Here is a 55,865-nt window from a genome sequence, read left to right on the forward strand (position 1 = left end):
GACGTCAACGGCAACCGCATCCCGACCTGGCGCGGTGTGCCGATCTACCCGTGCAACAAGATCCCGGTCTCCGACGCCCGGACCACCTCGATCATCTGCATGCGTACGGGCGAGGCCGACCAGGGCGTGATCGGTCTGCACCAGACCGGCCTCCCCGACGAGATCGAGCCCAGCCTCTCGGTCCGTTTCATGGGCATCGACGAGCAGGCGATCATCTCCTACCTCGTCACCGCCTACTACTCGGCGGCCATCCTCGTCCCGGACGCACTCGGCATCCTGGAGAACGTCGAGGTCAGCCGCTGGCGCTGAGCCGGTGACGCCCGGGGGCGGGTCCGAACCCGCCCGCCCCCGGGCGCTCCCAGCGCTCGCACCGCGAAGGACATGAAGGAGTGACCGTGGCCATGACCAGCGCGGATGCCGTCACCGACGGGCAGGGGGCCGTGATGCTCCTGGACCAGACGCGGACCGCCGTCCATCCCCAACTCCGCTCCACCGTCGAGTCCCTGCCGGGCTCCATACGGCGGGTGGCGATGTACCACTTCGGCTGGGAGCACGCCGACGGCACCCCGGCCGCCGGACAGGCCGGCAAGGCGATCAGACCGGCGCTGGTCCTCGCGGCGGCCCGCGCCCTCGGAGCCGAGTCGGCCCAGGCCGTGAAGGCCGCGGCGGCGGTCGAGCTCGCGCACAACTTCACCCTGCTCCACGACGACATCGTGGACGAGGACCCGACCCGGCGGCACCGGCCCACCGCCTGGACCGTCTTCGGCATCCCCGACGCCCTCATCGCCGGCGACGCGATGAGCGCACTCGCCCTGCGGCTGCTCGCCGAGGACCCGCACCCCGCGTCGCCGGCCGCTGCCGCGCGCCTCGCCGCCTGCATCATCGAGCTCTGCGCGGGGCAGCAGGCGGACTGCGCCTTCGAGCAGCGCGCGCCGCTCGACGTCTCGCTCGACGAGTGCCTGGCCATGGCCACCGCCAAGACCGGTGCCCTGCTCGGCGCTTCCTGTGCCATCGGCGCGCTCTACGCGGGCGCGGGCGAGGAGGAGGTCGCGGCGATGGATGCCTTCGGGCGCGAGGCCGGACTCGCGTTCCAGCTGATCGACGACCTCATCGGGATCTGGGGCGACCCGGACCGTACGGGCAAGCCGGCTGGCGCGGACCTCGTCGCCCACAAGAAGTCGCTGCCCGTGGTGGCGGCGCTCGCCTCGGGGACCCCCGCGGGGAACGAACTGGCCGAGCTCTACGGCCGTCCGACCCTCGACGCGGCGGCGGTACGGGCGGCGGCGGACGCGGTCGAGCGGGCCGGCGGCCGGGACTGGGCACAGGCCCAGGCGGCCGAGCGGATGGGCCGTGCCGTCGAGTACCTGGCGCAGGCGGTCCCGGACCTGGCGGCGGCGGGGGACCTGCTCGCCCTCGCGGAGTTCGTCACCCGGCGTACGCGCTGAGGCCTGCCGGAAGTGCCGGGGGCCGCCGGGGCCGGGGCCGCCGTGGGTGCGGTCACCCCTCCGGGACGATCCGGTCCACCACGGTCTCGACCAGCTCGTCCAGGTCCCGTTCGGCGTGGAGGCCGGGGACGGTGAAGTGGTCGAGCAGCAGGCCGGTGAGGGCGAAGTAGAGCACCCGGACCGTGTCCGCGTCCCCGGGCATCCTGGATTCGACGTGCAGCCGGATGTTCAGGTCGAGGTCGTCCCTGAGTACCTGGGTGAACCGTTTCTGGAGCTCGGGCCGGCGCGCGGCCTCCAGGCGCAGCTCGAAGAGGCCCAGGTAGCAGGTGCGTTCGGCGGCCATGCGCCGGGCGAGCCAGCGCATCAGCTCGACGACGAGGGCGCGGCTGGGCTCCGGCAGCATCGCGGTGTCGACGGCGCCGGGCTCGGGCGTCAGCCGGACGAAGATCCGGTCGGCGACCTCGGACAGCACCTGGTCCCGGTCGGCGAAGTAGTTGGACGAGGTGCCCGTGGGGACCCCGGCCCGGGCGTCGACGGCCCGGAAGGTCAGCCCGCGGGCGCCTTCGTCCGCCAGCACCTCGATCGCGGCGTCGAGCAGTGCCGTACGGCGTTCCGGGTTTCTCGCCACTTCCGACTCCTTTGGCCATGGGGCTTGCGCAACCACTACAAGTGAAGCACTATAGCCGTCGTGGTTGCGGTCGCAGCCCACCCCCGAAGACGAAGAGGACCGGTTTGCGCAAGCTCACCTATTACATCGCCTGCACCATCGACGGCTTCATCGGTGACCCCGAGGGCGATGCCACGTCCATGTTCAAGTTCGTGGACGCGCAGTACCTGCAGTTCATGGGCGCCGAGTACCCCGAGACGATCCCGACGCAGGGCCGGGAGGCGTTCGGGATCGACGGCGACAACAAGCACTTCGACACCGTCGTCCAGGGGCTGAAGTCGTACCAGCTCGCCCTGGACATCGGCGTCACCAGCCCTTACGGCCATCTGCGCGAGTTCGTCGCCACCCGGTCGCTGACCGAGTCGCCCGACGCCAACGTCGAGCTGATCGCCGACGACCTGGTCGGCCGCGTCCGCGAGCTCAAGGCCGAGGAGAGCCCCCTGGGCATCTGGCTCTGCGGCGGCTCCACCATCGCGGGCGAGCTCATCGAGGAGATCGACGAGCTGGTCGTCAAGACGTATCCGCAGGTCTACGGCTCCGGCATGCCGATGTTCGGCGCCGGCTTCGAGCCCCGCGACTTCACGCTCGGCGAGGTGCGCACCTTCGACAACGGCGTGCTCGTCCGTACGTACACCAGGCAGCGGTAGCGGCGGGGAGCGGGCCCGCGCGAGGCGTCCTACCCTGGAACCATGGGTGACGAGGTGCCTCGCACGACGCGGGACTCCTTGGCCGAGCCCACGTGCCCGGCCTGTGGTGGACCGCGCGACAAGTTGGCCACCCGGCACAAGGTCCTCGGGGCCTGGGTGCCGGAGTGGGAAGTGCAGCCGTGCCGCAATCCGGACTGCCCGCTGTACGGAGGCACGGAGGCGCGGGCCACACGGGGTCCTGACCCGGGTGCGGAAGCCACGAGCACGCACGTGACCGGCAAGAACGGCGAGATCGGGAGAAGTCCGGCCACTGGGTGACCGGCCGCGCGCCGGAGCCGGTCATACCGCTACAGTCCGCGCATGTCATCGGAGTCGACAGAAGTCTGGACCGGCTGGTACCGGGACCGCAGCGGCGCGGAAGCGATCGTCATCACGGCCACCGGGCGGCACGTCGCCACCCGGATCAGGGGGGTCGAGTACACGGGCGCGACCTTCGCCGCGCTCAGCGCCGCCGAGAGCGGCGGGCAGGCCCTCTTCGGCTGCGTCCTGGAGTGGGACCTGCCGCTCCCCGTCGTCATGGACGGCGTGACCCAACAGGCCACGCTGAGCTGTCTGCTGACGCTCGGTGAGCGTTCGGACCTCAGTCTGACGCTCCACTACGGTGGCGCCGCCTTCGAATCGTGCGTCGCCGGAGGTGACTTCGAGGGGGCGCTGGACCGGGTCCGGCGCCAGCTTCCGCCCGGCGCCGACTTCGGCCGCCGGCTCCTCCAGGCGGCCTGACACCCAGGCGGCCCGCGACACCCCGGCGGCCTGACATCGAGGCGGCCTGCGAGACCCGGGCGGCCTGACATCGAGGCGGCCTGCGAGACCCGGGCGGCCTGACACCCGGGCGGCCCGCGAGACCCGGGCGGCCTGACACTCAGGGTCCCGTACCCCACCCGAACGCCGGACGGCGGCGCCCCTCGCGGGCGCCGCCGTCCTCTTCGTATGCGTACGGACGCTTCCCGGGGATCAGGAGGTCTTGAACGCGGAGGTGAGCCCGTACCGCCACAGCTGGTCGACGCGGGAGCGCTCCTGGGCGTTCGGCTGGGCGTTCTGGCAGGACGTGCCGGGGCCGCCGCCCGACATCAGCTCGCTGCACGGCCCGCTGTAGTGGTCCGGCAGGCCGAGGACGTGCCCGGTCTCGTGGGCCGTCACGCGGGTCGAGTTGTACTGCTGGTTCTGCCGGTAGTCGAGGAAGATGTAGCCGCTGCCGTGGCCGTCGGTGCTCGCGTACGAGCCGCGGGAGTCGTTGCCCTCGTAGTAGGTGAAGTCCGGGTTGCTGCCCTCGACGAGCCGGACGTTCACCACCGAGCCGTTCCATATCTGGGCGGAGCGGGCGATCTGGGTGCGGAAGCTCGGCGCGTTGGCGGCGCTGTAGACGACGGTGACCGCGGCCGCGCCCGGGTTGGCGGCCCGCTTCTTCGCCACCGACTTCACGACGGCGTCGAAGAAGGCCTGGTTCGCCTTGGCCTCCTCGGCCGAACCGGCGTACGCCACGGCGGCGGCGCCGACGGCGGGAGCGGCGGCCGGAGCGGCCGTCGGAGCGGCCGCTGCCGGAGCCGTACCGAGCGAGGCGGCGAGACCGAGGCCGAGGGCGGCCGTCAGTACGGAGTTGAGGACCTTGGGGTGACGCATGGGGGGCTCCTCCTGTAGGGGGTCGGAGCGAGTCTCGGGGAAGCCGGGGCGTGTGGGGATGATGTCAATTGCCGATAGCCCGCCCACATCACCCGGATGGATACACCCAACTACCTTGAAAACCAAGGTATTTGACGCGCTCCGGCTGTCTGGTGCGACACAGGCCGCCGCCCTACCCTCGGGGGCATGGAGCTGGAGGTGAGACATCTGCGCGCGCTCTGCGCCATCGCGGACGCCGGCAGCCTGCACAAGGCGGCGCGGCAACTGGGCATGAGCCAGCCCTCGTTGACCACCCAACTGCGCCGGATCGAGAACTCCCTGGGCGCCGAACTCTTCTCCCGCGGCCGCACCGGCTGCCTGCCCACCCCGCTCGGCCGCTCCGTGCTCAGCCGGGCCCGCCCCCTCGTCGCGGACATGGCCGCGCTGGTCACCGAGACCCGGGCGGCGGTCGCCCGTACGGAGGGCCCCGGACTCCGCGTCGGCTCCACCGCCAGCCGGGCGCTCCCCGGCTGGCTGCGCCGGCTCCGCCAGCGGCTGCCCGGCACGGACGTCGGCCTCCGCGTGGACGTCTCCGCCCACGCGCTGCTGAGCACGGTCGCGGCGGGCCAGCTCGACGTGGCCTTCGTCCACGAGGTCGAGGGCTGCCCGTTACGGGTGCCCGAGGGGCTTCAGCGACGGGTCCTGGTCGCCCGCGAACCGCAGTTCATCTCCATGGCCCGCGACCACCCCGCCGCCGCGGCACCCGTCGTCGACCTCGCCGACCTCGCCCGTGACCACTGGATGGTCGACCCGACCGTGGACGGCGAATGGGACGGCCTCCGGCGGGTCCTCGGAGCGGCCGGCATCGACCCGCCGCTGTTGCACGGCGACTACCACACGGCCGCGTCGCTCATCGTCCTCGGCGAGGCCGTCGCCCCCTGCCAGCCGACCTCGGTACCCCGCGAGGACATGGCGATCCGCCCCCTGCGCGGCGACCCGCTGGCCGTCCGGCTGCTGCTGTACGCGCGCCCGGAGACGCCCCTGGACACGCTGTACGCGGAGCTGTCCGCCGCCTACCGCGAGGTGGCCCTGCGCGCCGCCCCGTACCGCGAGTGGCTGCGCCGCCAGGGAGCGGCCGCCGGGCTGTCGGTGGGGCCGTGCATGATGGCCGTATGAGCGATCGTGACGGCGGGGACGGAAGGGCCGCGGTCCGCCGCGCCCGCGCGGAGGACCTGGGACGGATCGTCGAACTCGTCGCCGAACACGCCGAGTACGAGAAAGCCGCACCTCCGACACCGGACCTGGCGCCCCGCTTGGCGATCCTCCTCTTCGGCGAGGGGAGCCGGGGCGGCGAGCTGCCCGCACGTCCGGGGCCCGGCGACGAGCTGACTGCACGTCCGGGGCCCGGCGACGAGCTGCCCCGCCTCCGCTGCTTCGTCGCCGAACTCCCGGACGGGAGCCTCGCGGGCTACGCCACCTGCGCGCCCGAGCTCTCCACCTGGGACGGCGTCGCGTACCTCCACATGGACTGCCTCTACCTCACCTCCACGGCCCGGGGCCACGGCCTCGGGCCGCTCCTGATCGACGCCGTCCGCGCGGAGGCGCGCGCCCTGGGCCTGACGGAGATCCAGTGGCAGACGCCGGCCTGGAACGAGGGCGCGATCCGCTTCTACGACCGCCTGGGCGCGACGTCCAAGGAGAAGCGCCGCTACACCCTGCCGGTGGATCCGGCCTAGAGGGGACGCGGCTCGGCGCGTCGGCTCACCTGGCATCAGTCCAGCGGCGGCCAGGCGCCGTCGAGCAGGCGTTTCGCCTCCTCGGCGATCGCTGCCGCCAGGTGCTCCCGGTCGCCGCGTCCGACCGCCGCCCAGCCGTTGTAGGCGTCGGTCTTGTCGACCAGTGGCCGGAGCGACTGCGGCCGGGCCAGTGCGGCCCACCCTTCGTACGTGATCAGGTCACCGCCGGCGCCGGGGTCCAGGCTGCCGTTCACGATCAGCCGGAGCCACCAGCGGACGAGTTCCCAGCGCGTCGTTTCCCAGGGGAGGTCGGTGGTGTCGGCGGGGAGGTCCTGGAGCAGGCCGAGTTCGGTCAGTACGCGGTCGAACAGGTCCGCGGCTTGGTCGTGTTCGGTGCGGGTGAGGCCGGCGAGGAGGGGGAGGGACTCCGACTCGACGTCGAGGACCAGGGCCGTGAGGCCGGCTTCGACGAGCTGCTCCGGGTGGTGCCGTCGGCCGATCAGGCGCTCCAGGGCCAGCATCCGGAGGCAGTCGACGGCCTCCTGCGCGCTCAGGGCGTACGGCGTGAACGGCGTGGGTGCGGTGACGTCGATGCCCGGTCCGCCTTCGACGAAGTACGACCAGAAGTCGACTGTCGTACGGGCGAGGAGGCCGCTCGATCGGCCGGCGAATTCATGGTGGACGTAGTCGGTGAGGTCGTTCCCGTACAGGATGATGTCGGTCTGGTAGACGGACAGGACGGGGTGCCCGTGCTCGCCCGCCGTGCCGGGCAGGTAGCGGTGTCCGTAGACCGGAACCAGCTGCGGCACGCTCTCCAGCTCGGTCCTCGCGACGCGCAGCGCGTCGGACGTCTCCGAGGGCCGTGACGGCCAGGCGGGATGCCAGAACACGTTGTGCTCCACGTCGAAGAGCACGTCCTCCACGGGCCGCGCCAGTCGCTCGGCCAGGTCTTCGGGGTCGCCGTTGCGCCAGTCGGGCCACCGCGACGAGCCGTGCGGGAGCCCGGCACCGAGGAACACCCGGTGATCGGCCGAGAAGGTGAAGCCGAACCGCGCCTCGACCGCGTCGAGCTCACGCTCGCTCAGACCCGGGCCGATCTCGGCCCGGAGCATGCCCTGGAGGCGCCGGGCGGCTTCCGGGGTCAGGAGCGGGGGCGACTGCGCGTTCATGCTCCGCAGCCTAGTGACTGAACACGGCCGGAAAAGACCGCACCCGGACCGCCATGGACGCCGTGAAGGCGGCCTGCGGACCGGGTGCGGGCCGGGAAGGAAGCCGGGCGAGCGGGGAAACCGCGGCCCGACGGCATGACCGGAGGTCAGGCCTTCTTCGTCTCCCAGAAGATGCGGTCGATCTCGGCGATGAGCTCCAGCGCCTTCTCGCCCGTCTTCGGGTCGGTCGACGCCTTGGCGGCCGAGAGGGCCTTCAGGGTGTCGTTGACCAGCTGGTTGAGCTGCGGGTACTTCTCGAAGTGCGGGGCCTTGAAGTAGTCGCTCCAGAGCACCGAGACGTGGTGCTTCGCGAGCTCCGCGCGCTGCTCCTTGATGACCGTGGCGCGGGCACGGAAGTGCGCGTCCTCGTTCGCCAGGTACTTCTCCTGGACAGCCTTGACCGACTCGGCCTCGATGCGGGCCTGGGCCGGGTCGTACACGCCGCACGGGAGGTCGCAGTGGGCGCTGACCTTCACCTTGGGGGCAAACAGGCGGGAGAGCATTGAGCCGTCCTTCCTCGTGATCGTCTTCTCAGGTGGGACATTACTCGGTGAGAAGGGCGTTTTCGCGGGCGCCCCCTGGGGCTTAGGTCAAAAGTCCAGGGTCACCATGGGACTCGTGTACGAGTGGACGAGACGGGTCGGCGGGGTGCGCCGGCGCGTGGGTCGGGAGTGCGGATGAGGGAATCGGGGCCGGAGCGGGTGGATGCGGCCGGGGCGCCGTTCGGGATCGCCGAGGTCACGGGGGTGTCGATGGTGCCCACGCTGCTCCACGGCGATCAGCTGCTCGTGCACTACGGCGGCCGGTTGAGGCCCGGCGGTGTGGCCGTGCTGCGGCATCCGCTCCAGCAGGATCTGCTCATCGTGAAGCGGCTGATCGAGCGACGCGACGGCGGCTGGTGGGTGCTGGGCGACAACCCGGATGCCGAGGGGGACAGCCGGGTCTTCGGGGCCGTACCGCCCGAGCTGGTCCTCGGGCGGGTGCGGGCGCGGTACCGGCCCGTGACGCCGGGGCGTCAGCGGTCGGCCGGGGTGGTGCTCTCCTGGCTGTTCTCGTCGGTGAGGCCCGTGTGGTCGGGCCGCTCGGCCTCCAGGCGCTTGCGGGCGCGGTAGGCGGCCACGTTGGCCCGGGTCGCGCAGCGGTCCGAGCAGTAGCGGCGGGATCGGTTGGTGGAGGTGTCGAGGTACGCGTTGCGGCAGGGCGGCGCCTGGCACAGGCCGAGCCGGTCCGCGCCGAACTCGGTCAGGTGGAAGGCGAGGCCCATCGCCGCGATCGCCGCGTAGCCCGAGGTCGCGTTCGAGGGGTGGTCGGCGAGGTGCATGTGCCAGCGCGGGCGGCCCTCCTCGTCGAGGGTGTCGTGGCCCGAGATCTGGGGGCTGACCGGGAACTCCAGGAGCAGGGAGTTCAGGAGGTCCACGGCGCCGGTGTGGTCGCCCTCGTCGGCCGCGGTGAAGACGGCCCGCAGGCGGGTGCGTACCGACCGGAAGCGGGTCACGTCGGAGTCGGTCGCCCGCCGGGCCATCTGGGTGGCCGGGCCGAAGAGCTCGCGGATCACCTCGACGGAGGTCAGGGCGTCCTTGTTGCGGGCCGGCTCCTCGGTGTTGACCAGACGCACGGCGTAATCCGAGTAATAGGCCAGTTCCACTTGTAGTCCTTACTCCGGCGGGCTAGGGTCTCGGTCGGTAGGGGTAACGGCTGTTTCCCCTACGAGGGTATTACGAAGAGTGGGGAGGAGCGGCGATGACCGGAACCGACTGGGCGGGCTGGCAGCAGAGCTGGGACCGTCAGCAGGAGTGGTACATGCCGGACCGTGAGGAGCGGTTCCGGGTGATGCTCGACATGGTCGAGGCCCTGGTGGGACCGAAGCCCCGGGTCCTCGACCTCGCGTGCGGTACGGGAAGTATCACGGATCGGCTCCTCCGGAGGTTCCCGGAGGCGACCAGTACCGGTGTCGATCTCGACCCCGCCCTGCTCGCCATCGCCGAGGGGTACTTCGCCGGCGACGAGCGAGTCACCTTCGTGACCGCCGACCTCAAGGATCCCGCGTGGGCCGCGCGGCTGCCCCACGACTCGTACGACGTCGTCCTCACCGCCACGGCCCTCCACTGGCTCCACAGCGAGCCCCTGGCCGTCCTCTACGGGCAGCTGGCCGGTCTCGTCCGCGACGGCGGCGTCTTCATGAACGCCGACCACATGATCGACACGGCCACCCCGCGCATCAACGCCGCCGAGCGCGCCCAGCGCCATGCCCGTATGGACCGCGAGAAGGCCGCCGGGGTCCTCGACTGGGCCGAGTGGTGGGCCCTCGCCGCCATGGACCCCGTCCTCGCCGAGCCCACCGCCCGCCGCTTCGCGATCTACGGCGAGCACGCCGACGGCGACACGCCGCCCCTCGGCTGGCACGCCGACACCCTCCGCGCCGCCGGCTTCGGCGAGGCCCGGGCGGTGTGGGCCTCGCCCTCCGACGCCCTGGTGCTCGCGGTGAAGTAGCCCGAGAACCCGAAAATCCGAGAACCCGAAATGAGAGAAGGGGCGGTACGAGTGATCCCGTACCGCCCCTTCTTCCTGTGCGCGTCCTACAGGACCTTCGACAGGAATGCCTTCGTCCGGTCCTGCTGCGGGTTGGTCAGGACGTCCCTCGGGTGGCCCGACTCGACCACCACGCCGCCGTCCATGAACACCAGCGAGTCGCCCACCTCGCGGGCGAAGCCCATCTCGTGGGTGACGACGACCATGGTCATGCCCGACTCGGCCAGGTCGCGCATGACGTCGAGGACGTCACCGACCAGCTCGGGGTCGAGAGCCGAGGTGGGCTCGTCGAAGAGCATCAGCTTCGGCTCCATCGCCAGCGCGCGGGCGATGGCCACACGCTGCTGCTGGCCGCCGGAGAGCTGCGAGGGGTAGTTCCCGGCCTTGTCCGCGAGGCCCACCCGGTCGAGGAGCCGCTGGGCACGCTCACGCGCGACGGCCTTCGTCTCGCCCTTCACCTGCATCGGCGCCTCCATGACATTGGCCAGGGCCGTCATGTGCGGGAACAGGTTGAAGCGCTGGAAGACCATGCCGATGTCGCGGCGCTGGAGCGCGACCTCGCTGTCCTTCAGCTCGTAGAGCTTGTCGCCCTTCTGGCGGTACCCGACCAGCTGGCCGTCGACCGAGAGACGGCCGGCGTTGATCTTCTCCAGGTGGTTGATGCAGCGCAGGAAGGTGGACTTGCCGGAACCGGACGGGCCGATCAGGCAGAACACCTCGCCGTTCTGCACCTCAAGGTCTATTCCCCTGAGGATGTGCGCGGCGCCGTAGGACTTGTGGACGCCCTCGGCCTTCACCATTGCGGTCACTTGGCCACCGCCTCACGGTTGGAGAATCGGGAGAGGTTCGCCTTGATCTTCTGCCACGGCGTGGGCGGCAGGGACCGCAGGGAGCCGCGGGCGTAGTGCCGCTCCAGGTAGTACTGGCCCACGCTGAACACCGAGGTCAGGATCAGGTACCAGATCGAGGCGACGAAGAACATCTCCATGACCGCGAACGAGGTCGAGGCGATGTCCTGCGCGGCGCGCAGCAGATCCGGGTACTGCACGGCCACGACCAGCGAAGAGGTCTTCAGCATGTTGATGAACTCGTTGCCGGTCGGCGGGATGATCACCCGCATCGACTGCGGCAGGATCACCCGGCGCATCGTCTTCGCCTGGCTCATGCCCAGGGCGTGCGAGGCCTCGGTCTGACCCTCGTCGACCGACTGGATGCCCGCGCGGACGATCTCCGCCATGTACGCGCCCTCGTTCAGGCCGAGGCCCAGCAGGGCGGCCAGGAAGGGGGTCATGACGTCGGTCATCTCGTCCTTGTAGAACCCGATGTTGAACACCGGGAAGATCAGGGCGAGGCTGAACCAGATCAGCAGCTGCACGTAGACCGGCGTGCCGCGGAAGATCCAGATGTAGAGCCAGGCGACCGAACTGGTCACCGGGTTCTTCGACAGACGCATCACGGCGAACACCACGCCGAGCACCAGGCCGAGGGCCATCGAGGCCACGCTGATGAGGATGGTGTGCCAGAGACCGCTCAGGATGGTGGAGTCGAACAGCTTCTCCGGCACGGTCGCCCAGCGCACGTTGCCCTGGGAGAAGGCGTACCCGATGAGCACCAGCAGGGCCACCACCACGACGCCGGCGACCCAGCGCCCGTAGTGGCGGACCGGAATGGCCTTGATGGCCTCCGGCGGGACTCCCGCCGGGGCGGGCGCCCCGGCAGGAACCTTGTCGATCTTGTCAGTCACAACGACTGCCCTTCAGTCTTGCGGGAGAGGGTCAGGAGCCGCCGTTGATCTTGGCCGCGGGGATGGCGCCGTCACCGGCGTTCCACTTGTCGAGGGCGGCCTTGTAGCTGCCGTCCTTGATGGCCGCGTCGAGGGCTTCCTTGAGCGCGTCCCGCAGCTGGGTGTTCTTCTTGTCGACGGCGATGCCGAAGAGGCCCGCGTCCGTCTTGTTGGCGATCGCCTCGAAGTCGTTGCCGCCACCGGCCGTCTGGGCGATGTAGGCGGCGACCGGCGAGTCGTTGAGGTCGGCCACGGCGCCGCCGGCCTTGACGCGGGTCTGCGCCTCGGCGTCGGTCGGGTACGACTCGAAGGTCAGCTTCGGCTTGCCGTCCTTCTCGCACTTGGCGGCCTGGTCCTTGGCGGCCTGCTCGTACGTCGTGCCGCGCTGCACCGCGAGCTTCTTGCCGCACAGGTCGTCGAGGGACTTGATGTTCTCCGGGTTGCCCTTCTTCACCAGGATGCCGGTGGAGGCGGAGAAGTAGTCGACGAAGTCGACGCCGGCGCCGGTCTTCTTGCCCTTGTCGTCCAGGCCCTCCTGGCGGGCCTTGGTGTCCGTCATCGAGGACATGACGACGTTGGTGCGGCCGGTCGTCATCGAGGTGAGCAGGGTGTCGAAGGTGCCGCTCTCGAACGCGAACGTCACGCCGAGCTGCTTCGACAGGGCGGCGGCGACGTCGGGGTCGATGCCGACGATCTCCGCACCCTTCTTGAACTCCATCGGGGCGTACGTGGCGTCCGTGCCGACCTTGATGACGCCGGCCTTCTGGATGTCGGCCGGGAGCTTCGAGAACAGCGGCGCGGTGTTGGCGGAGGCGGAGCCGCCGTCCTTCGTCGGGGTCGAGGAGCCGCCCGAGGTCTGGTCGCCGCAGGCGGTCAGCAGCATCGAGCCGGCGACCGCGATGGCGGCGACCGCGGCAAGACGGGACGTGCGGGTCTTGGCGGCGGTCGTACAGCGCGTGGAGCGTGCGGTCATGGTCGGGTTCCTCCGGCGTGTGAGGGGCTTGCCAGCAGGTCACGTACGCGTCTTCGAGTGTCGCGACCTCGTGTGATTACGGCATCTTGCCATTCGGACTGCCTCAAACCGACGGCCATGGATGTCAAAATCGGGTAACGGGTGACCCCCGAATCGCGACAGGCCGGTACATCAAGGCCGGACCTTCTTCGGGATCCCTTCCCCATCACCGGAAAATCTGCGGTTGATCTCGCCATTCGGACGAGCCGAAGGCGGCCATTCGGGTGCCGTGGGCATCTATGTGGACATCGGGTGACGTGTCGCGCTCCATCCGTGTCCGGATGCTCTCGGTATGAGTCGCGTCACCGAGTGGTTATGGACTCGTCTGCGGTGCCGTCCGTCCGGTAAGAAGGATCCTTACACCCCTCATCCGGGGCTCAGGGCGCGTTGTGCGGCGCGCCCGAGCGGCTGCCAGACAAGGCGGCCGCGGTGCCTCCCCACCCCTCCTCAACCAGGAGTGGCCACCCTCAAATGAAACAGACTTAAGGGGTCTTCCCAATGGCAGCGGAGATCGTCAATCCTCGCAATGACAGTGGTACGGACGGGGCTCCCGAGCCCTTCGATCCTGTCTTCGCCCTTCACCGGGGCGGCAAGATGGCCGTGCAGGCCACCGTTCCCCTCCGGGACAAGGACGACCTGTCCCTCGCGTACACGCCCGGCGTCGCCAAGGTGTGCACCGCGATCGCCGAGCAGCCCGAGCTGGTCAACGACTACACCTGGAAGTCCCAGGTCGTGGCCGTCGTGACCGACGGTACGGCGGTGCTCGGCCTCGGCGACATCGGCCCGGAGGCCTCCCTCCCGGTCATGGAGGGGAAGGCCATCCTCTTCAAGCAGTTCGGCGGCGTGGACGCGGTTCCGATCGCCCTCGCCACCAAGGACGCCGACGAGATCGTCGAGACCGTCGTCCGGCTCGCCCCGTCGTTCGGCGGAGTGAACCTGGAGGACATCTCGGCCCCGCGGTGCTTCGAGATCGAGCGCAAGCTCCAGGAGCGCCTCGACATCCCGGTCTTCCACGACGACCAGCACGGCACCGCGATCGTCACCCTCGCCGCCCTCCGCAACGCGGCGAAGCTGACCGACCGGACCCTCGGCGACCTGCGCGCGGTCATCTCCGGCGCCGGTGCGGCCGGTGTCGCCATCGCCAAGTTCCTGCTGGAGGCCGGCCTCGGCGACGTCGCCGTCGCCGACCGCAAGGGCATCGTCAGCCGCGACCGCGAGGACCTCACCGAGGTCAAGCGCGAGCTGGCCGAGATCACCAACAAGGCGGGCCTGACCGGCTCCCTGGAGACCGCCCTCGCCGGCGCCGACGTCTTCATCGGCGTCTCCGGCGGTACGGTCCCCGAGGAGGCCGTCGCCTCCATGGCCCCGAACGCCTTCGTGTTCGCCATGGCCAACCCGAACCCCGAGGTCCACCCCGACATCGCGCACAAGTACGCGGCCGTCGTGGCGACCGGACGTTCGGACTACCCGAACCAGATCAACAACGTCCTCGCGTTCCCCGGCATCTTCGCCGGTGCGCTCCAGGTCCGGGCCTCCCGGATCACCGAGGGCATGAAGATCGCCGCGGCGAACGCGCTCGCGGACGTGGTCGGCGACAAGCTCGCCGCCGACTACGTGATCCCGTCGCCGTTCGACGAGCGGGTCGCCCCGGCCGTCACGGCCGCGGTGGCCGCCGCCGCCCGTGCGGAGGGCGTCGCGCGCCGCTGAGCTCGTACCTGAGCCCCCGACAGGGCCCCGTTCCGGCACGCCGGGACGGGGCCCTGCGGCGTGTGCGGGTCGTCGGTTCGGCGGCGGAGGCATGTGTCACACGGGGGCGTGGTTCCGCCGCCTGGCCGTCCGACCCTAGGGTCGGGGCCATGTTCGCTGCCTACGCTGCCCGAATCGACCGCGACCAGCCCCTGAACGGACTCGTCCTGGGCGACCGTCCCGAGCCCGAGGTCCGGCCCGGCTGGACCACCGTCACCGTCAAGGCCGCCTCGCTCAACCACCACGACCTGTGGTCCCTGCGCGGGGTCGGACTGCCCGAGGAGAAGCTGCCGATGATCCTCGGCTGCGACGCCGCCGGCATCGACGAGGACGGCAACGAGGTCGTCCTGCACTCCGTGATCGGCCAGACCGGCCACGGTGTCGGGCCGGACGAGCCCCGTTCCATCCTCACCGAGCGGTACCAGGGCACGTTCGCCGAGCGGGTGACCGTCCCCCGCTGGAACGTGCTGCCCAAGCCGAAGGAGCTCTCCTTCGAGGAGGCCGCCTGTCTGCCCACCGCCTGGCTCACCGCGTACCGCATGCTCTTCACCAACGCCGGTGTACGGCCCGGGGACTCGGTGCTCGTGCAGGGCGCCGGCGGCGGCGTGGCCACCGCCGCGATCGCCCTCGGCAAGGCGGCGGGCCTGCGGGTCTTCGCGACCAGCCGCGACGAGGCCAAGCGCAAGCGCGCCGTCGAGCTCGGTGCCGTCGAGGCGTACGAGCCGGGGGCGCGGCTGCCGCAGCGGGTGGACGCGGTCATCGAGACCGTCGGCGCCGCGACCTGGTCGCACTCGGTCAAGTCGCTGCGGCCGGGCGGCACTCTGGTCATCTCGGGCGCCACGAGCGGGGACCGGCCCGCCCACGCCGAGCTGACCCGGATCTTCTTCCTGGAGCTGAAGGTCGTCGGCTCGACGATGGGCTCCAAGGACGAGCTGGAGGACCTGCTGTCGTTCTGCGCGGCGACGGGCGTCCGTCCGGTCGTCGACGAGGTACTGCCGCTGGACCGGGCGCGGGAGGGCTTCGAGAAGATGGCCTCCGGCGAACTCTTCGGAAAGATCGTCCTCACGACCTCTTGATGACTCGTCAGTAATGCTGATGGGATCTCCGGCACGCGAAAGATGAACATCTCTCACATCCTCGTGCCGGAGGTCTTCCTTGTTGCGAACCACCCTTGTGGCGACCGCCGTCGTCGCCGCGCTGATCACCCCCACGGCCGCCCGTGCCGAGACCGGGCGCGGGGGCGGCGACGCCATCCCCGCCCTGACCGACGAGCACGGCCGCACCCTCACCCTCCGCGGCTGGAACCTCGCGGACAAGGCGAACAGCGGCGACGCCGCCCTCTCCGCGATCACCGAGAAGCACTTCCGCGACATGCGCGCCAAGGGCTTCAACTTCGCCCGCCTCCTCGTCTTCTGGGACGACCTGGAGCCCCGCCCCGGCCAGTACAGCCAGGCCTATCTGCGCAAGGTCGAACGGATCCTGGACTGGGCCGAGAAGCACGACGTCAAGGTGCTCATCGACGCCCATCAGGACGTCTTCGGCCCCGCCTTCGGCCACCGGGGCATCCCCGAGTGGGCGACCAGGACCGACGGCCTGCCCTTCACCCCGCACCCCGACGACTGGTTCTCCGAGTACTTCGAGCCGGCCGTCCAGCGGGCCTTCACCCACCTGTACGAGGACGAGGACCTCAAGCTCTCCCAGGCCCGCATGTGGCGGCTGCTCGCCGACCGCTTCGAGGACCACCCGGCCGTCCTCGGCTACGACCCGATCAACGAGCCGATGGGCGAGCTGCGGGAGGGCGAGGACCTGGCGACGGCGGCCCGCCGCATCGAACGCGATCAGCTGACCCCGATGTACAACCGGGTGGCGGACGCGATCCGTTCGGTCGACCCGGACACCTGGATCTTCGTCGAACCGACCCCCATCGTGGGCGAGGGCGTGCCCACCGGCCTCGGGCGGATCGACGACCCGAAGATCGTCTACGCCCCGCACTTCTACAACGCCGGCATGGAGGCGGGCACCGACTACGACCCCGCCGCCCGCTGGATCGAGAACTACGAGCAGGCCGTCACGCTGTACCCCAAGGAGTACAAGGTGCCCGTGGTGGTGGGGGAGTGGGGCCCGCTCAACAACTCCCTGCCGAACATGAACCGCTTCTACCGCGAGGCGATGCCCTCCCTCGGCCGCTACAGCTCGGGCTGGGCGGGCTGGGAGTGGTGCTACGGCGGCGGGTACTGCGCGGTGGACGGCACCGGGGCCTTCCGTACGAACAAGGAGCTCACCGCCGAGCCGTACGCGGAGGCGGTCGCGGGCACGGTCCGCTCGGCGGCCTACGACGCGGCGGCGGGGGTCTACCGCCTGTCGTACGACGCCGCGGGGCGGCGCGGCCCCCGGGTCACCGAGCTCTCCCTGCCGCCCGGCGACTGGCGGGTGACGGCCTGGGGCGGGGCGCTCGTGCTCCGCAAGGACCGGGGGAGGGCCTGGATCCTCGCGGTCCCGGGCGCCCGGGTGACGGTCACCGTCACCCGGGGCTGACCCGGCCCGCCCGCGCCCCGCTCAGCCCTTGCGCCGCGGGTCCAGCAGGCCCGTGATCCGGACCGCCGCCGTCGCCAGATGGCGGCGGGTCTCGGCCAGCTGCTCCTCGCTCACGCCGTGGTCACGGGCGGCGTCCCGGATCTCGTCCCGGAAGCGGTCGAGCAGCCGGTCGAGATCGCGGCCCGGGTCACCCGAACCCTCCGGGTCGCGCGCCCACTCCGGCGTGCGGCCGGTCTCGTCGGCGGGGTCGGCTGCCGCGGCCTCTCCCGTGGTCCCTCTCGTGGCTCCCGTGGTGCCGGTGGCCCCGGCCGCCTTGGCCGCCGCCTTCGGGTGGGTCGTGCCCGCCACCAGGCCGCCGAGCTGTGCCGTGATGTCCGAGAGGCCCTCCCAGACGCCCTTGGGCCAGTCGCCCCGCGAGAACCGGTCCTGGACCTCCTCCTGGACCTGCTGGGCGATGCGCTGGAACTCCTTGGCCTGGTGGCGGGCCGACTGGGCCTCCGCCTTGGCCTGGCGGGCCTGCTCCTTCCACTCCTGCTTGGCCCGGCGCAGCTCCTCCTTGGCGTCGGCGAACGACGAACCCTCCGCCGTCCGCGTCTGCCCCGCCGCCGCGCGCATCTCGCTGCGCACCCGGCCGGCCGCGCCGCGCACGTCGTCGCGGATCTCCGCCGCGAGCTCCGAGACCGAGTCCCGGATCTCCCGCTCCAGGTCGGTCAGTTCGGCCCCGCGACCGGCCAGTTCGGCGCGGCCCGCGTCGGTGATCGAGTAGACCTTCCGGCCGCCCTCGCTGGCGTGGGTGACGAGACCTTCGAGCTCCAGCTTGGCCAGTCTCGGGTAGACCGTGCCGGCCGAGGGCGCGTAGAGCCCCTCGAAACGCTCCTCCAGGAGCCGGATCACCTCGTAGCCGTGGCGGGGGGCCTCGTCGAGCAACTTGAGGAGGTAGAGGCGGAGGCGGCCATGGGCGAAGACGGGCGACATGTCAGAGCACCTTTCCGGTCGCGGAGGGCGAGTCCGAGAGGGAGGCCGAGGGGGAACCCGCAGGCGATTCCGCAGGCGATTCCGCAGGCGATTCCGCGGGTGATTCCGAGGGGGAGGCGGTGCGGGTCGAGGCGGGGGCGGACTCGGTGTCCTCGGCCGCCTCGGGGCGGCGGAGCAGGGCGATGGAGCCGGAGACGGTGGTCGCCTTGAGCGTGCCCCGACCGGACCCCAGGGTGCCGGTGACGGACTTGGTGCCCCACTGCCCGGTGACCCGGAGGTCCTCGAAGGCGTTCGACACGGAGCCGCTCGTCGTGCTCGCCTCGACCCGGGCGTCCGCCGGGTGCGGCAGCCGGATGGCGACCTGGCCGGAGACGCTGGTGAGCCGGATGTCGGCGGGCGGCCCGTCGAGCTCGCCCGGGTCGAGGTCGATGACCATGTCGCCGCTGACCGTCTCCGCCTTCACGGAGCCGCCCGCGCCCTCGATCACGGTGACGGGGCCCGTCACCGAGGTGATCCGCAGCGCGCCCGTGACCGACTGGGCCTCCAGGCTTCCGGAGACGCTCTCGGCGCGGACCGGACCGGAGAGCCCGAGGAGCGTCGTGTCGCCCGTGACGCCGCGCACCTCCGTACGCCCCCGGATGCCGGAGACGACCGCGTCGGCGTCGACCGCGCCGACCTCGACGTCGACACCGGCGGGGACCGCGACGGAGACGACGGCCCGGCGCCTGTGGCCCTTGCGGTCGAACCACTTGAGGAGGTTCTTCCAGTGCAGGTCCTCGTAGGTCACGGTCAGGGTGGAACCGTCCTGCGACACGATCAGCGGCGGGCCCTCGATCTCGGAGATCTCGACGCGGGCGGAACTCTCGTCCGTCCCCACCACGTTCACCGTGCCGTTGACGATGCGGACCTGCAGGCGCGTCACGGGGTCGGCCGGGGCAAGTTTCGTCGGCTCGGTGACGGACCACTCTGTCATGGTGCTGACCTCCCGTTTCGGCAACGCAACATATCGCGACTCTCGATAGACACGATATATCGCGGTCGGGCGAAGTCAACCCTGACTCTTCCCTGATGCCTAGGGGGCAATCACCGCCGTATACGGACAAATTGGCTAGCGTGGGGGCATGAACGCGACATCCGGATCGAGCCCCTCAGGCGCACTGCTCCTCTGCCGTGCCGACCCGCCGGCGGTCAGGCCGCCGGCCCAGCTCCTGCGGGAACAGCTGCTCCTCGCCCCGGCGGGCGACGACTGGAGCGTGCTCGTACCGGAGGGGAAGCCCTGGCTCCACGGCGGGGAGCCCGTCGAACAGGTCGTCACCGGCTGGGTCACCGCCCTCGCCGTCTCCGCCGCGACCTGGCCCGTCCTCGCCCTGTGGTGGGACCGCGACCGGGCCGGGATCACGCTCGCCGCGGGCTTCCGCCGCACCGTCGGCTACACCTGGCTCGCGGACGGCACGCCCGTCGGCGAGGACGAGGCCATGCGCACCTTCGCCGCCCGGCTCGCCCTCGACCCCGTCCTGGACGTGCAGGCCCTGGAGCCGCTCACCGAGCCCGACCCGGACGCCGACGCCCACAGCCGGCTCGTCGGCGTCGTCGCGGTCCTCGCCCGCGCCGGCCTCGCCCTGCCGACCGGCCTCGTCCCCGGTGACAGCGCCGACCGGCTCCGCTCCGTCGCCCTGGCGCAGGGCGCCGAGCAGCTCGAATGGCGCGGCTGGCGCGACGCCGTGCGCGCCGAGCTCGACGTGGTGGAGGAAGGGCCCCTGGGCCCGTACCTGCGCGGCCCCAAGGCGCGGGTACTGGGCGGGGCGCAACTCGCGGCGGGTGTGCCGCTGCTGATCTGGGGGATCGGCCGGCGCAGCGGCGGCTGGGCGACGGCGGGGGCGCTGCTCGTCGCGCACGGCGCGCTCGGACTCGTCTACGACCGGCTGCGGGACAACTGACCCGCAGGCCGGCGCGGTGGTCGACCCGGCAGCCGACCCGGTGGCCGGCCGGGCAGCCCGCTCGGGGGCCGGCCCGGGGGCCCGATCCGGCCCCGCGGCCGGGAAGGCTTCCTACTCGTCGTCGTCCTCGTCGTCGTCCAGACGGGCCAGCCAGGTGGCGAGGCGCTCGACCGGCACCTCGAAGTCGGGGTTGAGGTCGACGAAGGTCCGCAGCTGCTCGGCGAGCCACTCGAAGGTGACCTCCTCCTCGCCTCGCCGCTTCTCCAGTTCCTCGATGCCACGGTCGGTGAAGTACATGCGATCAGGATAGGCCGTACCTCCCACGTCCCCTGTCGCCTGTCGGTCCCACCGATTAGCCTTCTCCCCCACTGATCGCTTCGGGGAGCGGGGGGCCGCTGTGGCACACGGGATCGCTCGGATTCGGCTGGACGACGGCACGCCCGTGTGGGCGCGGATCAGTGAGGCGGAGGAGCTCGGCAGAGGCGGCGGGTTCCAGGACACCGGCGTCCGGGACCGGGTGGTCTCGATGGCCGGAGGACTCACGGACGTCGTGCGCGGGGTGGTCGGCTCGCTCCGCGCCGGACTCGAACCGCAGGGGCCGGTGGAGGTCGCCGTCAGCTTCGGCATCGAACTGTCCGCGCAGTCGGGGAAGGTGATCGGGGTCCTCGCCGACGGCGCCGGCAAGGCCTCCGTGAACGTCTCGCTCACCTGGACCGAACCGGGCCCCGCGCCCGCCCCCGCGCCCCTCCCGTCACCCGCCCCCGCCTCCGCGCCGGTCCCGTCACCCGCCCCCGCCCCCGCCCCCGCGTCCGTCCCGTCACCCGCCCCGGTGCCCGCCGCCGAGGGCCCCGACAGAGGTCCGCACGGGCGCCCGGCGGCCGACGGGCCCGCATGAGCGCCTTCGACGCTCTCGTGCGCCCCGCACTCGTACGCATCGCCGCTCCCGGCACCGGGTATGACCCGCTCGGCGACCGGTACTGGGGCACCGGCTTCTTCATCGCCCCCGGCTGGGTGCTGACCTGCGCCCATGTCGTGGCCGAGGGAGGAAGCGCGGTGTGGAGGAGCGAGCCGGCCGTCGGCGTCACCTGGGAGGACGGCAAGACCACCCGGGAGACCACGGGCACGGTCGTGCTCGCGCTGCCGCGCCCCGACCGCCCCGAGGACCCGCCGGACCGGTGGGCCTTTCCCGACATCGCGCTCGTCCGGGTGTCCGGCGCGCAGAAGGCGTCCTGCGTGCGCCTCAGCGAGCGCCCGGCCGTCTGGCCGGCCGCCGTCAGCCTGCACGGCTGGTCCCGGGAGACCGGCGAGCTCGGCATCCGGCACGTCCACGGCACCCTCAACGGCAGCGACGGCCAGGCCCTCGTCACCCGGGGCGTCATGCCCGTCGAGGGCTGCTCCGGCGGCCCGGTCGTCGACCACGCCCAGGGAGCCGTCGTCGGCCTCAACAAGGGACGCGGCCCCGACGGAGGCGCCGTCGTGCCCGTCACCGCCCTGCGCCGGCTGCACGACCTCCCCGGCGGCGAGGCGATGGGCGAGGCGCTGCGCGCCCACGACCGCTACCACCTCGCCCGCTACCGCTCGCTCGACGACCGGCCCGACTGGACCCGCGCGCAGCTGCTGCTGCCCGGCTCCCCAGGGATCGGCCCCGGCCTGCGCACCCAACTGCACGGCCGGTTCGCCGAACTGCCCGCGCCCACCGCCCCCGGCGAGATCATGAACCTGATCGACCAGGTCAAGGCCTGGATCAGGGACGACGGCCTGCCGGACGCGCTGGAGGACGACCCGCGCACCTGGAGCGAGGGCGCCGGGCTCCTGCGCGGTCTGCGCGCCGTCCACGGGAGCGCCGCCCGCGACCTCGACCTGGACGCCGTCCTCCTGTACGCGGCCCATGTCGTCCGGCACCTCTCCGTGCGGTACGGCGAGCGGGCCGACACGACCGGGCTCACCCGCTGGATCGTCGACGAGTCGGGCGACGCCGACCGCCATCTCCGGCGCGAGATCGACCGGCTCGTCACCCCCGGCAGGCCGGCCCCCCTCTCCGTACGCGAACCCCGCGCGCGTGCCGACGTCCTCCTGGAGATCGACACCCCCCGCTACGACCGGCGTTACCCGTGGCGGGTCAAGCTCCTCCTGGACGGGCACACGGTCAGCCCGCTGCACTGCGACGACCGGGGCGTCGAGCGGTCCCGGCTCAGGGACACCCTGCGCGAACCCCTCGCGGACGCCCTGCGGCGCGGCGACAGCGGCGCCCACCTGGCCGCCGTCGAGGCGGTGCTGCCCCGCGAGCTCTTCGACGAACCCCTCGACACCTGGCGGCTCGAACCCGCCCAGGAGCCCGAGGACGCCTGGTCGGCCACCCTCGGTCAGCGCAGGATCGTGGTCATCCGTGACGCCCGCCGCCACGACAGGGAACCGTCCCCCGAGTGGCGCGACCGCTGGGAGGCGGCGGACGGCGGGCCGCTGCGCGCGGCCCCGCTGCGCGCCGAAGTGCCCGGCGCCGGCCGGGACGCCCACACCGCGCGCGTGCGCCGGGAGACCTGGGCGGAGACGTACGACCGGCTCCGCGAGGCCGACGGCGGCACCGTCCCCGTCTACTGCGGGCCGGTGGGCAGCGGCGACGGACTCATGGCGATGAACGCGGCGCTGACCGCCGGCCACCCCCTCGCCCTCTGGCGGACCGGCGCCCACGACCACACCGACTGCGAGGAGTTCCACGAGCGGGCCCACCGGCTGCTCGCGAAGGCCGTGACGGCCCAGGGGCTGCGCGGCCCCGTCCGCTCCCTGCGCACCCGCGCGCCGGACCGGGCCGCCCTGGCCTGGGCCGAGACCCTCGCCGTCCTCTACGACCCGCCCGACCGGCCGCCGCACGGAGGGCGCCTGGAGGCCCCGCCGCTGCTCGGCGAGGGGGACCTGTGACCCGGGCGGCCACGCGTACGCGTGCTGCCCCGGGAGCCGCCACGCGCACGCGTGCGGACCGGCGTGCGACCCCGGCGAGGGGCGGCCGGATTGAGCGTCGGCACGCTCCACCGCCGGGCGGTACGTTCGACGGGCCCGGCATCGACACCACAGCCAGGAGGAGTCCATCGTGAACGATTGGCGGATCTACCGTGGTGCCGGTCTTCCGCACGACGAGATTCAGCGGCTGCCCGCCCCGCCGCCCTGGCGCGACTTCTCGGCCGGCGGAGCCGACGACACCCTGGCGGGTTCCGACCGTCGGCTCGGCGTCCGGCGCAGACTCGTCCAGAACCACCACCCCCGGCCCGCCGAGACCGACGCCGTCAACGCCGCCCTGTACCTGCGGCGCCCGCTCCTCGTCACCGGCAACCCCGGCACCGGCAAGTCGACCCTCGCCCACGCCGTCGCCCACGAACTGCGCCTCGGCCGGGTGCTGCGCTGGCCGATCGTCAGCCGGACGACCCTCCAGGACGGCCTCTACCGGTACGACGCCATCGGCCGCCTCCAGGACGTCCAACTGGAGCGGGCCCAGGCCGGGTCGCCCGGTTCCGCCGCCGCGGCCCCGGCCGGCATCGGCTCGTACATCCGGCTCGGACCGCTCGGCACCGCGCTGCTCCCGTCCGAGCAGCCCCGCGTGCTGCTCATCGACGAGCTCGACAAGAGCGACCTCGACCTGCCCAACGACCTCCTGAACGCCCTGGAGGAGGGCGAGTTCGCCATCCCCGAGCTGGAGCGGATCGCCGACCGCGAGCCCGTCGTCGAGGTGCTCAGCGACGACGGCCGCAAGGTGCCCGTGTACGGCGGCCGGGTCCGCTGCAGCACCTTCCCCTTCATCGTGCTCACCTCCAACGGCGAACGGGACTTCCCCGCCGCCCTGTTGCGCCGCTGCATCCGCCTGGAGCTCGAAGCGCCCGGCGAGGAGCAGGTCGGCGCCATGATCGAGGCCCATCTGGGGGCCGAGGCCGCCACGGGGGAGGAGGAGCGGGGCATCGTCCGGCGCTTCCTGAACCGCGAGCCCGGCGAGGTGATCGCCACCGACCAGCTCCTCAACGCCCTCTATCTGACCCAGCACGCCTCCCGCGCCGAACGGGTGACCAGGGAACGCATCGAGGACATGCTCATGCAGCCACTCGACCAGCCGAGGTGAAGGACGCGTGCACCGGATGCAGCTGGAGGAGCTCACCCGGCGCCTGAGGGCGGGCGGCCAGGACCCGACCGCGGAGGACATCGCGGACGCGGTCTGGCTGTCGCGCTGGCTGCCGGGCACGCCCCGGGAGTCACCGGAGCCGGAGCCGGAGCGGGGGTCGTCATCGGAATCGGGGGCGGGGAACGGCTCGGACGCGGGCCGACTCCCCACCGAGGGGCGAGATTCGGCCAATCGGGGTGCCCACGGGGAGGGGGCCGCGACCGGGACGACGCCGCCCGAGTCCGTCTCCCTGGTCACGAGCACGGGGAGCACGGGGAGTACGGGGAACGCGGGGGGTACGGGAGGACCCGGGGGCTCAGGAGAGCCCGGGGCCGCCGGAGGGCCCGGCGGCCCCGGTGCCGCAGGCCGTACGGAGCGGGCCGCGACCCTGCCCGTCCGCGCCCCCGGCGCCAACGCGCTGCCCGGCCTCCTCGGCCTCCAGAAGGCCCTCCGGCCCCTGCGCGGCTACGCCCTCGTCCCGCAGCGCCCCGGCGAGGGCAGCCTCGACGAGGAGGCCACCGCCGAACGCAGCGCCGCCGCCGGCATCCTCACCCCCGTCCTGCGCCCCGCGACCGGCCGCCGCCCCGACATCCAGCTCCTCATGGACACCGGCCCCGCCATGGTCGTCTGGAGCCGCATGGTCGAGGAACTCCGCCAGGCCTGCCAGCAGTCCGGCGCCTTCCGCGACGTCCAGGTGCACCGGCTCTACGACACCGGCGAAGGCCCCCCGCTCGTCACCACCACCTCCGGCGCCGACGGCAGACCCCGGCTGCGCCCCGTCGACCAGCTGCACGACCCGACGGGCCGCCGGCTCACCCTCGTCGTCAGCGACTGCGTCGGCCCCCTCTGGCAGCGCGGCGCCGCCCAGCGCTTCCTGCGCCAGTGGCCCCGCCGCTCCCCGCTCGCCCTCGTCCAGCCGCTGCCGCCGCGCCTCTGGCCCCGTACCGGGCTCCCCGCCGAACCGGGCACCTTCCAGCGCCCCGCGACCCCCGGCGGCCACACCCCCTTCCGCTCCGACGACGACCCCTGGGGGCCGCCCGTCCCCGGCCGCCGGGCCGTCCCCGTGCTCACCCCCACCCCCGAGGCCTTCGCCTCCTGGGCCCGGCTCCACACCGGCCACGGAGGCAACGCCGTACGCGGCTGGGCCGCCTGGCTGGACCCCGAGACGACGGCGCCCCGCGCGCCCCGGACCCCCCGCGTCCCCCGCCCCGACGAGGAACTCCTCCGCGCCTTCCGGGCCAGTGCCTCGCCCGGTGCGATCCACCTCGCCGTCCACCTCGCGGCGGCGCCGCTCGCGCTCCCCGTCATGCAGCTCGTCCAGCGCGCCATGCTCCCCGACACCGGCCCCATGGAGCTGGCCGAGGTCCTGCTCAGCGGGCTCCTGCGGCGGCTCCCCGGCCCCACCCCGTACCCCTGCTTCAGCTATCCGCCCGGCGTCCAGCAGCACTTCCTCGGCTCGCTCGACCCCAGCGCCGCCGCGCTCGTCCTCAAGCACTGCTCCGCCTACGTGGAGCGGAACTTCGGCCAGGGCATGCGCAACTTCCCGGCGCTCGCCGCCGCCCGCCTCGCCGGCACGGACACGGAGCCCGGCGCCGAGCAGGGCACCGACGGCGAAGGGCGGCACGGGACGGGCGACGGAGCCGCCGCCCTCCCCGAGGCGACCGACGAACCCCTCGGCCCCGAGGGAGCCGAGACCGAGCTCTTCGCCCGCATCCCCGCGCGCGTGCTCCGCTTCTACCACCCCGACCTCATCACCCCCGACCCGCTCACCGAGGCCCGCAGCCTCCTCGCCCAGGGCCGCGCCCACTCCGACCCGGCCCTCCTCGCCGGGGCCCGCGAGCGAGCCGAGGCGGCGCTCCCCACCGCCCCCGCAGAGGCCCGTACCGTCCTCGGCCTCGTCCTGTACGCCGAGGCCGGCACCGCGCTCGCCCGCCGCTCCCACCGGCGCCGCGAGCTCCTCGACCAGGCCGCCGACATGCTCGTACGCGCCGGGGAACTGGCCCTGCCCGGCGGCGAGGCATGGGCCGAGGCCCGGCTCGAACTCGCCGTCGTCCACCACGCCCTGTGGCGCGACACCGACGAATCCGGCCACCTCGACGCGGCCCTCGCCGTCCTCGCCGAGGACGCCGACCGATGGCCCGAGACCGCCCGGCACACCCTCCATCTGCGCCGCGGCCGGCTGCTCCTGGCCCGGGGCGACGGCGAGGCGGCGGCCGGAGAGCTCACCGCGGCCCTCGCCCTCAGGGAGAACGCCGCCACCCTCCTCGACCTCGCCGACGCCCTGCGCCTCACCGAGGCCGACCCGGCCGGCGTCGGGCCCGTGCTCGACCGCGCCGAGCCCCTCCTCGGCGACGGCCGCGCCCTGCGGCTGCGCTTCACCACCGCCCGGGCCCGGCTGTACGACACGACCGGCGACGGGGCCGCGGCCGACGCGGCGTACGAGGAGGCCATCTTGCTCGCCCCCGCCGAGAGCGGGCAGCGCGGCCGGCTCCTGCTGACCTGGGGCGAGTCGCTGCTGCGCCGCGCCGCCGCCGGCACGGGCACCGCCCCCGTCGACCGGGCGGAAGGGGTGCTGCGCGAGGCCCTCACCCGGCTGCCCGGCGACGCGCCGGAACGGGCGGGCGCGTCGACGCTGATCGGCAGCGTGCTCGCGCTCCGCTTCCACCGCGCCGGGTTCCTGCCCGACCTCTTCGAGAGCCGTCACCTGCTGGAACAGGCCGTCCGCACCACCGACGACCCGGGAGCGCGCTCCGAGGCCTGGCTGCAACTGGGGCGGGTGAGGCTGGAGTTGTCCGAGACCGCCCGGGACGGCGGCATCGGCGACGCCCTCACCGCGTACCGCAACGCCTGGGAGGACGCCCGCGCCGCCCACGGCGACACCCCGGGCACGGTCACGGGTGCCCGCGCGTTGCACGCACAGGGAGCGGTCCTGTGTCTGATGGGCCGCCCGGCCCGGGCGCGCGCGGTGCTGCGGTCCGCCGACGAGCAGTGGCGGCGGCTGACGGGGCGTCTCGTGGACGTGGACTGGGACGACGTGGAGCGGACCAAGGCCCTGCTGAGGGAGACGGAGGGGGCGACGGGCACGGGATACGGGAGGGGCTCGGCAGAGGAGCGACGCAGGATCACGCCGCCCTGGTGGGCCTGGAGCGGCGCCACGGGATGAGCTTCTGTCGATCGGCTGGATAACGGGGGCGCGAATGAGCGCAGTTGAATCGAATGGGTTTCCGGTCTCGTGGCGTCGGGAAGAACCGCTGCGCCGCTACGACCGTGGGGGACATGCGTCGGTGAGGAGGAGCCGAGAGTGTTCGAGCGTACGGAGTGGGCGACCGGTGTCGGCCGGAGTGCCGGCCGGTCTCCGCGTCTGCCCGATCTCGCGGCCGTTGATCTGCGGACCTTGCGCGTCATGGACGACGCCGTCCTCGGTGCGGCGGTCGAGAGAGTGCTGCTCCACCCCTCGGATCTGGTCGTCTCCTGGCCCGAGGACGCCATCGTCGACTGACGCCCGGGTGCCCGGCGCGGCCCGGACCGGAGCCTGTCCGCCCTGTCCGCCGCCGTCCGGCACCCGCGCCGACCGCTCGTTTCCGGCCGTATCCGTCAGGCGGCGGCCGGCGGCTCGGTACGCACGGGCCGAGCGGCGGGCCGAGCGGCGGGCCGGGCGGGCCGGGCAGTCGCCGGCGGGCCGCTCCCGGAGGCGCGAGTGATCGCCGCCCCGCCGCGCCCCGCGGCCTTCGCCGCGCTCGCGGCCACCCGTCCCGCCCCGGCCGGCGCGTCCTTCCTGCGGACCGGCGCGCACGCCCGCCGACTGCTGCTGCTCAAGGCCCTGCTGGTACGGGTACGGCGCCAACGCGACGAGGTCGCTCCCGAGACCCTGCGCGGCTTCGACACCGCCTGGCGCCTCCTGGAGCGGACCGAGCGCACGGCCCCCGCCGTGGTCCGCGCCGTCCTCGACTACCCGACCACCGGGGCCTGGCTCGCCGCCGCCCTGACCGAACCCGCGGGACCCGCCCTCGACCGGCACCTGGCCCGCCTGGAACCGATCGCGGCCACCGCCGCCCTGCGCGCCGGCCGGCGCCTCGACCTCGTGATCCAGGCGCCCGCCGGAGTGCTCTCGCTCCCGGGCGTCGGGAGCGTCCTGGTGACTCCGGGCCCGGTCCGGCTCACCTCCCGCTCCCAGGTCGTCCGAATCCACTCCGAGGGCGCCCGCGGGGCCCCGGCGGCGCTCCTGCGCGTCACCGACGGCCGCCCCGGCGACAGCGACGGAGCCGGCGTCGGCCCCGGAGCGTCCGCCGGTGCCGGCCCCGGCGCCGTGACCGGCAGCGGCCCCGGCTGGCGCGGCCTGCGCGGCCTGTCCGGCGGAGCCGCCCGCCTGGAGGACCTGGACCCGTACCGCGTACCGCCCGGCGGCGTCGGCACCCCGGCCCGGGTGGCGGCCGAGCGGCCCGACATCGACCACGCCGCCTGGTCCGGCCACTGGCGCGCCGCCCGGGAACTGCTGCGGCGGACCGACCGGGAGCGGGCGGCGGAGGTCGGGCGGACGGTCGGCGCCCTCGTCCCCCTCGTACCGCAGGGGCCGCGCTCGGTCGGCGCCACGCTCAGCGTCGCCCCCGGGGCCGTCCTCATGACGCCCTCGGCCGGCGCCTTCGACATGGCGGAGACCCTCGTCCACGAGCTGCACCACGGCAAGCTCTCCACGCTCCACGAACTCGTCCCGCTCTACCGCCCCGGCCACGCCGTGCTGTACCGGGTCGGCTGGCGCACCGACGAGCGTCCGGTCGCCGGGGTCTTCCAAGGCGCCTACGCGCACCTGGCGTTGGCCGATCTGTGGCGGCGGGCGAGGGACGCCCCCGGGGTCCCGGGGCCGTGGCGAGCGCGGGCCGTCCATCAGTTCGACCATGTCCACGATCAGGTGGGCGAAGCGCTCGCGATGCTGCTTGAATCCGATGAACTGACCAATGAGGGGCGGGAGTTCGCCCGGCAAATGAGGCAGCTCCATGCGAGCCTCGGAGCGAGCCACGGCCCCCGTGGGTAACACTGTGCCCACGGCACATGACACTGCGTTGCGCGTGAGCGGGACGGGAGACGTACAGATGGCGGAACAGCGGTCGGGCGGGGGCGCGGAGAGCCACGGCGGCAGGTCCGCCCCCGAACACGTCCTGGTGGTCTTCCCCGGCTACCACCGGCCGTGGGCGGCCTGGATCAACCAGCGGCTCGAAGCCCACGGCGTACGCGCCACCCTCCAGCGGTGGGACCCGCCCCGCGAGGTCCCCCTGGAGGACTCCCTCGGCGACCTGCTCCTCGCCCGCGGCCGGGTCCTCCTCGTCCTCAACGACTGGTTCTTCGAGCTCGGCCCCCGGCCGGCCGGCGAGTGGAACGACGTCCTGCGCGGCTTCGTCGCCGCGCACGCCGACCGGTTCGCCGCCGTCAACCTCACCAACCGCACCCTGCTCCCCTCCACCGCCGTCCTCGAACCCGTCAGCCTCTGGGGCGTCGGCGAGGAGGAGGCCGAGGCACGGCTCCTCAGCAGGCTCTCGATCGAACCCCGCCGAGCCTCCGGCCGCCGCCTCCCGGCCGCCGCCCTCGCCCGCTACCCCGACAACCCGCCCGAGATCTGGGGCGACGTCCCCCGCCGCAACCCCCGGTTCACCGGCCGCGACGACCTCCTCACCGAGCTCCAGGAACGGCTCATGGACGCCGAGCGCGGCAGCGCCGCGTGCACCCTCCTCGGCATGTCCGGCATCGGCAAGACCCAGATCGCCGCCGAGTACGCCCACCGCTTCAGCCCCGACTACGACGTCATCTGGTGGGTCAGCTCCGACGACCGCAACGTCCAGCGCGACCGCCTCGGCGAACTCGCCGTCCGGCTCTCCCTGCCCACCGGCAGCGAGCCCGGCGAACGCATCCGCGCCGTCCGCGAAGCCCTCCGCCGCGGCGACCCGCACGCCCGCTGGCTCATCGTCTTCGACGGCTGGGACGACACCGACGGCATCGAGGTCATGCTGCCCCAGGGCCCCGGCCACGTCCTCATCACCTCCCGCAACCGCGGCTGGCGCGAGCACACCGACGTCCTGGAGATCCCCAGCTTCGACCGCTCCGAGTCCACCGGCTACCTGATGCGCCGCGCCCCGCAGATCAGCGCGGCCGAGGCCGACGAGGTCGCCGCCGAGTTCGGAGACGTACCCCTGCCGCTCGTCCAGGCCGCCGCCTGGCTCGGCGAGTCCGGCATGGAGGCCCCCGAGTACCTCCGCATGGTCCGCGACGGACGGCTCTCCACCGTCGACGAGCCCTCGGCGGGCGACGGCATGCCCAACGCCTCCCTCACCTCCTGGTCGATACTGATCAACCGGCTCCGCCGCGCCCAGCCCCAGGCCATCGACATCCTCAGCCTGTGCGCCTCCTTCGCCCCCGGCCGCATCCCGCTCGGCATCGTCCGCGCCTACCCGCAGGCCCAACTGCCCGAGGACCTCCGCTGGATGGCCACGGACCTGCCCGCCTGGACCCGCGCCCTCGACACCCTCGTCAACTACTCGGTGCTCACCCGCGAGACCCGAGGCCCCATGACCACCGACGAGATCGGCCCCCACCAGGAGTCGATCCACATGCACCGGCTGGTCCACGACATCGTCGCCCGGCTCACCGACGGCGAGCACCGCGACGCCCACCGCAAGGCCGTCCGCACCCTGCTCGCCGAGGCCGACCCCGGCAACCCCACCGACAGCAGGCACTGGCCCCGCTACTCCGAACTCCTCCCGCACCTGGAACCGTCGGGCGCCCTCCGCAGCACCGACCCGCGCATCCAGGTCGCCGTCCTCAACTGCCTGCGGTTCTGCGACCGCAGCGGCGAGTACAAGGCCGGCATCCGGCTGGCCGGACGCATCCGGGACGAGTGGACGTCCTTCATGGAGCCGCTCGCCCCGCACATGCAGGAACTCACCACGCTCGAAGGCGACATCCTGCGCCGCTACGGCCGCTTCCGCGAGGCGTACGACCTCGACCTTGCCCAGCGCGAGCGGCTGACCGCCGCCGGGACCACCGACCAGCTCGGCGAACTCCAGACCAAGGTCTCCATCGCCCGCGACCTGCGCTTCCTCGGCCAGTACAAGGAGTCGGAGCAGCTCCAGCGGGAGGCCCTCGCCGAAGCCCGGAGCCTGCTCGGCGAGACCCAGTTCCTCACCCTCGTCGCCCGCCACAACCTCGGCGTCGTGCTGCGGATGCTCGGCCGCTACCAGGAGGCGTACGAGCAGGACGCCGACACCCTCACCCGCTGCGAGACCGTCCTGCGGCCCCACCACGCCTCCACGCTCAACTCCAACAACGCCGTCGCCCAGGACCTGCGCCTGCTCGGCCGCTACCGCGAGGCGCTCGGCCGGCAGGAGGCCAACGTCCGGCTGCACGTGAAGATCCTCGGACCCCAGCACCTCCACACCCTGTACGCGCGCAGCCAGCTGGCGCTCTGCCGCCGCCGCGAGGGCGGCTTCCAGCAGGACATCGGCACCATGATGGCGAGCGTCCTGGAGCACCTGGAGCAGGCCTACGGCCGCGACCACTACGTGACGCTGTCGGCCGTCACCAACTACGCCAACTTCCTCCGCGAGCACGGCGACCTCGACCTCGCCAGGGAGCTCATCACCGAGGCCGAGGCCGGCTACCGCGCCCTCCTCGGCCCCGCCCACCCGGTCTCCACCGGCGTCCTCGCCAACACGGCGCTCGTCATGCAGGCCTCCGGCGAGCGGGCCGCCGCCATGACCATGCTGGAGTCGGCGCTCGCCGGACTCACCGCCACCCTCGGCTCCGACCACCCCTGGGTGTTCGGCTGCGCCCTCAACGCCAGCGCCGCCCGCAACTTCAACGGACGGGTCGCCGAGGCCGCCGAACTCAGCCGGGACACCCTGCGCCGGGCCCGGCACGTCCTCGGGAACGAGCACCCGCTGACCCTGTCCTGCCAGGTCGCGCTCGCCACCGACCTGCGCGGCCTGCGCGAGACCGACGAGGCCGGGAAGCTGGAGGAGGACGCGCTCCTGACCCTCACCAGGACCCTCGGCGCCCAGCACCCGCACACCCTCTCGGCGCGCCAGCGCAACCGTCCGTACTGGGACTTCGAGGCCAATCTCTGACGGCCGCCGCCCCGAGGCGCCCGGAGAACGCCGGAGGCCCGGCACCCCGAGTGGGGTGCCGGGCCTCCGTACGTGCTCCGAGGACGACGATCAGGCGTCGAAGACCTCGTTGACCAGCTGCTGCTGCTCCGCCTGGTGACGCTTGGCCGAGCCGACCGCCGGGGACGAGGAGTGCGGACGCGAGATCCGGCGCAGGCGCTCGCCCGCCGGGATGTCCGCGCCGACCGCCAGGTCGAGGTGGTCGATCAGGTTGAGCGCGATGAACGGCCACGCACCCTGGTTCGCCGGCTCCTCCTGCGCCCAGATGTACTTCGCGGCGTTCGGGTACTTGGCGATCTCGGCCTGGAGCTCGGCACCCGGCAGCGGGTACAGGCGCTCCAGACGGATGATCGCGGTCTCCGTGTCACCGCGCTTCTGACGCTCGGCCTCCAGGTCGTAGTAGACCTTGCCGGCGCAGAAGACGACCTTGCGGACGTCCGCGGGGTTGACGGTCGAGTCGCCGATCACCGGGCGGAAGCCGCCGGTGGTGAACTCCTCCACCTTCGACGCCGCGGCCTTCAGACGCAGCATCGACTTCGGGGTGAAGACGATGAGCGGCTTGTGGTGCGGGTTGTGCACCTGCCAGCGCAGGAGGTGGAAGTAGTTCGACGGCAGCGTCGGCATCGCGATCGTCATGTTGTCCTGGGCGCACATCTGGAGGAAGCGCTCCGGGCGCGCGGACGAGTGGTCCGGGCCCTGGCCCTCGTAGCCGTGCGGCAGGAGCAGCGTGACGCCGGAGGTCTGGCCCCACTTCTGCTCGGCCGAGGAGATGAACTCGTCGACGACGGTCTGCGCGCCGTTGACGAAGTCACCGAACTGGGCCTCCCAGACGACCAGTGCCTCGGGGCGGGCCAGCGAGTAGCCGTACTCGAAGCCCATCGCCGCGTACTCGCTGAGCAGCGAGTCGTAGACGTTGTAGTGGGCCTGGTCGTCGGCCAGGTAGAGCAGCGGGGTGAAGTCCTCGCCGGTCTCCTGGTCCACCAGCACCGCGTGGCGCTGGCCGAAGGTGCCGCGACGGGAGTCCTGGCCGGAGAGCCGGACCGGGGTGCCCTCCATCAGCAGGGAGCCGATGGCGAGGGTCTCGCCGAAGCCCCAGTCGATGGTGCCGTCGTCGATGGAGGCGGCGCGGCGCTGCATCTGCGGCGTCAGACGCGCGTGGACCGTGATCCGCTCCGGGACGTTGACCTGCGACTCGGCGATCCGCTTCACGACCTCGGCGGAGACCGCGGTGGTGACGGAGACCGGGAACTCGGCCTTGGCGTCCGGGACCTGGGTCGGAACCGGGGCGGCGGTGGCCTCGCGGACCTCCGCGAACACCTTCTCCAGCTGGCCCTGGAAGTCCTGGAGCGACTGCTCCGCCTCTTCGAGGGTGATGTCGCCGCGACCGATGAGCGACTCGGTGTACAGCTTGCGCACCGAGCGCTTCTTGTCGATCAGGTTGTACATCTGCGGGTTGGTGAACGAGGGGTTGTCGCCCTCGTTGTGACCGCGGCGGCGGTAGCAGATGAGGTCGATCACGACGTCCTTGTTGAACGTCTGGCGGAACTCGAAGGCGAGCCGCGCGACGCGGACCACGGCCTCCGGGTCGTCGCCGTTCACGTGGAAGATCGGCGCCTCGATCATGCGGGCCACGTCGGTCGCGTACATCGAGGAACGCGAGGACTCCGGGGCGGCGGTGAAGCCGACCTGGTTGTTGATGACGATGTGGACCGTGCCGCCGGTGCGGTAGCCCCGCAGCTGCGACATGTTCAGGGTCTCGGCCACGACGCCCTGGCCCGCGAAGGCCGCGTCACCGTGGAGGGCGACCGGCAGGACGGTGAAGTCCGTGCCGCCCTTGTTGATGACGTCCTGCTTGGCGCGGACGATGCCTTCCAGGACCGGGTCGACCGCCTCCAGGTGCGAGGGGTTGGCGGCCAGGGAGACCGTGATCTGCTCGCCGTCGAGACCGGTGAAGGTGCCCTGGGCGCCCAGGTGGTACTTGACGTCGCCGGAGCCGTGCATCGACTTCGGGTCGAGGTTGCCCTCGAACTCGCGGAAGATCTGCGCGTACGACTTGCCCACGATGTTCGCGAGGACGTTCAGGCGGCCGCGGTGGGCCATGCCGATGACGACCTCGTCGAGGCGCGACTCGGCGGCCGAGTCGATGACCGCGTCGAGCAGCGGGATGACGGACTCGCCGCCCTCCAGGGAGAAGCGCTTCTGGCCGACGTACTTCGTCTGCAGGAAGGTCTCGAAGGCCTCCGCCGCGTTCAGCCGGCGCAGGATCCGCAGCTGCTCCTCGCGCTCCACACGGGCGTGGGGGCGCTCGACGCGGTCCTGGATCCACTTGCGCTGCTTCGGGTCCTGGATGTGCATGAACTCGACGCCGGTGGTGCGGCAGTACGAGTCGCGCAGGACGCCGAGGATGTCGCGGAGCTTCATCATCGACTTGCCGGCGAAACCGCCGACCGCGAACTCCCGCTCAAGGTCCCACAGGGTGAGGCCGTGCTCGGTGATGTCCAGGTCGGGGTGCTTGCGCTGCTTGTACTCCAGCGGGTCGGTGTCGGCCATGACGTGGCCGCGGACCCGGTAGGAGTGGATGAGCTCGAAGACGCGCGCGGCCTTGGTGACGTCGTCGTCGTGCGACGCGTCGATGTCCTTGAGCCAGCGGACCGGCTCGTAGGGGATGCGCAGCGCCTTGAAGATGTCGTCGTAGAAGCCCTGCTCGCCGAGGAGGTAGTTCGCGACGACGCGCAGGAACTCGCCGGAGGCGGCGCCCTGGATGACCCGGTGGTCGTAGGTCGAGGTCAGGGTCATGACCTTCGAGATGCCCAGCTTGTTCAGGGTGTCCTGCGACGTGCCCTGGAACTCGGCCGGGTAGTCCATCGAGCCGACGCCCATGATGACCGACTGGCCGGGCATCAGACGCGGCACGGAGTGGACGGTGCCGAGGCCGCCGGGGTTGGTCAGGGAGACCGTGACGCCGGAGAAGTCCTCCATCGTCAGCTTGCCCACGCGGGCCCGCTTGACGATGTCCTCGTACGCCTGCCAGAACTCGAAGAAGTTGAGCGTCTCGGCCTTCTTGATGCCCGCGACGACGAGCTGGCGGTCGCCGTTGGGCTTCACCAGGTCGATCGCGAGACCGAAGTTGACGTGCTCCGGCTTGACCAGGGTCGGCTTGCCGTCCTTCTCCGCGAAGGAGTAGTTCATCGACGGCATGGCCTTGATCGCCTGCACCATCGCGTAGCCGATGAGGTGCGTGAAGGAGATCTTCCCGCCCCGGGCGCGCTTCAGGTGGTTGTTGATCACGATCCGGTTGTCGAAGAGCAGCTTCACCGGGACGGCGCGGACGGACGTGGCCGTCGGCACCTCCAGCGAGGCGTTCATGTTCTTCGCGACCGCGGCGGCGGGACCGCGCAGCGTGACCAGCTCGGGGCCGGCGGGGGCCTCGGTGGCCTCCTTGGCCTTCACCGGCGCCGGAGCGGCGGCGGGCTTCGCGGCGACCGGGGCGGCAGGCGCGGCGGGAGCCGCGGCCGGCTTGGCCGGAGCCGGAGCCGCGGCGGGCGCCGGGGCCGGAGCGGGCACGGAGGCCGGAACGGCCGCCGGAGCGGCAGGCGCGGCCTGTGCGGGGCCCGTCTGCGGCACGGCGGGCGCGCTCTGAGTGGTGGTGGGGGCCGGGGCGGTCGGGGTCGCCGACGCTCCCGGCTTGTAGTCGGCGAAGAAGTCCCACCAGGCACGATCGACCGAATTCGGGTCCTGGAGGTACTGCTGGTAGATCTCGTCGACGAGCCACTCATTGGCACCGAAGGCGGCGGCAGGGTTCTTACCCTGCCCGTCTTGGTCGGTCGGGGAGCTCGGGGTACTGGGGGACTGAGACGACACGGCGGCAACCGCCCTCTTCCGCTTCACAAGGTGATGGACAGCGGAAATAAAGGCTACGCCTACCCGGCCGGGAGGTGCAGGCCAGGCACTCCAACGTCGCGCAAGTCACACTTGACGAGGTGTTTCGGGACCGTGAATGGCGGGAAACAAGCGTGGTTCCGCACGTGTGAGGGTACGGAAAAGCGCGGGCGCGGCCCTCTTCGACCGCATCCCTGATCGCACCCCGTTCACGTGCACGCAGGTCCCGCTCACGTACACGCAGAACGTGCTCTTCCGGTTCGAACCCTACGTCAATCTCTCGGCGGAAGGCTGCCCGGAAGAGTGACCCGGATACGGCAGCCGCGTGACGATTCGGCCACGCCGATCCCGCCACCGTGCAGATCCACGGCCCAGCGGGCGATCGCGAGCCCGAGCCCGGTGCCGCCGTCGCTGCCCGGACCGTGCCGGTGCGCCGCCGTGCCCCGGTTGAACCGCTCGAAGACCTTGTGCCGCTCCGACTCCGGGATGCCGGGACCCTCGTCCTCGACCTCCAGCGCCAGCGAGTCCGGATACGGGCCGCGCCGGGCCCGGACCGTGACCCGGCCGTGCGGCGGCGAGTGCTTCACCGCGTTGTCGATCAGGTTGGCCATCACCTGGTGCAGCCGCTCCGCGTCCGCGTGCGCGACCAGCTCGGGCGGCGACACGTCCAGGTGCAGATGGACGTCCGTGCGGTTGTGCAGCCCCGACGTGGAGAACAGGCCGCGCTGGGACGCGGCGAGGTTCGCCTCGCGCAGCACCCCCGACAGGTACGGCCACACCTCGAAACGGCTGGCCTTCAGCGCGACGACACCGTTGTCAAGACGTGACAGGTCCAACAGCGTCTCCACCAGCCGGCCGAGCCGCTCCGTCTGCTTCAGCGCCGAGCGCATCGTCTCCGGATCGGCCTCGGACACCCCGTCCACGACGTTCTCCAGGACGGCCCGGAGCGCGGCGATCGGCGTGCGCAGCTCGTGCGAGACATTGGCGACCAGCTCCTTGCGGTGCCGGTCGACGGCCTCCAGGTCGTCCGCCATGCGGTTGATCGTCAAGGCGAGGGCGCCCAGCTCGTCCCGCCGGTCCGCGCCCCGCACTCGGCGGCTGAAGTCGCCGCGCGAGATCGACCCGGCGACCGTGGTCATCTCGTCCAGCGGCGCCGTCAGGGACTGCGCCACGAACTGGGTGATCAGCAGGGTCGCGATCATCGCGAAGATCGTGATGTACCGGAACTCCGTGGAGGTCCGGATCGCCACCAGGGCGAGGCACGAGGTCAGCAGCACCGCGCCGACGACCAGGGCACCCAGCTTGGTCTTGATCGAGATGACGATCCGCCGCCGGGCGGGCCGCCGCGCGCCGGCGGTGCCCTCCGTGCGCCTCCCCGGCCGGCTCATGGCGCCGGGGTCTCCAGCGCGTACCCCACGCCATGGACCGTACGGATGCGCTCGGCTCCGATCTTCCGGCGCAGCGCCTTGATGTGGCTGTCCACGGTCCGGGTGCCGGAGGCGTCCGCCCAGTCCCACACCTCGGCGAGGAGCTGCTCCCGCGAGAGGACCGCCCTCGGGGTGCTCGCCAGGCAGACCAGCAGGTCGAACTCGGTCGGGGTCAGGTGCACGTCCTCGGAGCGCACCCGGACCCGGCGCTGCGCGTGGTCGATCTCCAGCTCGCCGAGGCGCAGGATCCCGCTGCGCGGGGTGACGGCCGCCAGCGCGGCCCGCTCGACCCGGCGCAGCAGGACGTGCACCCGGGCGGCGAGCTCGCGCATCGAGAACGGCTTCGTCATGTAGTCGTCCGCGCCGACGCCGAGCCCGACGAGCATGTCGGTCTCGTCGTCCCGCGCGGTCAGCATGAGGACGGGGACGGGCCGCTGGGCCTGGACCCGGCGGCACACCTCCAGGCCGTCGAAGCCCGGGAGCATCACGTCCAGGACCATCAGGTCCGGTTGCCAGGCCTCGGCGGCGTCCACGGCCGCCGGGCCGTCGGTCGCGGTCTGCACGAGGAAGCCCTCTGCGCGCAGCCGCGCGGAGATCGCCTCGACGATCGTCGCGTCGTCCTCGACCACGAGGACCCGTCGCTGGGCCCCGGGAGTGGCCGCCGCACCGTGGTGAGTGGTGTGTGTCTGCTCCATTGCCCCGCCTCGCGTCGCCGATGTCGGTGCAGCAGCCTAGAGGTACGGGTGGTGTCCCGGCTATCCAGGAGTTATCGGGGGCGGACGGCGAGGTGGACCGCGTCGGGGACGCCCCGGGCAACGGGGATCTCTTCCGTCCGTACCCCGCTGAATCCGGCATTCCGCAACGAGTCTTCGAAATCGACCGAGGGCTGCGCGGACCATACGGCGAGGATGCCGCCGGGGTTCAGCCGGGCCGCGCAGGCCGTCAACCCCTCGGCCGAGTACAGGGTTTCGTTGTCCTCGGTGACCGTCCAGTCCGGCCCGTTGTCGATGTCCAGACAGAGGGCGTCGTAGGTGTCGGAGGTGGTGCGGAGGTAGGTCACCAGGTCCGTGTGCAGGATCACGGTCCTCGGATCGGCCAGCGCCCTCCCGGAGATCGAGGAGAGGGGCCCCTGGCGGTGCCAGTCGATGATGGCGCCCTCACGCTCGGCGACGGCGATCCGGCCCCAGCGCGGGTCGGCCGCCGCGTGCGCGAGGGAGAAGCCGACCCCGAGGCCGCCGACGAGGACGGAGGCGCCGGAGCGGGACTCCTCGGGCAGGGCGTCCAGGGCGGCGTCGACGAGCAGCCGCTCGGAGCGCCCGTCGGAGGTGTCCATCAGGAAGGTGCCGTTGGCGATGATCTCGAAATGCTCGGCACGGCGGCGCAGCACGACTTCTCCGTACGGCCCGTCCCGGCGGTCGAGTGTCACGGGGCTGGTGGTCAACGCGGGTCACTCCGCTCTCGGCTCGGCAGTGGGTGGTCCCGGCCATCCTCGCGGGGCGAAGGAGGCCGGGACAAACACTTAACGGAGTCGCGCGGTTACCGCGTAACGGGGTCGCGGGGTTACGGGGCGACCGGATTGCGGGGTTGCGGGGTCGCAGGGTTTACGGGGTTACGGGCGCGGGGCCTCGTGCTCGACGAACCGCTCGATCCGGTTCAGCTCGCGGCGGGCGTCGACCGGCGTGCCGTACGTGCGGTCCCAGGTGATCGGGGCGACCGTGATGTGGCCCTTGTCGAGCAGCCAGGTGGAGTCGGCGTCCTTCCGGCCCTCGGCGCACTCGCCCTCGCCGCTGCCGTCGAACGGGCAGAGGCCGAGCGCGATGTCGAAGGAGTCGCTGTTCCCGCGCTGTTCGAAGGCGTGGTAGACGACCGACCCGTCGCCGACCCGGGTCCAGACCGGGGCCTTCGCCGGCGCGCCGGCGCTGACGTCGGGGTAGTCGATCTTGAGGGCGAACTTCGAGGTCAGCAGGGAGCGCTGCTTGAGTCCCGCGACGAACCGGGCGCCGAACTCGGCGTGGGCGCGGTAGTTGACGCGCGGGAAGGAGGTGTTGGTGGCGTCGCCGGAGGAGGAGAAGGCGAGGGCCGGGACCCCCTGGTCGATGGCGGCGACGGCGGCGCCGACGGTGCCGGAGTCGTTGACGCTGGCGGAGATGTTGGGGCCGGAGTTGATGCCCGTGAGGACGAGGTCGGGGGCCTCGGTCCAGCCGGCCTTCGCTCTGAGCCCGCCGCGCAGGGCGAGCTTGACGGTGTCGGCGGGAGTGGCGCTCGCGGAGTCCTTCGCGCAGGGGCCGTCGGAGAGGCAGACGCCGTAGACCGCGCCCCGGGCGGGGGCGCCCGCGCAGTCGTTCTCGTACCCGGCGGGCAGGACGGTGCGGCGCTGGGCGGTGACGACGCCGCCGTTGGTGACGGCGGTGCCCTTGCCGGACTGCACCTGCCAGGGGGCCATGACGACGACGTCGGCGCCGGCGGCGCACATCGCGCGGCGGAGCTCGTACAGGCCGAGGCCGTCGGAGTTGCTCGCCTTCGCGGCCTGCATCGAGTCGTCGTTGGAGATCAGGATCCGCATCCCGGCGAGCGGCCCTGCGGAAGCGGAAGCGGTGCCGGCGGTGTCCGCGGTGGTGGCGTAGGCGGTGGCGCCCAGGCTGACGAGCAGGGCGGCGGCCGCGGACAGGGCGACGTAGGTGCGCATGGAGAACCTTTCAGGTGCATGACATGCGGGCAGAGAGAAGAGATCCGGGGCCCGGCCCTGGGGGTCCCCCAGGACGAAGTCCTAGGGGGAGGGCAGGCCCCGGATCGGTCGCGGGGTCGTTCAGGTACCCCGCGGTCTAGGGGTGATTTCCGGCCGTTACAGCGCCAGGCCGTGGCCGTGCGCGAAGACCGGGTCCGCCGTGTCGTTCGGCACGTCCGGGCGGGCCGCCTCCACCGCCGCCATCGAGCGCGGCAGCTCGAAGGGGAGCCGTCCCTCGGCCTTCGCCCGCCCGAAGGCCACGTCGAGCAGGGCCTCGTCGCTCGCGCCGAAGTCGGCGATCAGCGCCGCCGCGTGCTCGGCGATCTCCGGCAGGACCGCCGGCCGCTCCAGGTTGACGCAGACGACCGTCGGCACGGCGGCGAGCAGGCCCAGGATCCGGGTCAGCTCGGGCTCGGGGAAGGCGAGCGAGCCGGAGTGGAAGAAGGACTCGAAGAGGTTCGGCCGCTCCTCGTACGGGGTGCGCAGCCGCAGCACCGCGAGGTCGGCGTCGGCCGGGTCGGCGACGACCTCGCCGTAGGCGGCCGCGACGGCCGGGTCGACGTTCTCGACGTACAGTTTCGGCCGTCCCGACAGGGGGAGCGGGCCGTCGGTGAGGACGGTGAGGGAGCGGCGCTGGGCGGTGGCGCCCGCGGCCGTGAAGTCGGCGCGGCCGACGGTCTCCGCGGCCTCGTCGGGGTCGACGTACCGGCGCTCGTCGAAGAGGCCGAGGAGGAACTTCTCGCGCAGCAGGCGGCGTACGGAGTCGTCGACGCGGGCCTCGGAGACCCGGCCCGAGGCCATCAGCTCCACGATCACCTCGGGGCACTGCTCGCCGCCGAACTGGTCCACGCCCGCGTCCAGCGCCTTCGCCGTCCGCTCGGCCACGCTCAGGTGCTCCACGCCCCAGGCGCGCGCCGGGTGCATCTCGCCGAAGATCGCCGCGTCCGTGAGCAGGCCCCAGTCGGTGCAGACGATGCCGGTGTAGCCGAGCTCCTCGCGGAGCAGCCCCGTGATGACGCCCTTGTTGAAGCCGAAGCCGACCTCTTCCCAGTCGGTGCCGATCGGCTGGCCGTAGTACGGCATCATCTGCGAGCAGCCGGCCGCGATCGCGTGCCGGAACGGCTCCAGGTGGTGCTCTCGCATGCCGCCCGGGTAGACCTGCTCCTTGCCGTGCGCGAAGTGCGGGTCCTCGCCGTCCTTCTGCGGGCCGCCGCCGGGGAAGTGCTTGACCATCGCGGCCACCGAGTTCTTGCCGAGGCTCTCGCCCTGGAGACCGCGGACGTACGCCTCCACCAGCTCGCCCGTCAGCTTCGCGTCGGAGCCGAAGGTGCCGGACTGGCGGGACCAGCGGGGCTCGGTCGCGAGGTCGATCTGCGGGTGGAGCGCCGTACGGAAGCCGACGGAGAGGTACTCGCGGCGGACCGTGTCGGCGAAGGCGAAGACGAGCTCGGGGTCGCCGATGGCGGCGAGGCCGAGCGCCTCGGGCCAGGCGGAGAAGGCGCCGGAGTTGAAGGAGGCGCCGATGTTGTCGGTGAAGGCGTGGCGGGGGTCGGTGGAGAGCGAGACGGGGATGCCGAGGCGGGTGCCGGCGGCCATCTCCTGGACGGCGTTGTGCCAGAGGGCCATCTCGCGGGCGCCGTAGGTGCCGAGCAGGTTGAAGTGGGTGAGCTGCCGGTCCTCGACGAGCTCGGGGGTGGTGAGCGGCAGCATCGAACCGTCCGTGTCGGTCACCGGGGTGCCGTCGGGGTTCATCATCAGCATGGAGTGGAAGAGCTGGCCGGCCTTCTCCTCCGGGGTCATCCGGGCGAGGAGGTCCTCGACGCGCTCGTCGACGGGGCGGGTGGCGTCCTGGTAGGGGTGCATGTCGTACGTCCCTGCTTGCTTGACCGGGTGCTGACGGGTGCTGACGGGTGCTGACGGGTGCTGACGGGGTGCTGACCGGGCGACGTGACCGGACCGCGTGACCGGTTACTCGACCGAGCGGATGAACTGGACGGCGATCGCGCCGAGCACGCAGGCCACGCCGCCGAAGAGGAAGAGCGCGCCGTAGTTGCCGCCGCCGCCGATCGCGAGGATCGCGGGGGCCGCGATCGGGACGAGCGACTGCGGGAGGGCGTTGCCGATGTTGAGGACGCCCATGTCCTTGGCGGACTCCTCGGGGTTCGGCAGGACGGCCGCCGCCAGGGCCACGTCCACGGAGAGGTAGAGCCCCTCGCCGAAGCCGAAGACGACCAGCGCGAGGACGAACATCCCGAAGGAGTGGGCGGTCGCGACGAGGGCGAGGCCGGCGCCGATGACGACCGAGGAGGCCAGGACGTACGGCTTGCGGCGGCCGGAGCCGTCGGAGAGGACGCCGCCGAGGAGGGAGCCCGCGATCACCGCGACCACCATGGCGACCGTGCCGGTGAAGAGCTTCCCGGAGACCTCGTCCTGGCTGTAACCGAGCCGGTCCATCAGGAAGTACACCTGGTAGCTGGTGACGCAGGAGATGCCGACGAAGACCAGGAAGCGGCCGACGAAGTTCCAGGCGAAGTCGGGGTGCGCGCGCGGGGAGACCCAGAAGCTGCGCAGGAACTCGCGGAAGCTGTAGGGGGCGAAGGCCCCGGCCCGCGCCGGGCGGTCCTTCATCACGGCGGAGAGGTAGACCACCGAGGCGAGGCCGATGACGGCCGGGACGAGGAACGCCAGGGCGAGCGACGTGTCGAAGGCATTGGCGAGGAAGGTGCCGAGGATCATCGCGATCGAGGCCATCATGCCGACGATGCCGGAGACCCGGGCCTGCTGCTGAGGCGGTACGAGGTCGGGGATGCAGGAGACCAGGGCGGCCATCGCGGCGTTGCAGCCGAGCTGGGCGACGGCCCAGCCGAGCATCAGGACCGGGACGCTGCCGCCGGTGCCGACGACCGCGAGTCCGGCGAGGCCGACGGCCATGCCGCCGACGAGCCAGGGGCGGCGGCGGCCGAAGCGGCTGGTCGTGCGGTCGGAGAGGGCGCCGAAGACGGGGTTGCCGATCATCGCGAGGACCGCGCCGAGGGAGAGCACCTTGCCGAGGGCGCTGCCGCGCTCGGCTTCCGGGACGATCTGGGCGACACGGAGGGCGAGGGTGACCATCACCGGGGTGAGGACGGCGACCATCAGCCCGAGCTGGGCGAAGGCGAGGCCGAATATCAGGGTGCCGGGGGCCTTGGCGGGCGGCGGTGCGGTGACCTCGGGGGCGGTGGTGGTGACGGCCGCGGGGTCGTGGGTGATGGCCATGGGGGACTCCATCGTTCACGGGCCGACAGCGGTGTCGGCCTTCGACGACGTCAGGCTAAGCGTGAAAACCGAGTGACCACTAGGTTTCTGGAATGTGTCCTGGATCACAGGCCTGAAGCCTCTCTCCGGGGCCGGAATCGGTCCCGGCTAGGGTGGGACGCATGCCGGAGAAGAAGGACCCGAAGCCCCGCGCATCCGCAGGTCGGGGCAGCTATGCGGTCGGTGACGCACGCCGCCGGAAGATCCTGGACACCGCCGTCGACCACTTCGGGCGCTGGGGCTTCCACGCCTCCTCGCTCGCCCGGATCGCCAACGACTGCGGGATCACCCAGGGCGGACTGCTGCACCACTTCCGCAGCAAGGAGGACCTGCTCCTCTCGGTCCTCGGGCAGAGCGAGCAGCACGACATGGAGCGGCTGTTCAGCGTCGCGCCCGAGTCGTACGCGGCCTACCTGGAGACCGTGGTCGCGCTGGTCGAGGAGAACACCCGGCGCCCCGGCATCGTCCGGATGTACAACGTCCTGGTGGGCGAGTCCGGCAACGTCGGCCACCCCGCCCACCAGTACTTCAAGGAGCGCTACGCGCGCGTGCTCCAGCACACGGTCGACCTCCTGGAGGAGGCCGTGCGGCGCGGCGAACTGCGCGCCGACCTCGACTGCCGGGCCGTCGGCCAGGAGCACATCGCCGTCATGGACGGCCTCCAGATCCAGTGGGCCCTCGACCCGGAGTCGATGGACATGCCCGCCCGCGTCCGGTCCTTCCTGGGGCGGCAGTACGCGGAGATGGCGGCGCCGCAGGCGTGACGGCGGGGGTGCGCCGGGTCTGGCCGCCGCCTCCCGTCAGGCCGCCGCCTCCCTGGCCTTCCCCGCCTCCCACTCGTGGCCGATCGAGCGCATCAGCCTCGGGTACACGCCCAGGTAGCGGAAGGGCTTGATCCCCGCCATGTAGACGGCGCCGAGCACCCCGTTGGGCTTGACCAGGACGGCCATCCGGGCGCGGTGACGGTCGGGCTCGCCGGGAGTCGGGTCCGGAACCCAGCAGATGTGCATCACCGCGTGCACGGTCCGGTTGGCGGTCTCCGCCGCCCACTCGTCGTGCGTCTGGAAGACCGGCGTGAACGGCACCGCCCGCAGATCGGGCCCCTGGGTCCCCGCGCGCAGATCCTCCGGCAGTCGCGTCCGGAGGGAACCCACCCGCCCGTCGAGGCCGGCGGCGGCCTTGTCCCAGCCGAGCAGTGCGCCCAGCTTCCAGCGGATCGCGAAGAGCGTGCGGATGACGGGCGCGGAGAGGGCGGTTCCGTCGCCGTTCGTGAACTGCCTTACGAGGCGGTCGAGTTCGTTCGGTCCGCCCGTGACGGGCAGCTCCCACACGTCCTCGACCTGGAAGTCCCCGGCGACCTCGTGGATCCGCCACGGGCGGGAGGTGTGCGCGGTGCGGGGAAGTCTCATGGTCGTACCCCTGTTCCTCCGTCGGTCCACCGCTCCCTGTCTGTACGGTGGCGTATAGATCAAGCGTAGACCCGTCTGTACGGCACCGTATAGTCGGGTCGAGGAGTGGCGAGGTGAGGAGGGACACACCATGGGCGCGATCCGCACACCCCGTGGCCGGTGGATCGAGGAAGGCCTCCGCGCGCTCGCGCGGGGCGGCCCGGAGGCCGTACGGATCGAACCGCTGGCCCAGGCCCTCGGCGTCAGCAAGGGCGGCTTCTACGGCTACTTCACCAACCGCGACGCCCTGCTCGCCGAGATGCTCGACACCTGGGAGCGCGAGGTCTCCGAAGCGGTCATCGAGCGGATCGAGAGCGGCGGGGGAGAGGGCCGCGTCAAACTCGGCCGGCTCTTCGACTTCGTCCAGGGCGTCGCCGAAGGACCGGTGACCGGCCTCACCGTCGACCTCGCCGTCCGCGACTGGGCCCGGCGCGACGAGACCGTCGCCGCACGCCTCCGCCGCACCGACAACCGGCGCATGGAGTACCTGCGTTCGCTCTTCCGGGACTTCTGCGCCGACGAGGACGACGTCGAGGTCCGCTGCCTGATCGTCTTCTCGCTGCGCGTGGCCGACCGCTTCATCGCGGTCGACCACGGCGGGCGTACGCCGGCGGAGATGGCGGAGCTGACAAGGGAGTGGCTGCTGAGGTAGGCGTGATGGCGCTTTCGCGCCGCGGCTCAGGCCTCGCCGGCCGTGCGCCGGGCGCCCCGCCACGCGTACAGCGCCGTGCCGGCGGCGAAGGCGACGACCGCCACCGCCCACGCCTCGCCCTCCGGGCCGGGGCGCGTCACCCACGCCCACCAGACCGCGCCCGCCTGCTCGGCGCGTGCCGTCAGGTAGACCACACCGACGTAGAAGGTCGGCGGCAGCCAGCTCAGCCGGGCGCCGAGGAGGGCGGCGCCGCCCGCCGCCACACCGGCGAGACCCAGGGTGTTGCGTACGGCGGCCGGCGCGCCGAACTCCTCCGTGTGCCCCGGCACCGCGAGGGCGAGCAGGGCCGCGGCGAGGGCGGTCGCCGCGAGGACGTGAACGAGCCGGCGCGGCCACCAGGCGCGTACCGCCGTCCGGTCCAGCTCGTCGCTCGGCGTGTACAGACTCGTCCCGATCACGCCCGCCGCGAGCAGCGGGCCGAGGATCACCACCGGCAGCCGCGCCGCGTGCCCGAAGCGCGGCGACGCCACCAGCCACCAGGCCGCCCAGGCGGCGAGCACCGCCGTGCCGAGCAGCGCCGCCAGCGCACCGGGAAGACCGCGCGAGCGCAGGTAGAGGCTCTGCGGGGGGAGTGTCACGGGATCGGCACCTCGTCCGGGTGGCAGGGATTCGCCGCGAGGTAGCGGGCCAGGTAAGCGCGTTGCTCGGACGGGGACTTGGCGTTCAGGCGGTCGATGTAGGGCTGCGTGCCGACGACGTCGGGCCCGAAGCCGCTCGGAGTCGGGGCCAGCCACTGGATGACCGCGGAGTTGACGGTGGTCGCCCGCTCGGCGTTCGGGCCCGTCAGGTCGGTCGGCAGGCACACGTCCGCGAACAGCTGCATCGCCGCGAAGTTCCGGTACAGATCGGGCCGTTCGAGGCGCCCGCGCACCACGTCGTCCGAGGGATCGAGCATCTCGATGTCGCCGGGGCCGCTGTCGAAGGGGCCGATCGCCCAGCGCGCCGGGGCGCCGGGCAGCCCCTTGAGGCGGGCGTTCAGCGGGGCGAGCGCCGCCGACAGGGCCGGGAGCTGCTTCCGGTCGAGAGCCGTCACACAGACCTGCGGTGTGCCGTCGTCGCAGACGGCCCGGGTCAGCGCGGGGTCCGGACGCCACGGGCCCTCGTCCGGCGGCAGGTGCAGGATCAGGCCCGCGGCGGCCACGGCGGCGGCCAGCGGGACCAGGGCGAACGCCCGGAGACGGCCGCGCAGGCCGTACGCGAGGAGCGCGGCGAGCGCCAGGCCCACCGCCCACGCCATCGACACCGGGCCGAACCACCAGACGGGCCGGACCCAGGCCATCCGGTACTCGACGGCCGGGCTCAGCCAGCGGGCTCCCGCCTGCGTGTACGTGCCGATGGCCAGCCCCACGTACCCGACGATCCCCAGGATCGGGGCCGCGAGCCGCCAGGGGACCAGCCGCCCGGCCAGGTGGCCGAGGGCGCCGAGCGCGGCGATGGCGACCGCGTCGGCGACGAGGAGTTCGAGGAACGGCCGGCCCGCGGAGACGTACGGCCAGGTCGCGAGCAGACAGACGGCGTCGGCGAGGAGCGCCCCGGCGGCGGGCCACAGCGCGGACGGGGCGACCGCGACGGCGAGGCGTCGCAGCGGCGAGCGGGGGACCGACTCCCACAGCTCCGTCGTCCCGCGCCGCCGGTCCCGGCCGCCCTGCCAGCAGCCCGCCGCGAGCGCGAGGGGTCCGCCGAGCAGCCCGACGACCACATGGAGCAGGCTCGTCGTCTCCGTCCACCGCGTCTGCCACTCGGGCGCCTTGCCGTACATCGTCACCAGGACGGTGACGGCGACGGCGGCGCCGGTCCACGGCCCGAGGCCGCGGCGCAGCTCGGTGCGGAGGGGGGAGGGCGGGCGCGCGGGCGTCCGCTCCTCCGTGCCGGGCGGGGTGAGGGTCGCGGTCACCGCAGCGCCTCCTTCGTGCGCACCGCGCCGGCTCCGGCGCTCGCGCGGTGGGCGCGCAGGGCGGCCGTGTAGCCGCGCTCGATCGCCTGCGTCGCCGAGTCGCCGGGTACGTCCGACTCGCCGCCGAGCGCGGCCAGTTCTGCGGTCGTCCCGCGAAACGCGAGCCGCCCCGACTCGATCAGGGTGACCTCCGTGCAGGCCGCGGCCACGTCCTCCACCAGATGCGTGGAGACCACCACCGTCGCTTCCGTGCCGAGCTCCCGCAGCAGCTCGCGGAAGTCGACCCGCTGCTCCGGGTCGAGGCCCGCCGTCGGCTCGTCGAGCAGCAGCAGCTCCGGTTCGTTCACGATCGCCTGCGCGATGCCCGCCCGCCGGACCATGCCGCCCGACAGCGTCTTCATCCGCGCGTCGATCCGGCCGCCGAGCCCGACGCGCTCGACGGCCCGCTCCACGGCCGCCCCGGCCCGGTCCGCCGGCACCTCCTTCAGCCAGGCCACGTACGCGACGAACTCCCGGACCGTGAAGGCCGGATAGAAGCCGAACTCCTGCGGCAGATAGCCGAGCCGGCGCCGGATCGCGGTGCGTTCACGGTGGCCCGCGACGTCCCCGCCGAGCAGCTCCACCCGCCCGGCGGCGGGCGCGGCGACCGTCGCGAGGACCCGGATGAGCGAGGTCTTCCCGGCGCCGTTGGGGCCGAGCAGGCCGTGGACGCCGGGGGAGAGGGACAGGTCGAGCGCGTCGAGGGCGACGGTGCGGCGGTGCCGGACGGTCAGTCCGGTCACCGCGACCGTGGCGGGCTGGTTCACCGGGTCTCCAGATGGTCGAAGGAACGGCGCCGCAGCGCGAGGAGGGTCCCGCAGGCGAGTGCCGCCGCGGCCCAACTCCCTTGCGCTGCCGGGCCGGAGAAGTAGCGGGCGAGCGCGGCGGCACTGTCCGTGCCGGCCGCCGACGGCCCGAGGAGCGGGCCCGTCACGGCGAGCAGCCACCCGCCGGCGAGGGTCGCGGCCGCCGCCCGGCAGCCGACGAACGAGCCGAGCGCGAGGGCGGCCAGGGTCAGCGCGAGCCCCGGCAGCAGCCAGGCCGCCGCCCCCGGGAAACCGGCCACCGGCGGCAGCAGCGCCCCGCCCGCCGTCAGCAGCGGCACGCAGACCGCGAGCACGGCGGCGGTACGGGTGAGGAGCAGCCGCAGCCCGCCGGAGGGGGTGGCGGCGGTGATCTCGTACAGGGGGTCGGCGTGGCGTCCGTACGAGACGGCGACCCCGCCCAGCGGGAGGACCGGGGAGAGCGCGAGCAGCCAGCTCCGCGCGCCCTGGAACCCGGCGCCGTAGGCCAGGGCGAAGGCTCCGCCCAGGACGAGCGCCACGGCCACGACCCAGGAACCGCGCAGGGCGGGCCCGGCGGCCCACCAGAGCCGTGCCCACCGCCCGAGGGGGCTCCCGGCGATGGCGGCGACGGCCGGAACGGGCCGGTGTCCCACGGACGTCAGGAGCTCCGCCCGTACGGCGGCCAGCGCCGGGCCCGCGGCTCCGGCGCGTACGGCGGCCGAGACGCGGCCCGCGCAGGGGGAGCAGGACTCGACGTGCTTCTCCAGGGACCAGGCGTCCGTCTCGGGGGCGGCGCCCTCCGCGTACCGGAGGGCCAGCGCGTCGGTGACGTGCCAGCCGGTGGCGTGCCGGGGGGACGTCATGCGGTGCCTCCCAAGGGGTACGGGCCGCCGCCGGCGCCGAGGGCGGCGCGCAGCTCGCGGCGGGCGCGCAGGGCGCGGGTCTTGACGGTGCCCTCGGGTATGCCGAGCAGCCGGGCGGTCTCGCGGGTTGTAAGACCGTCGACGACGGTCGCCCGCAGGACCTCGGCGAGCTCGGGCGAGATCCGGTCGAGGGCGGCGCCCACCTCGCCGTACTCCAGGCCCGCGAGGACCCGCTCCTCGGCGGAGGGCGCGGGCGCGGCGGGTTCCGGCGGCGCGGCCGCGGCCCGTTCGGTGCGTTCGGCACGGGCCCGGGCGCGCTGGGCGTCGACGAGCCGCCGGGCGGCGATCACCCAGAGCCAGCCGCCGGCCTCGCCCCGGCCGCGGTGGCCGCCGGCCGAGCGCCAGACCGTGACGAAGGTGTCCTGGAGGACCTCCCGCACGGTCTCCTCGTCGGGACAGCGGCGGGCCAGCCGGGCGTGCAGCCAGCCCGCGTGCCGGTCGTAGAGGACGGCGAGCGCCTCGGTGTCCCCCCGGGCGACCGCGCGCAGCAGCGCCGCGTCGTCGTCCTCGTCTCCCCCTGAGGGGCCTCCCCCTGAGGGGCGCAACAGTCTCACGCCCTCTCTATCGCGCACGGACCCCCGTTCGGTTCACGGCGGGGGCCGTCCCCCGCTCAGGGGCTCGTCGGCGGGCCGCCCTCCGGGAGGGCGGCGAAGACGCGCTGGAGGGCCGGCGGGCGTTCGCCGTCGCCCGCGACGACGAGACGGCCGCGGTACGTGAGCGAGTACTGGAATCCGTCGGCGACCGGGCTGCCGGTGGGCCGGCTCGGGACCCGCGCGTACGCCGGGTCCTCCAGGGCGGCCCGCAGCTCGGCGACCTCGGCGGGCGTCTGCTGCCCGGTCCGGGGCGGCTTGCTGCCGGAGCGGCTGGTCCAGCTGCCGTCGTCGTGGACGACGAGCTGATTGCGGACCCCGGCGAAGCCACCGCTGACGACGACCTCGACGAGGACCTCGGCGGGCCGTGGCTCGTCGCGAGGGGCGGTCGGGGTCGGGGTCGGGGTCGGGGTCGGGGTCGGAGCGGTTGTACGGGTCGGCTCAGGCGTACCGCTCGGCCCCTGGGACTCCTGCGGCGCTTGGGACTCCTGCGGCTCCTGCGGCTCCGGGGGCGCGCTCACCCCCGTCGCGGGCGGGCCGCCCGGTGTGGGCGGCGCCCCGGGCCCGCAGGCGCTCGCGCTGCCGGCCAGGACCGCCGCAAGCAGCAGGGCCCCGCACCACTTCCCCCGTACGCCTCGGCCTCGCACCATGGATCGAGCATGCCCCGTACGGGGTCCCCCGCGCAGCCGGACGGTCAGGTTCCCGACCGGATGATCCCGGTGAGGGGCCCGCGGTAGCGCCAGTCGAGGGAGTCGTACAGCGCGAGGCCGTCCGTGGTCGCGGCCAGCACCCCGGTCTCGGCCCCGGCCTGCGCGGCGGCGGCCTCCAGGGTGCGCATGACGTTCGCGCCGAGGCCGCGCCGCCGGTGCGCGGGGTCGGTCTCGATCTGGTCGGCGACGGCGGTGGAGCCCGTCGGGGCGATCTGGCCGCGCGCGGCGAGGGTGCCGTCCGGGGCGAGGACGCGGACCCGGATGACCCCGTCCCGGACCTCGGTGGTCCGCGCGTACCCCTCCGGCGGCGCGGGGCGGGCGCCCGGGTCCAGCGGCTTGACCATCATGAAGCCCGGGTCGTCGGGGACCGTCCACTCCGCGGTGATCCAGGGCGCCACCTCCTCAGGGGTGGCCATCACCTTGAGCCAGCTGTACGGCTCGGTGAGCGCCTCGCAGAGCGCGCCGACGGAGGCCGCGTCGGGGGCGGGCAGGACGTGCCGCACGACGTGCCGGGGCAGGCCGACGTCGATCCGGTAGCCCCAGGGCTCGACGACGGCGGGCGGGGTCTCCCGGGAGACGGTCCAGCCGGCCACCCAGGCGGAAGTAATAGCTGCTATGTCCATAGGGTCATTACATCGGCAGTCGATGGTCCGGCGGAAGGGTGATCGCTCAGAGCGAACTGCCGCTGGGGAACATTCCTGGGCTCACGTGCATTGAGTCCGTACAGCTCAACTTGACTGCCGAAGGGGAGATCATGGCTTCTGCGTCCACGGCGTCCGCGCCGCTCACTCTGCCTGTGCTGCCGCTCGACGACGAGGTCGTGCTGCCCGGAATGGTGGTGCCGCTGGACCTGTCCGACACCGACGTACGGGCCGCCGTCGAGGCCGCCCAGGCCGCCGCCCGCCCGGAAAGCGGCAAACCGCGGGTGCTGCTCGTGCCCCGCGTCGACGGGACCTACGCCGGCACCGGCGTCCTCGGCACCGTCGAGCAGGTGGGACGCCTGTCCGACGGCGACCCCGGCGCGCTGATCCGCGCCCTCGGCCGCGTCCGCATCGGCGCCGGCACGACCGGGCCCGGCGGCGCCCTCTGGGTCGAGGGCAGCGCCGTCGAGGAGACCCTGCCCGACCCGCTGCCCGGCTCCGTGACCGAGCTGGTCAGGGAGTACAAGGCACTGGCCACCAGCTGGCTCAAGAAGCGCGGCGCCTGGCAGGTCGTCGACCGCGTCCAGCAGATCGACGGCGTCGGCGCCCTCGCCGACAACTCCGGCTACTCGCCCTTCCTCACCGTCGAGCAGAAGGTCGAGCTCCTGGAGACCGCCGACCCGGTCGCCCGCCTCAAGCTCGCCACCGCCCAGCTCCGCGAGCACCTCGCCGAGCAGGACGTCGCCGAGACCATCGCCAAGGACGTCCAGGAAGGCGTCGACAAGCAGCAGCGCGAATTCCTCCTCCGCCGCCAGCTCGAAGCCGTCCGCAAGGAGCTCCGCGACCTCAACGGCGAGGCCGAGGGCGACGAGTCCGACGACTACCGCGCCCGCGTCGAGGCCGCCGACCTGCCCGAGAAGGTCCGCGAGGCGGCCCTCAAGGAGGTAGAGAAGCTGGAGCGGTCCAGCGACCAGTCCCCGGAGGGCTCCTGGATCCGCACCTGGCTCGACACCGTCCTCGAACTGCCCTGGAGCGAGCGCACAGAGGATCAGTACGACATCCCCGGCGCCCAGGCGATCCTCGACGCCGAGCACGCCGGACTCGAGGACGTGAAGGAGCGCATCACCGAGTACCTCGCCGTGCGCAAGCGCCGCGCCGAACGCGGCCTCGGCGTCGTCGGCGGCCGCCGCGGCGGAGCCGTCCTCGCCCTCGTCGGCCCGCCCGGCGTCGGCAAGACCTCGCTCGGCGAATCCGTCGCCCACGCGATGGGCCGCAAGTTCGTCCGCGTCGCCCTCGGCGGCGTCCGCGACGAGGCCGAGATCCGCGGCCACCGGCGGACCTACGTCGGCGCCCTGCCCGGCCGGATCGTCCGGGCGATCAAGGAAGCCGGGTCCATGAACCCGGTGGTCCTGCTCGACGAGATCGACAAGGTCGGCTCCGACTTCCGGGGCGACCCGGCGGCAGCCCTCCTCGAAGTCCTCGACCCCGCCCAGAACCACACCTTCCGCGACCACTACCTGGAGGTCGAACTCGACCTCTCCGACGTCGTCTTCCTGGCCACGGCCAACGTGCTCGAAGCCATCCCGGAGGCCCTGCTCGACCGCATGGAGCTGGTCAGGCTCGACGGGTACACCGAGGACGAGAAGGTCGTCATCGCCCGCGACCACCTGCTCCCGCGCCAGCTGGAGCGGGCCGGCCTGGAGCCGGGCGAGGTCGTCCTGGAGGACGCCTCCCTGCGCAGGCTCGCCGGCGAGTACACCCGGGAGGCCGGCGTCCGCACCCTGGAGCGCGCCATCGCCCGGCTGCTCCGGAAGGTCGCGGCCCAGCACGAACTGGGCGACCGCGAGCTGCCGTTCACGGTCACGCCGGACGACCTGCGGGACCTGATCGGCCGCCCGCACCACGTGCCCGAGTCCGCGCAGGACCCGGCGGAGCGCCGCACGGCCGTGCCGGGCGTCGCCACCGGACTCGCGGTGACCGGCGCGGGCGGTGACGTCCTCTTCGTGGAGGCGTCCCTCGCCGACCCGGAGACCGGTGCCGCCGGTCTGACCCTCACCGGCCAGCTGGGCGACGTGATGAAGGAGTCCGCACAGATCGCGCTCTCCTTCCTCCGCTCGCACGGCGCGGAGCTGGAACTGCCCGTCACCGGCCTCAAGGACCGGGGCGTGCACATCCACTTCCCGGCGGGCGCGGTCCCCAAGGACGGGCCGAGCGCGGGCGTCACGATGACGACCGCCCTCGCGTCCCTGCTGAGCGGCCGCCAGGTCCGTACGGACGTGGCCATGACCGGCGAGGTCTCCCTCACCGGCCGGGTCCTCCCGATCGGCGGCGTGAAGCAGAAGCTGCTCGCGGCGCACCGCGCGGGCATCACGACGGTCGTGATCCCCAAGCGGAACGAGGCGGACCTGGACGACGTCCCCGCCGAGATCCTGGAGAAGCTGGAGGTCCACCCGGTGACGGACGTCCGGCAGGTCCTGGAGATCGCCCTCGCCCCGGCGGCGGTGCCGGTGGGCGTGGCCGCGTAACTCCCCGGCGGTGAGCGGGGTGTCCTGATCAGGGACACCCCGCTCCGGCGTCCCCGAATCCCCGTACCCGGATGTCAGTCGAGGCTGTCATGCTCGTACGCATGAACGACGACGCCTTCTGGGCTCTCATCGACGAGTTGAGCCGCCGTCCCGGTGACCGGGACGAGCGGCTGGAGTGGCTGCGGGCGGAGCTGGTGCGGCGCCCGGAGACCGAGAGCGTGGCGTTCCAGGTGCGGCTGGAGAGGGCGTGCGAGAGAGCCGACACCCGCGCGGTGTGGGCGGCGGCGAACCGCGTCGAGGGCGGCGGCTGCACGGACGACGGCTTCCACTACTTCACGCTCTGGCTCGTGGGGCAGGGGCGGAAGGTGTACGACTCGGTCGTCGCCGACCCGGACGCCCTGGCCGACGTGCCCGGGATCCGGGTCCTCGTCGGCCGGCACCGCGACGAGTGGGACGACGACGAGTGGCCCGAGTGGGAGGAGCTCGACTACGTCGCCCAGGACGCGTACGACGAGCTGACCGGCCAGGAGGACGACGACGGCGAGGAGTTCCTCGACGCCGTCGAGGAGGCGGAGGACGCCGCCGAGGCGGCGGGAGAGTGGGAAGAGGGCGAGGACGTCCGGGGGGCTCGGCCGGAGGGGATGGCACTGCCCCGGCTCACCGCCCTCTTCCCGCTCGGTACCTCCGGCTCCTAGGAGGCGGAGGAGTTCCGGCGGCGGCCCAGGAGCAGGGTGCCTCCCGCGAAGGCGGCGAGGGCGCCCGCGCCCGCGAGGGCCAGGGGGAGCGGCGAGGCGGGGGCTCCGGCGGCCTCTGCGGAGAGCGCCGGGGCGTGCTCGTCGCCGCCGTGGCCGGCGTGGCTGACGGTGGAGAGGTCGGCGCCCGCCGCGATCTTCGCCTCGGTCGGGGCCTGCGCCTTCAGCTGGGTCTGCGCCGCCGCCGCACCGCCGAAGGTGACGTCCGAGCAGCTGTAGAAGGCCTCGGGGCTGTCGTTGCGCTGCCACACCTTGTAGACGATGTGGCGGCCGGTGCGGGCCGGGAGGTTGCCCGTGAAGTTGTAGTAGCCGTCCGTGGCCGTGCGGGTGGTGTTGTAGACGGCGACCGGGGTCGCGTCCAGGTCCGACCACTTCAGGGGCTGCGTCGGGTCGAAGCCCGCCTTGGTGATGTAGACCGTCATCGTGCCCGAGTGGGCGGCGGTCGCCCGGAACTTGAAGTCGAAGGAGCCGGCCTTGACGGCCGTCGCCGGCCAGTCGGTGCGCGCCCAGTCCAGCGCCCGGTACTTGGCGCGGTTCGCCGAGCAGAGCTTGCCGTCCGGGATGAGGGCCTGGTGCTGGCCGTCGGCGTTGGCGATGTTCACCTCGTTCCAGTCGTAGAGCGGCTGGGTGCCGGAGTCGGCGACGAGGTCCTTGCACACCTGCGACTTGGGCGTCTCGGGGCCTTCGGCGTAACAGGCCGCCACGCGGCTCACGGGGTTGAAGACGGCGCCGTGGGCACCGGCCGTGGTGGGGGTGAGGCCGACGAGAGCGGCGGCGGACAGGGCGGAGACGGCGACGGCGGAGGTACGGCGGTAGGAGGCCATGCGGGGGCTCTCTCTCGTGCGTGGGGGAGAACGGGACGAGCAACGCGCGCTGGGTACGCAGAAGTTGAATTCCGGGCGACCGCCGTAGAGCGTCGCATTGGTCCATACCAATGGGCAAGGGGGCGGGCGGAAAAAGCCGAAGCGGCCCCCCGGGGTGCCGTACACCCGGAGAGCCGCCGCGGAAGAGGGGACGGATCAGTCGTGAGGGATCAGTCGTGAGGGGTCAGCCGTGAGGGTCAGCCGTTGGCGAGCGCCTGCACGCGCGAGTAGTCCCCGTTGAAGTGGTTGTGGTCGCCGACCGTCGGGCCGGAGGACGTGTACTGCCACATCGTGTAGTAGAGCCAGCCGGCCGGGAGTTCGCCGACCTCGGCGGCGTACCGCGCGATCCACAGCGGGTTGGTGGAGGCGAAGCCCCCGTAGTTGCCGGTGCACTGCTTCCACCAGCTCGTCGCCGTGTAGATGACGGCGTCCCGGCCGGTCCGGTACTTGTACCGGTTCACGAAGTCCTGGATCCAGGCGACCATCCCGGA

General features: G+C 72.8%; 51 protein-coding genes (2 of these 51 only partly in view). 23 read left to right on the forward strand and 28 right to left on the reverse strand.

Annotated elements, in window-relative coordinates:
* Window positions 1-309, forward strand: the end of a protein-coding gene (locus ACZ6K0_RS06225) for a family 2B encapsulin nanocompartment shell protein (RefSeq protein WP_376400275.1). The gene continues 1,104 nt to the left of window position 1, outside the view; only the last 309 of its 1,413 coding nucleotides appear in the window; its start codon lies beyond the left edge, outside the window; it ends in the stop codon at window positions 307-309.
* Window positions 310-401: 92 nt separating this feature from the next.
* Entirely contained in the window at window positions 402-1,445 is a 1,044-nt protein-coding gene (locus ACZ6K0_RS06230) for a family 2 encapsulin nanocompartment cargo protein polyprenyl transferase (protein ID WP_376400272.1), read from the forward strand.
* Between the two features lie 52 nt (window positions 1,446-1,497).
* Here ACZ6K0_RS06230 and ACZ6K0_RS06235 read toward each other — a convergent pair whose 3' ends face one another.
* Window positions 1,498-2,073, reverse strand: coding sequence for a TetR/AcrR family transcriptional regulator (locus ACZ6K0_RS06235; RefSeq protein ID WP_376400269.1), 576 nt, complete (start codon window positions 2,071-2,073; stop codon window positions 1,498-1,500).
* Window positions 2,074-2,177: 104 nt separating this feature from the next.
* Here ACZ6K0_RS06235 and ACZ6K0_RS06240 point away from each other — a divergent pair, with 104 nt between their 5' ends.
* Entirely contained in the window at window positions 2,178-2,759 is a 582-nt protein-coding gene (locus tag ACZ6K0_RS06240; RefSeq protein ID WP_376400266.1) for a dihydrofolate reductase family protein, read from the forward strand.
* A 360-nt stretch (window positions 2,760-3,119) separates the two neighbouring features.
* On the forward strand, window positions 3,120-3,539 hold the full coding sequence (locus tag ACZ6K0_RS06245) for a DUF6304 family protein (RefSeq protein WP_376400263.1): 420 nt from the start codon (window positions 3,120-3,122) through the stop codon (window positions 3,537-3,539).
* 231 nt (window positions 3,540-3,770) lie between these two features.
* Here ACZ6K0_RS06245 and snpA read toward each other — a convergent pair whose 3' ends face one another.
* Window positions 3,771-4,436, reverse strand: a complete 666-nt coding sequence (gene snpA, locus ACZ6K0_RS06250) for a snapalysin (protein WP_469227681.1) — start codon at window positions 4,434-4,436, stop codon at window positions 3,771-3,773.
* 186 nt (window positions 4,437-4,622) lie between these two features.
* Here snpA and ACZ6K0_RS06255 point away from each other — a divergent pair, with 186 nt between their 5' ends.
* Window positions 4,623-5,591, forward strand: coding sequence for a LysR family transcriptional regulator (locus tag ACZ6K0_RS06255; protein WP_376400257.1), 969 nt, complete (start codon window positions 4,623-4,625; stop codon window positions 5,589-5,591).
* On the forward strand, window positions 5,588-6,151 hold the full coding sequence (locus tag ACZ6K0_RS06260) for a GNAT family N-acetyltransferase (RefSeq protein WP_469227680.1): 564 nt from the start codon (window positions 5,588-5,590) through the stop codon (window positions 6,149-6,151). Before ACZ6K0_RS06255 ends, ACZ6K0_RS06260 begins: the two co-directional genes overlap by 4 nt.
* Window positions 6,152-6,186: 35 nt before the next feature.
* Here the strand turns inward: ACZ6K0_RS06260 and ACZ6K0_RS06265 are convergent, their stop codons facing one another.
* On the reverse strand, window positions 6,187-7,320 hold the full coding sequence (locus tag ACZ6K0_RS06265; RefSeq protein ID WP_469227679.1) for a hypothetical protein: 1,134 nt from the start codon (window positions 7,318-7,320) through the stop codon (window positions 6,187-6,189).
* Window positions 7,321-7,466: 146 nt separating this feature from the next.
* Window positions 7,467-7,862, reverse strand: coding sequence for a superoxide dismutase, Ni (gene sodN, locus ACZ6K0_RS06270; RefSeq protein ID WP_150266174.1), 396 nt, complete (start codon window positions 7,860-7,862; stop codon window positions 7,467-7,469).
* A gap of 174 nt (window positions 7,863-8,036) precedes the next feature.
* Between sodN and sodX the strand changes: the two genes are divergently transcribed.
* Complete coding sequence (gene sodX, locus ACZ6K0_RS06275; protein ID WP_469227678.1) at window positions 8,037-8,471, forward strand: nickel-type superoxide dismutase maturation protease; 435 nt, start codon at window positions 8,037-8,039, stop codon at window positions 8,469-8,471.
* On the opposite strand, the gene ACZ6K0_RS06280 is transcribed toward sodX, so the two are convergent.
* Window positions 8,375-9,004, reverse strand: coding sequence for a CGNR zinc finger domain-containing protein (locus tag ACZ6K0_RS06280; RefSeq protein ID WP_469227677.1), 630 nt, complete (start codon window positions 9,002-9,004; stop codon window positions 8,375-8,377). The genes sodX and ACZ6K0_RS06280 overlap by 97 nt on opposite strands.
* A 95-nt stretch (window positions 9,005-9,099) precedes the next feature.
* On the opposite strand from ACZ6K0_RS06280, the gene ACZ6K0_RS06285 reads away from it, so the two are divergent.
* On the forward strand, window positions 9,100-9,849 hold the full coding sequence (locus tag ACZ6K0_RS06285; RefSeq protein ID WP_469227676.1) for a class I SAM-dependent methyltransferase: 750 nt from the start codon (window positions 9,100-9,102) through the stop codon (window positions 9,847-9,849).
* Window positions 9,850-9,935: 86 nt separating this feature from the next.
* On the opposite strand, the gene ACZ6K0_RS06290 is transcribed toward ACZ6K0_RS06285, so the two are convergent.
* From ACZ6K0_RS06290 to ACZ6K0_RS06300, 3 genes are read right to left on the reverse strand one after another with little or no spacing between them, the layout of a single operon-like run.
* Window positions 9,936-10,697 carry an amino acid ABC transporter ATP-binding protein gene (locus ACZ6K0_RS06290; protein ID WP_376400236.1) on the reverse strand — a complete coding sequence of 254 codons (762 nt, stop codon included), beginning with the start codon at window positions 10,695-10,697 and terminating at the stop codon, window positions 9,936-9,938.
* On the reverse strand, window positions 10,694-11,632 hold the full coding sequence (locus ACZ6K0_RS06295; RefSeq protein ID WP_376400233.1) for an amino acid ABC transporter permease: 939 nt from the start codon (window positions 11,630-11,632) through the stop codon (window positions 10,694-10,696). Before ACZ6K0_RS06295 ends, ACZ6K0_RS06290 begins: the two co-directional genes overlap by 4 nt.
* A gap of 31 nt (window positions 11,633-11,663) precedes the next feature.
* Window positions 11,664-12,644 carry an ABC transporter substrate-binding protein gene (locus tag ACZ6K0_RS06300; protein WP_376400230.1) on the reverse strand — a complete coding sequence of 327 codons (981 nt, stop codon included), beginning with the start codon at window positions 12,642-12,644 and terminating at the stop codon, window positions 11,664-11,666.
* A 537-nt stretch (window positions 12,645-13,181) separates the two neighbouring features.
* Between ACZ6K0_RS06300 and ACZ6K0_RS06305 the strand changes: the two genes are divergently transcribed.
* The 3 genes from ACZ6K0_RS06305 to ACZ6K0_RS06315 all read left to right on the forward strand — a co-directional run bounded on the left by ACZ6K0_RS06305 (window position 13,182) and on the right by ACZ6K0_RS06315 (window position 16,964).
* A complete protein-coding gene (locus ACZ6K0_RS06305; protein ID WP_376400227.1) occupies window positions 13,182-14,390 on the forward strand; it encodes an NAD(P)-dependent malic enzyme in 1,209 nt (402 codons plus the stop codon).
* Window positions 14,391-14,539: 149 nt separating this feature from the next.
* Window positions 14,540-15,505, forward strand: coding sequence for a zinc-binding dehydrogenase (locus ACZ6K0_RS06310; RefSeq protein WP_376400225.1), 966 nt, complete (start codon window positions 14,540-14,542; stop codon window positions 15,503-15,505).
* A 121-nt stretch (window positions 15,506-15,626) separates the two neighbouring features.
* Window positions 15,627-16,964: a cellulase family glycosylhydrolase gene (locus ACZ6K0_RS06315; RefSeq protein ID WP_469228011.1), complete on the forward strand. Its 1,338-nt coding sequence runs from the start codon at window positions 15,627-15,629 to the stop codon at window positions 16,962-16,964.
* Window positions 16,965-16,985: 21 nt separating this feature from the next.
* On the opposite strand, the gene ACZ6K0_RS06320 is transcribed toward ACZ6K0_RS06315, so the two are convergent.
* Together ACZ6K0_RS06320 and ACZ6K0_RS06325 are read right to left on the reverse strand one after the other, a co-directional pair.
* Complete coding sequence (locus tag ACZ6K0_RS06320) at window positions 16,986-17,939, reverse strand: helix-turn-helix transcriptional regulator (protein ID WP_469227675.1); 954 nt, start codon at window positions 17,937-17,939, stop codon at window positions 16,986-16,988.
* 1 nt (window position 17,940) lies between these two features.
* Window positions 17,941-18,912 (reverse strand): DUF4097 family beta strand repeat-containing protein, encoded by a 972-nt coding sequence (locus ACZ6K0_RS06325; protein WP_469227674.1) that lies wholly within the window; start codon window positions 18,910-18,912, stop codon window positions 17,941-17,943.
* A 148-nt stretch (window positions 18,913-19,060) separates the two neighbouring features.
* Between ACZ6K0_RS06325 and ACZ6K0_RS06330 the strand changes: the two genes are divergently transcribed.
* On the forward strand, window positions 19,061-19,876 hold the full coding sequence (locus ACZ6K0_RS06330; protein WP_376400216.1) for a hypothetical protein: 816 nt from the start codon (window positions 19,061-19,063) through the stop codon (window positions 19,874-19,876).
* 111 nt (window positions 19,877-19,987) lie between these two features.
* Here ACZ6K0_RS06330 and ACZ6K0_RS06335 read toward each other — a convergent pair whose 3' ends face one another.
* Window positions 19,988-20,173 (reverse strand): DUF6104 family protein, encoded by a 186-nt coding sequence (locus ACZ6K0_RS06335; protein ID WP_024761804.1) that lies wholly within the window; start codon window positions 20,171-20,173, stop codon window positions 19,988-19,990.
* Window positions 20,174-20,273: 100 nt separating this feature from the next.
* Between ACZ6K0_RS06335 and ACZ6K0_RS06340 the strand changes: the two genes are divergently transcribed.
* The 7 genes from ACZ6K0_RS06340 (at window position 20,274) to fxsT (ending at window position 32,128) form a co-directional block, all read left to right on the forward strand.
* Complete coding sequence (locus ACZ6K0_RS06340) at window positions 20,274-20,771, forward strand: CU044_2847 family protein (protein WP_469227673.1); 498 nt, start codon at window positions 20,274-20,276, stop codon at window positions 20,769-20,771.
* On the forward strand, window positions 20,768-22,792 hold the full coding sequence (locus tag ACZ6K0_RS06345; RefSeq protein ID WP_469227672.1) for a VMAP-C domain-containing protein: 2,025 nt from the start codon (window positions 20,768-20,770) through the stop codon (window positions 22,790-22,792). The genes ACZ6K0_RS06340 and ACZ6K0_RS06345 overlap by 4 nt, the downstream gene beginning before the upstream one ends.
* Window positions 22,793-22,961: 169 nt before the next feature.
* Window positions 22,962-23,978, forward strand: a complete 1,017-nt coding sequence (locus tag ACZ6K0_RS06350; RefSeq protein WP_376400207.1) for an AAA family ATPase — start codon at window positions 22,962-22,964, stop codon at window positions 23,976-23,978.
* A gap of 16 nt (window positions 23,979-23,994) precedes the next feature.
* Entirely contained in the window at window positions 23,995-27,180 is a 3,186-nt protein-coding gene (locus ACZ6K0_RS06355; protein ID WP_469228009.1) for an SAV_2336 N-terminal domain-related protein, read from the forward strand.
* Between the two features lie 138 nt (window positions 27,181-27,318).
* On the forward strand, window positions 27,319-27,516 hold the full coding sequence (locus tag ACZ6K0_RS06360; RefSeq protein ID WP_376400204.1) for a hypothetical protein: 198 nt from the start codon (window positions 27,319-27,321) through the stop codon (window positions 27,514-27,516).
* Between the two features lie 198 nt (window positions 27,517-27,714).
* Window positions 27,715-29,046, forward strand: coding sequence for an HEXXH motif domain-containing protein (locus ACZ6K0_RS06365; protein WP_469227671.1), 1,332 nt, complete (start codon window positions 27,715-27,717; stop codon window positions 29,044-29,046).
* 58 nt (window positions 29,047-29,104) lie between these two features.
* Window positions 29,105-32,128 (forward strand): FxSxx-COOH system tetratricopeptide repeat protein, encoded by a 3,024-nt coding sequence (fxsT, locus tag ACZ6K0_RS06370; protein WP_469227670.1) that lies wholly within the window; start codon window positions 29,105-29,107, stop codon window positions 32,126-32,128.
* 90 nt (window positions 32,129-32,218) lie between these two features.
* On the opposite strand, the gene ACZ6K0_RS06375 is transcribed toward fxsT, so the two are convergent.
* The 7 genes from ACZ6K0_RS06375 to ACZ6K0_RS06405 form a co-directional block, all read right to left on the reverse strand.
* Window positions 32,219-36,028, reverse strand: coding sequence for a multifunctional oxoglutarate decarboxylase/oxoglutarate dehydrogenase thiamine pyrophosphate-binding subunit/dihydrolipoyllysine-residue succinyltransferase subunit (locus ACZ6K0_RS06375; protein WP_469227669.1), 3,810 nt, complete (start codon window positions 36,026-36,028; stop codon window positions 32,219-32,221).
* Between the two features lie 290 nt (window positions 36,029-36,318).
* A complete protein-coding gene (locus ACZ6K0_RS06380) occupies window positions 36,319-37,434 on the reverse strand; it encodes a HAMP domain-containing sensor histidine kinase (protein ID WP_376400191.1) in 1,116 nt (371 codons plus the stop codon).
* A complete protein-coding gene (locus ACZ6K0_RS06385; RefSeq protein ID WP_056644011.1) occupies window positions 37,431-38,168 on the reverse strand; it encodes a response regulator transcription factor in 738 nt (245 codons plus the stop codon). The genes ACZ6K0_RS06380 and ACZ6K0_RS06385 overlap by 4 nt, the downstream gene beginning before the upstream one ends.
* Before the next feature lie 71 nt (window positions 38,169-38,239).
* Entirely contained in the window at window positions 38,240-38,914 is a 675-nt protein-coding gene (locus ACZ6K0_RS06390) for a spermidine synthase family protein (protein WP_469227668.1), read from the reverse strand.
* Between the two features lie 168 nt (window positions 38,915-39,082).
* Entirely contained in the window at window positions 39,083-40,159 is a 1,077-nt protein-coding gene (gene surE / locus ACZ6K0_RS06395) for a 5'/3'-nucleotidase SurE (RefSeq protein WP_469227667.1), read from the reverse strand.
* Window positions 40,160-40,315: 156 nt separating this feature from the next.
* A complete protein-coding gene (locus ACZ6K0_RS06400) occupies window positions 40,316-42,061 on the reverse strand; it encodes a glycoside hydrolase family 3 protein (RefSeq protein ID WP_469227666.1) in 1,746 nt (581 codons plus the stop codon).
* A 105-nt stretch (window positions 42,062-42,166) separates the two neighbouring features.
* Complete coding sequence (locus tag ACZ6K0_RS06405) at window positions 42,167-43,453, reverse strand: MFS transporter (RefSeq protein ID WP_469227665.1); 1,287 nt, start codon at window positions 43,451-43,453, stop codon at window positions 42,167-42,169.
* A gap of 161 nt (window positions 43,454-43,614) precedes the next feature.
* Here ACZ6K0_RS06405 and ACZ6K0_RS06410 point away from each other — a divergent pair, with 161 nt between their 5' ends.
* Window positions 43,615-44,256, forward strand: coding sequence for a TetR/AcrR family transcriptional regulator (locus ACZ6K0_RS06410; protein WP_469227664.1), 642 nt, complete (start codon window positions 43,615-43,617; stop codon window positions 44,254-44,256).
* A 36-nt stretch (window positions 44,257-44,292) separates the two neighbouring features.
* On the opposite strand, the gene ACZ6K0_RS06415 is transcribed toward ACZ6K0_RS06410, so the two are convergent.
* The gene (locus ACZ6K0_RS06415) at window positions 44,293-44,901 is read right to left on the reverse strand and encodes a DUF2867 domain-containing protein (RefSeq protein ID WP_376400176.1); all 609 of its coding nucleotides are present in this window, start codon (window positions 44,899-44,901) and stop codon (window positions 44,293-44,295) included.
* 130 nt (window positions 44,902-45,031) lie between these two features.
* On the opposite strand from ACZ6K0_RS06415, the gene ACZ6K0_RS06420 reads away from it, so the two are divergent.
* Window positions 45,032-45,592: a TetR/AcrR family transcriptional regulator gene (locus ACZ6K0_RS06420; protein WP_469227663.1), complete on the forward strand. Its 561-nt coding sequence runs from the start codon at window positions 45,032-45,034 to the stop codon at window positions 45,590-45,592.
* 26 nt (window positions 45,593-45,618) lie between these two features.
* Here ACZ6K0_RS06420 and ACZ6K0_RS06425 read toward each other — a convergent pair whose 3' ends face one another.
* The 7 genes from ACZ6K0_RS06425 to ACZ6K0_RS06455 are packed head-to-tail and all read right to left on the reverse strand — an operon-like array spanning window position 45,619 to window position 51,216.
* The gene (locus ACZ6K0_RS06425; protein WP_469227662.1) at window positions 45,619-46,230 is read right to left on the reverse strand and encodes a hypothetical protein; all 612 of its coding nucleotides are present in this window, start codon (window positions 46,228-46,230) and stop codon (window positions 45,619-45,621) included.
* Window positions 46,227-47,546 (reverse strand): hypothetical protein, encoded by a 1,320-nt coding sequence (locus ACZ6K0_RS06430; protein ID WP_469227661.1) that lies wholly within the window; start codon window positions 47,544-47,546, stop codon window positions 46,227-46,229. Before ACZ6K0_RS06430 ends, ACZ6K0_RS06425 begins: the two co-directional genes overlap by 4 nt.
* Complete coding sequence (locus tag ACZ6K0_RS06435; protein ID WP_376400164.1) at window positions 47,543-48,352, reverse strand: ABC transporter ATP-binding protein; 810 nt, start codon at window positions 48,350-48,352, stop codon at window positions 47,543-47,545. The genes ACZ6K0_RS06430 and ACZ6K0_RS06435 overlap by 4 nt, the downstream gene beginning before the upstream one ends.
* On the reverse strand, window positions 48,349-49,233 hold the full coding sequence (locus tag ACZ6K0_RS06440) for a zf-HC2 domain-containing protein (protein ID WP_469227660.1): 885 nt from the start codon (window positions 49,231-49,233) through the stop codon (window positions 48,349-48,351). The genes ACZ6K0_RS06435 and ACZ6K0_RS06440 overlap by 4 nt, the downstream gene beginning before the upstream one ends.
* Window positions 49,230-49,847, reverse strand: a complete 618-nt coding sequence (locus ACZ6K0_RS06445; protein WP_469227659.1) for an RNA polymerase sigma factor — start codon at window positions 49,845-49,847, stop codon at window positions 49,230-49,232. Before ACZ6K0_RS06445 ends, ACZ6K0_RS06440 begins: the two co-directional genes overlap by 4 nt.
* 56 nt (window positions 49,848-49,903) lie before the next feature.
* A complete protein-coding gene (locus tag ACZ6K0_RS06450; protein ID WP_469227658.1) occupies window positions 49,904-50,533 on the reverse strand; it encodes a hypothetical protein in 630 nt (209 codons plus the stop codon).
* Window positions 50,534-50,577: 44 nt separating this feature from the next.
* Window positions 50,578-51,216, reverse strand: coding sequence for a GNAT family N-acetyltransferase (locus tag ACZ6K0_RS06455; protein WP_469227657.1), 639 nt, complete (start codon window positions 51,214-51,216; stop codon window positions 50,578-50,580).
* 131 nt (window positions 51,217-51,347) lie between these two features.
* On the opposite strand from ACZ6K0_RS06455, the gene lon reads away from it, so the two are divergent.
* Together lon and ACZ6K0_RS06465 are read left to right on the forward strand one after the other, a co-directional pair.
* On the forward strand, window positions 51,348-53,759 hold the full coding sequence (lon, locus tag ACZ6K0_RS06460) for an endopeptidase La (protein WP_469227656.1): 2,412 nt from the start codon (window positions 51,348-51,350) through the stop codon (window positions 53,757-53,759).
* Window positions 53,760-53,860: 101 nt separating this feature from the next.
* Window positions 53,861-54,454, forward strand: a complete 594-nt coding sequence (locus ACZ6K0_RS06465; RefSeq protein ID WP_469227655.1) for a DUF4240 domain-containing protein — start codon at window positions 53,861-53,863, stop codon at window positions 54,452-54,454.
* Here ACZ6K0_RS06465 and ACZ6K0_RS06470 read toward each other — a convergent pair.
* Complete coding sequence (locus ACZ6K0_RS06470) at window positions 54,451-55,335, reverse strand: lytic polysaccharide monooxygenase auxiliary activity family 9 protein (protein WP_469227654.1); 885 nt, start codon at window positions 55,333-55,335, stop codon at window positions 54,451-54,453. The two genes, ACZ6K0_RS06465 and ACZ6K0_RS06470, sit on opposite strands and share 4 nt — an antisense overlap.
* 236 nt (window positions 55,336-55,571) lie before the next feature.
* On the reverse strand, window positions 55,572-55,865 hold the 3' portion of the coding sequence (locus ACZ6K0_RS06475; RefSeq protein WP_376400139.1) for a lysozyme. It continues 537 nt past the right edge of the window; 294 of the gene's 831 nt are visible here — the last part of the coding sequence; its start codon lies beyond the right edge, outside the window — the gene reads right to left on this strand; its stop codon occupies window positions 55,572-55,574.

The organism is Streptomyces sp. NPDC042346 (assembly GCF_055581845.1).

What these genes read in the sequence shown, in the direction of transcription:
- ACZ6K0_RS06230 (WP_376400272.1), top strand. Translation starts at nt 402, where the DNA reads ATGACCAGCGCGGATGCCGTCACCGACGGGCAGGGGGCCGTGATGCTC.
- ACZ6K0_RS06245 (WP_376400263.1), top strand. Translation starts at nt 3,120, where the DNA reads ATGTCATCGGAGTCGACAGAAGTCTGGACCGGCTGGTACCGGGACCGC.
- snpA (WP_469227681.1), bottom strand. Translation starts at nt 4,436, where the DNA reads ATGCGTCACCCCAAGGTCCTCAACTCCGTACTGACGGCCGCCCTCGGC.
- ACZ6K0_RS06255 (WP_376400257.1), top strand. Translation starts at nt 4,623, where the DNA reads ATGGAGCTGGAGGTGAGACATCTGCGCGCGCTCTGCGCCATCGCGGAC.
- ACZ6K0_RS06260 (WP_469227680.1), top strand. Translation starts at nt 5,588, where the DNA reads ATGAGCGATCGTGACGGCGGGGACGGAAGGGCCGCGGTCCGCCGCGCC.
- ACZ6K0_RS06265 (WP_469227679.1), bottom strand. Translation starts at nt 7,320, where the DNA reads ATGAACGCGCAGTCGCCCCCGCTCCTGACCCCGGAAGCCGCCCGGCGC.
- sodN (WP_150266174.1), bottom strand. Translation starts at nt 7,862, where the DNA reads ATGCTCTCCCGCCTGTTTGCCCCCAAGGTGAAGGTCAGCGCCCACTGC.
- sodX (WP_469227678.1), top strand. Translation starts at nt 8,037, where the DNA reads ATGAGGGAATCGGGGCCGGAGCGGGTGGATGCGGCCGGGGCGCCGTTC.
- ACZ6K0_RS06285 (WP_469227676.1), top strand. Translation starts at nt 9,100, where the DNA reads ATGACCGGAACCGACTGGGCGGGCTGGCAGCAGAGCTGGGACCGTCAG.
- ACZ6K0_RS06300 (WP_376400230.1), bottom strand. Translation starts at nt 12,644, where the DNA reads ATGACCGCACGCTCCACGCGCTGTACGACCGCCGCCAAGACCCGCACG.
- ACZ6K0_RS06305 (WP_376400227.1), top strand. Translation starts at nt 13,182, where the DNA reads ATGGCAGCGGAGATCGTCAATCCTCGCAATGACAGTGGTACGGACGGG.
- ACZ6K0_RS06310 (WP_376400225.1), top strand. Translation starts at nt 14,540, where the DNA reads ATGTTCGCTGCCTACGCTGCCCGAATCGACCGCGACCAGCCCCTGAAC.
- ACZ6K0_RS06320 (WP_469227675.1), bottom strand. Translation starts at nt 17,939, where the DNA reads ATGTCGCCCGTCTTCGCCCATGGCCGCCTCCGCCTCTACCTCCTCAAG.
- ACZ6K0_RS06325 (WP_469227674.1), bottom strand. Translation starts at nt 18,912, where the DNA reads ATGACAGAGTGGTCCGTCACCGAGCCGACGAAACTTGCCCCGGCCGAC.
- ACZ6K0_RS06330 (WP_376400216.1), top strand. Translation starts at nt 19,061, where the DNA reads ATGAACGCGACATCCGGATCGAGCCCCTCAGGCGCACTGCTCCTCTGC.
- ACZ6K0_RS06335 (WP_024761804.1), bottom strand. Translation starts at nt 20,173, where the DNA reads ATGTACTTCACCGACCGTGGCATCGAGGAACTGGAGAAGCGGCGAGGC.
- ACZ6K0_RS06345 (WP_469227672.1), top strand. Translation starts at nt 20,768, where the DNA reads ATGAGCGCCTTCGACGCTCTCGTGCGCCCCGCACTCGTACGCATCGCC.
- ACZ6K0_RS06355 (WP_469228009.1), top strand. Translation starts at nt 23,995, where the DNA reads ATGCAGCTGGAGGAGCTCACCCGGCGCCTGAGGGCGGGCGGCCAGGAC.
- fxsT (WP_469227670.1), top strand. Translation starts at nt 29,105, where the DNA reads ATGGCGGAACAGCGGTCGGGCGGGGGCGCGGAGAGCCACGGCGGCAGG.
- ACZ6K0_RS06380 (WP_376400191.1), bottom strand. Translation starts at nt 37,434, where the DNA reads ATGAGCCGGCCGGGGAGGCGCACGGAGGGCACCGCCGGCGCGCGGCGG.
- ACZ6K0_RS06385 (WP_056644011.1), bottom strand. Translation starts at nt 38,168, where the DNA reads ATGGAGCAGACACACACCACTCACCACGGTGCGGCGGCCACTCCCGGG.
- surE (WP_469227667.1), bottom strand. Translation starts at nt 40,159, where the DNA reads ATGCGCACCTACGTCGCCCTGTCCGCGGCCGCCGCCCTGCTCGTCAGC.
- ACZ6K0_RS06400 (WP_469227666.1), bottom strand. Translation starts at nt 42,061, where the DNA reads ATGCACCCCTACCAGGACGCCACCCGCCCCGTCGACGAGCGCGTCGAG.
- ACZ6K0_RS06405 (WP_469227665.1), bottom strand. Translation starts at nt 43,453, where the DNA reads ATGGCCATCACCCACGACCCCGCGGCCGTCACCACCACCGCCCCCGAG.
- ACZ6K0_RS06410 (WP_469227664.1), top strand. Translation starts at nt 43,615, where the DNA reads ATGCCGGAGAAGAAGGACCCGAAGCCCCGCGCATCCGCAGGTCGGGGC.
- ACZ6K0_RS06415 (WP_376400176.1), bottom strand. Translation starts at nt 44,901, where the DNA reads ATGAGACTTCCCCGCACCGCGCACACCTCCCGCCCGTGGCGGATCCAC.
- ACZ6K0_RS06420 (WP_469227663.1), top strand. Translation starts at nt 45,032, where the DNA reads ATGGGCGCGATCCGCACACCCCGTGGCCGGTGGATCGAGGAAGGCCTC.
- ACZ6K0_RS06440 (WP_469227660.1), bottom strand. Translation starts at nt 49,233, where the DNA reads ATGACGTCCCCCCGGCACGCCACCGGCTGGCACGTCACCGACGCGCTG.
- ACZ6K0_RS06450 (WP_469227658.1), bottom strand. Translation starts at nt 50,533, where the DNA reads ATGGTGCGAGGCCGAGGCGTACGGGGGAAGTGGTGCGGGGCCCTGCTG.
- ACZ6K0_RS06455 (WP_469227657.1), bottom strand. Translation starts at nt 51,216, where the DNA reads ATGGACATAGCAGCTATTACTTCCGCCTGGGTGGCCGGCTGGACCGTC.
- lon (WP_469227656.1), top strand. Translation starts at nt 51,348, where the DNA reads ATGGCTTCTGCGTCCACGGCGTCCGCGCCGCTCACTCTGCCTGTGCTG.
- ACZ6K0_RS06465 (WP_469227655.1), top strand. Translation starts at nt 53,861, where the DNA reads ATGAACGACGACGCCTTCTGGGCTCTCATCGACGAGTTGAGCCGCCGT.
- ACZ6K0_RS06470 (WP_469227654.1), bottom strand. Translation starts at nt 55,335, where the DNA reads ATGGCCTCCTACCGCCGTACCTCCGCCGTCGCCGTCTCCGCCCTGTCC.